Origin of the sequence: Embleya sp. NPDC020630 (genome assembly GCF_044334985.1) — a bacterium.
Classification (GTDB): Bacteria; Actinomycetota; Actinomycetes; order Streptomycetales; family Streptomycetaceae; genus Embleya.
On the sequence record NZ_JBIRUB010000006.1, the window covers coordinates 56,185 to 110,759 of the forward strand.

Below are 54,575 nucleotides of genomic sequence, written 5' to 3' on the forward strand. Positions count from 1 at the left end.
TCACGAAGGTCACCAGGAGCAGTGTCGTGACGATCATCGGCAGCTTGGTCTTCTGGTGCTCGGGATAGTCCGCGTAGCGGGCCACGTCGCCGGTGACCGCCACGTCGACCCCGCGCAGTCGGCCGATCGTGGCCGGTACGTAGTCGTCGCGGACCCGATCGAGCGAGTCCTGCGCCGTGTCGGTGCTGACGAAGTGCGGTACGCGCAGTTCCAGCATGGTGATCCGGTGGTCGGGCGAGGTGCGCAGTTCGGCGATGCCGGCGAGCGCCGGGTCGGTCTTGGCCCGTACCTCCAGCTCGCGCAGCGCGCCGGCCACCTCGTCGGCCCGGCCGGCGTCGGCGCGGACCACGACCTGGTGCATCGACTTCAGCTCCGGGAACGCCTCGTTCTGCCGGTGCCAGGTGTCCATGGCGGGCAGGTCCCGGGAGTAGGTCTCGCGGCCGATGTCGGTCAGTTTCAGGTTCGCGAGCGGGGCGGCCAGGGACAGCATGGCGAACACGGCGACGGCGAGCGTGGCGGCCGGGCGGGCGGCGGTGACCCGCAGGATGGCCGAGGTGAGCCGGCCGGCGCCACTGCGCGCGGGCTTCGCGGCGACCGGCCTGCCCCGGCGGGCCGCGCGTTCGGCCTTGGCCGCGGCGCGGCGTTCGGCCCGATCCCCGAGCTTGACAAGGAGTGCGGGCAGCGCGGTCAGCGAGCCGAGCACCGCGACCACGGTGACCACGATCGCGCCGATGGCGATGGAGGAGAAGATCACGTCGTCGGCCAGGAACAGCGTCGCGCTGGAGGCCGCGACCGCGAGCCCGGAGACCACGACGGCGTGTCCGGAGGTGGCGGCGGCCAGTTCGACCAGGGCTCGGGAGTCGAGTCGCCCGCCCGAGCGGGCCCGTTCCTCGCGTTCGCGCTTCAGGTAGAAGAGCGCGTAGTCGACGCCGACGGCCAGGCCGATCAACAGGATGACGTTGGTGCCGACCCCGGCGTCCGGGAAGACGTGCGACGCGAGCATCGACAGGCCGACGGCCGCCACGATCGCGGACAGCGCGAGCACCAGCGGCACGGCGGCCATCGCCGCCGAGCGGAACACGGTGAACAGCGTGATCAGGGTGATCGGCAATGCGATCATCTCGGTCTTGGCGAGGTCGTCGCCGCGTTGGCCCTGGACGTCCTTGCTGATCGAGGGGCCGCCGCTCTCCTCGATCCGCAACCTCGGATGTTCCGCCCGCACCTTCGCGGTCTGCGCCAAGAGCGGGTCGACGTGCTTCTTGCCGTCCTGTTCCTCGCCCTTCATGGTGACGTCGACGCGGACGGCGCTGCCGTCGGCCGCGCGCACCGGCGCGCCGACCGATGCCACCTCGGGCAGTTTCCGCATGCGGTCCGCGATCTCGCCGGCCGCGGCGTCCGCCTCCGGGCCCACCCGCTCCGCGCCGGCCTTCGCGGTGATCAGTACCCGCTCCATCGGGCGCTGCTCCAGGCCGCCCTGGGCGGCCAGCGCTTCCCCGCGACCGGCCTCGCCCACCCGATAGTCCTCGCTGGTGGCGGTGTTCGTGCCGGCGGCGATGCCGGCTCCGAGGCACAACGCGACAAACAGCACCCAGCCGGCGATCGCCCACCAGGGACGCCGAGCACTCCACCCGGCCACTCGAACAGGAAGTTTCGTCATGTCCGAATCCTGTTCGTCGGGCCGGTTGGCTCGACAGCCTCGACCGACGGAACCCGTTGTCCACCGATCGGTGGACAACGGGTCCGGGGAGGCGGTTCAGTCCAGGATCGCGACGGCCTCGACCTCGACCAGATGGGCGGGAATGTCCAGGGCGGCGACGCCCAGAAGGGTGGCCGGAGCCGCCGGCGTGACACCGAGCGCGGCGGCGGCGCGGGCGATGCCGTCGAGGAGTCGCGGCATCTTCTCGGGCGTCCAGTCGACCACGTGCACGGTCAACTTCGCGACGTCGTCGAAAGTCGCCCCGACACCGGCCAAGGCGGTGGCGACGTTGCGGTAGCACTGCTCGACCTGGGCGGCGAGGTCACCCTCCCCGACCGTGACCCCGTCGGCGTCCCAGGCCACCTGCCCGGCGAGGAAGACCAGCTTCGACCCGGTGCCGACCGACACCTGCCGGTACACGTCGATCTCCGGCAGGCCGGCGGGGTCGGTGAGGGTGATGGCCATGGCGCTGCCTCCGTATTGGTCTCCGATGGTTACTCGGGAACCATAGGAGAGTGAACCCTGACCTGGAAGAACGCACTTTTCGGTACCCGAGGAACCCAAAGGTGACCACGGGAGGGCCGGGGGTCGCCATGGTCGCCCGAGCCCGGCCGTCGGGCCCGGCGAGGTGTGCCCGGCGAGGTGCCGGCGAGGCGTCGGCGAAGGCGCCCGCGCCGCCGACGGGAGGGTTGGCGAACATTGCCCGCGCGAGTGGTCGGCGGTCCCGAAACGGGTCCGGCCAGGGGCGGAGCGTCGCGGCTCGCAAAAATGGTCTAGTCCATTTTTGGTCCAGACCATTGACTTCGATACCGCGTGAGCTATCTCATACCGATGCCGCCGAGAGCCACGCGAAGCGACGGCGGTCCGTCCCCTCTCACAGTCTGGACGCACGCACATGCGACTCCTCCGTACGTTACGAGCGGCCGTCGCCGCCACCGTCACCGCCGCCGCGGCGGTGAGCCTCACCGCCTTCGGAGCCGGCCCCGCCCAGGCCGCGACTCCCCTGCCCGCACACGTCTTTGCCCCCTACTTCGAGGCGTGGACCGGGGACAGTCCGGCCGCGCTGTCCGCCCAATCGGGCGCGAAGCACCTGACCATGGCGTTCCTGCAGACCGCCACCTCGGGCTCGTGCACGGCGTACTGGAACGGCGACAGCGGCATGCCGATCGCCCAGTCCACGTTCGGCGCCGACATCAAGACGATCCAGGGCCGGGGCGGGGACGTGATCCCCTCCTTCGGCGGCTACACCGCGGACACCACGAACACCGAGATCGCGGACAGCTGCACGGACGTCAACCAGATCGCCGAGGTGTACAAGAAGGTCATCACGACCTACGACATCTCCCGCCTCGACATGGACATCGAGGTCGACGCGCTCGACAAGACGGCCGGCATCGACCGCCGCAACAAGGCGATCAAGCTGGTCCAGGACTGGGCCGCGGCCAACGGGCGCAAGGTCGAGATCTCCTACACGCTGCCCACCACCACCCACGGCCTCGCCGAGAACAGCGTGGCGCTGCTGCGCAACGCGGTGAGCAACGGCACGCGGGTCGACGTGGTCAACCTGATGACGTTCGACTACTACGACAACGCCACGCACAACATGGCCAACGACACCGAGACGGCCGCGCAGGGCCTGTACAACACCCTCGCGCAGCTCTACCCGGGCAAGACCCCCACGCAGCTCTGGGGCATGATCGGCGTCACCGAGATGCCCGGCATCGACGACTTCGGCGCGGCCGAGACATTCACCCTGGCCAACGCCAACCAGGTGTACAACTGGGCGGTGTCGAAGGGCATCAACACGCTCTCCTTCTGGGCGCTCCAGCGGGATCGCGGCAACTGCGGCGCCTCCTCCGACAGTTGCTCCGGAATCCCGGGCAACCAGTGGGACTTCAGCCACGTCTTCGCGCCGTTCACCAGCGGCACGACGACCCCGACCAACGACTTCGCGGTACAGACGACGCCCGCCTCCGGAACGGTCGCCGCGGGCAACTCGACCACCAGCACGGTGAACACCTCGGTCACGGCGGGTTCGGCGCAGACGGTGAACCTCACCGTCAGCGGCGCCCCCGCCGGCGTCTCGGCCTCGCTCAGCCCGACATCGGTGACGGCGGGCGGCAGTTCGACGCTGGCCATCACCACGACGTCGGCGGCCGTCTCGGGTACGTACACCCTGACGGTGACCGGCGTCGGCACGTCCGTCAGCCACTCGGCGACCTACACGCTGACCATCACCGGCGGCAACGGCCACCAGTGCACGGCCCCGCCGTGGGCGTCCGGCACGGTCTACACCGGCGGGCAGCAGGTCTCGTACCAGGGCCACACCTGGAAGGCCAAGTGGTGGACGACCGGCGAGACGCCCGGCACCACCGGCCAGTGGGGCGTCTGGCAGGACCTCGGCGCCTGCTGAGACCGGCCCGAAGCGCCTGAATGAACGGTGTCGCCCGGCGGATTTCCCGCCGGGCGACACCCGCGTGTCCCCATCGAGACGGTTTCCCCGTGTTCGGCCGATTTCGGGCGCATACTCGACTCCACGGCGGGTGTTCTCGGGGGAGGAACGCGATGCGGGTGCGGCGGGTCGGGACACGGGCGGGACTGGTCACGGTGTGCACGGTGATGGCGTTGTTCGGCGCCACCTCGTGCGGCTACCTGGGATTCGACGAGGACGGCGAGCGGAAGGTGGGTCTCGACGATCCGGTGCTCGGCTACGCCATCGGTCCGATCAAGTTCTCCATCTCGACGCGCGGGAAGATCTCGGTGTCGCTCGGGGCGCGCTGGGTCACCCCGGCGGGCACGTTCGGCGTCGACGGTGGCGTCGACTACTCGAGGAAGGTGGCGACCGCCGGGAGCGAACTCGTCGTGGTGATCCGGCATCGCGAGGACGGTCGGGTCAAGGAGGACGTCTACCGCGTCACCGCCGCGAAGGGGCTCCGGGTGACGCTGGAGGGCAGGGTGGTCCAGGAGTTCTCGCCGGGGCGAGTGCTGCTGGAGGCCGACCCCGGAACCACCATCACGATCGATTCCCCGGACGGCGGCGCGAGCGCGAGCGCGCGTGCGAGCGCCGGGTCGGCCACGAGGCCGCCGGACGCTCCGCTGCCCACCGGCTCCGGGCCGAGCAGGAGCACGAGCCCGCGCCCGACCGCGCAGCCGACCACCCGCCAACTGCCGGCCGACTTCGCCGCGAGTTGGCGCGGCAGCGCCGTCGGTACCGCCACGTTCGCCGTCGGCCTGCGGCTCCACGTGGGCAGGGCCAAAACCGTCGTCGGCGAGTCGGACTACCCCGGCAACTGCTCCGGAACCCTGACCCTGGAGACCGAGGACCGCGCCGCCATCCGCGCCGACCGGATCGTCCTGCGCGAGGACATCGTCCGCAACCCGAAGCAACGCTGCGCGCGCGGCGGCTGGGTCGTACTGAGCAAGGTCCCGGGCAACAAACTCAAGTACGACTACTACACAACCTTCCCAACCGGCAACACACCGCCACAAGCCACAGGCCTTCTGACCCACAACACCGGCTGACCCCACCCAAAACAGCCCCCGCGGCCCGGCCGAACCGCACAACCCCGCGCCCCCGGACGACCGGTCCCGACCCGGTCCGTCCCCGCTTGCCGGGGCTCGGGGGGAGGGGAAGCATGGAAGCAAGAGCGCTCCGCACTCGTACGGACGCGCCGTTGTCGCACGGACATGGAGCCGGACGATGTCTGGTCCTTTTCAACAGTTTCCGCTCGAAGGGGGCTCGACGGCGGATCTCTACCTCCTTCGCTACGACCGCGACGGCGCGCTGCGCAGCCCCGTCGCCGAGCAGGAGATCAAGGACCGGCTCGCCGGGGCGAGCGACGTCTTCCTGTTCTCGCACGGCTGGAACAACGTGTTCGCGCAGGCCCTCGACCGTTATCGCAGCTTCGTCAACGGGTTCATCGAGCAGCGGCGGCAGTTCGCCCTCCCGCTGCCACCGGAATACAAACCGCTGCTGATCGGCGTCATCTGGCCCTCCACGAGCTTCGTCATGCCGTGGGAGGCGGGCCCCGACATCGCCGCCGAACCGGATCCCGACGGTCCCCAGGCCCGGCAGGTCGAGGAGATGTTCGGCCTGGTCACCGGCGCCCTGAAGAGCGAATCCGACCCGGAGTTCGTCGAGTTGACGGACGGTCGCACCACGATCGACGTCGACGACGCGCGCCGGGCCGCCGAGATCGTGCTCGGCTCGCTGCGCGCCGGGCGCGATCCGGACGACGGCTCACCGCCACCCACCGCCGAGGAATTCCTCGACGTCTGGGCGGCGTTGGACGGCGGCGGAGCCTCGGCCCCACCCGCCGCCCCGGACGATTTCGGCGTCGCGCACCCGGCCGCGCCGGGCCTGCAGGTCGCGGGCGGCGGCTTCGATCCGCGCAGCCTGTTGCGTGCCGCGACGGTGTGGACGATGAAGGCCCGTGCGGGTGACGTGGGCGCCAAGGGGGTGGGGCCGCTCGTCGCGCACATCCTGCGCGAGAGCGGCGTGCGACTGCACCTGGTCGGCCACTCGTTCGGCGCGAAGGTGGTGTTGTCGGCGCTCGTGGCCGCCGCGCCGACCCGTCCCGCCCGGTCCATGTTGCTGCTTCAGGCGGCCGTCAACCGCTGGTGCCTCGCTGCCGACGTCGCCGGCACCGGCCGCTCCGGGGGCTACCACGCGGCCCTCGATCTGGTGGACCGGCCGCTGCTCACCACGTTCTCCGCGTTCGACGATCCGCTGACCAGGTTCTTTCACCTCGCGATGCGCGGCAGTCAGCTGGGCGAACCGGGCGTCGCCGCGATCGGCGATCCCGAACTGTACGGCGCACTGGGCGGGTTCGGCCCGGCCGGTGTCGACGCCATCTCCACCCGGCGATCCGCCGCCGTTCCCGGCTCGGAGCACTACGACCTCGGCGGCGGCCTCCGGGTGATCGCCGTCGACGGCGGGGTCCGGATCGACGGGCATCCCGCCATCTCCGGCCACGGCGACGTCAGCAATCCGGCGACGTGGTGGGCCATGCACGCCCTGGCCGGACCGGACTGAGCAACCGGATCCGCCGACCCGCCCGCGGCCCAGCCGCCGGGAGGCCGCGGTTCGCCGCCCGCATCGAAGGAGTCGTGATGTCCGAGGTCACCGTCGAGAAGTGGCACCTGGCGATGCTTCGGGTGCGGCTCGATCTCGGGCGCGCGTCGCCGATCGTGACGCTCGAGCTGCTCGGCTTTCCTTCGGGCGCGACGCCGGGGAGCACGAAGACACACTGGCGCGGCGAATTCGACTACGGCGGGTTCGGGCTCTCGGAAGGTGTCGAACCCCCGCACGACCCGACCGTGCCGAACGATCTGGTCGAGGGCGTCGTGCGCTGCCTGGGCGCCGAGTTCCCGGCGGATACCGCCCTCTGGTTGCGGCTGGTCCCGCCCTACGGCCACCTGGGCGGCGTGCCGTGGGAGGGCGCCCTCGTCGCCGCCACCGGCCGGCCGCTGGTCCGGGTGCCGGATCGCCTGCCGCCCGGATCCGATCCGGGGCGGGCATGGACCGTGGCGGTCGCGCTGTCCACCGCGCCGGACGCGCCGTGGGTGGCCGGGTACCTCTCGGCGTTCGTCTCCTCACTGCGCGCCTGCGTCGCCGGCCGGGTGGACGTGCACGTGTTCACCGAGCGGGGTGGCGAACAGGCGTTGCGGGCGCTGTTGTCGACCGGGCGCGATGGCAACCTGATCCACGTCCACGACCCCGACGGCGCACAGCGCTACGCCCGGTCCGGTCCGCCGCGCCCCGAGGGCCCGGGCCCGGCCACCGGCCCGCCGCTGTGGGGCAATTGGATCGCCGGCGGACTCGACGGCAAGGCGGTGCGGGCCCTGCACATCGTCACCGACGGCACGTTCGACGGCATCCGACCGGTGCTTTCGGTCAATCCCGATCCCGCGACGGGCACCGACCGGTCCACCCGCGCGTTCGTCACCGCCGACCGGGTACGGCGCCTCGCGGACCGCGTCGGGGCGACCGTACTGTCCCTCGGTTCACCGCCGGACAATCCGTGCGACTCGGCGATCCGCATGATGGCCGACCACATCGGCCTGCGCCGCGCCGGGCCGACGATCTACAGCTCGCTGGCGCAAGATCCCGCCGGATACGCGTTGGCCCAGGCGCACGCGTTCGTCGCCGGTGACCCGGGCGCGGTCCCGATCCCGCGTGATCCGTCGCTGTTCGTATACCTCCAGCCCGAGTTCGTCGACGCCGCGCTCCGGGACCCGTGGCCGGATCCGGAGTCACCCGGGATGTCCTGGCTCAGCGGGCGCGCGCCGATCACGGATTCGACGAGCAGCGCCGAGGTCCTGCCCGACGCTCTCGGCATGGCCGGCGGCGACGAGATCACCGCGCACTACGCGAACGCCGACTCGGTGCCGATGTGGGTCGCCTCGTCCACGCGCTACATCGAGAACCAGGTGGCCTCCCTGGTCCGCACCGCCGGCGTCTCCGGCGAGACCCCGGCCGCCAAACAGGCGTACGACCTGGGAGTCGGCCAGGCCATCGCCGAGTTGCGCGCGCTCGTCGACGAACATATCCGGGAGACGTGATGCGCACCGTGCTCGGCTTCGAACCGCTGGGGAACGAGCGCACCGTGCTCAAACTGCGCGAGGCGCCCGCCAACATCCCGGGGCTCGGCGCCAATCGGGTCACCGACGTCTCCGATCCCGGCGGTACCGCCTCCAGCCGGGGCGAGGCGCTGCTGAAACGGCTGTGCCGGCATCCGGCGGTCAGTCAGGGCCTGAGCGCCGCCCTCGCCCAACCGCCCGCCGCCGGACCGACGCCGCTGTACCTGCACATGGTCTCGAACCTGGCCGACCAGCTGCCATGGGAGCAACTGCGTTCCACCGCACAGGGGTTCATCACGCTCGACGCGCGTTGGCCGATCGTGCGCATCGCCGCCATCCGCAGCCCCGTCGATCGCCGCACGTTCACCCCGCCGCTGCGCATCGTCGCCGTGCTGTCCGCGGCGGGCCGCACCGGCGTGTCCCAGCTGGAGGCGCTGCTCGCGGCCTGCGCGCTGCCCGACGCGCGGGCGCTGGACACCCGGCTGCACGTGATCAGCGCCGAACGGGCCGTGCTCGACCGCGTGGCGGCGGCCGGACGCCCCGACGTCACCGCCGACGTACTCCCCGGCACCGCACCGGAGTTGGCCAAGCGGATCACCGCGGCCAAGCCGCACCTCGTGCACCTGCTGTGTCATGGTGGCGCGGCCGGTGGTGTACGAACGCTGGCCTTCGCCCACACCGCCGACTTCGACGCGGGGGAGCCCGTCGGCTCGGTGCAGTTGAAACTGCCGGACCTGGTGGTCGCGTTGATCCCGTGCGCGCCGTGGCTGGTGGTCCTGGGCGCGTGTCAGACGGCGCAGACCTCCGACACGCTCTCGCTCGCCCACGACCTCGTCTCGCAGGGGCTGCCGGCGGTCGCGGGCATGCGCCGGCTGATCGACCTGAACGACACGGACCGGTTCTGCGCGGCGCTGTATCCGGAAGTGCTCGCCACCGTGCGCGGCACGCTGAAGGATCCGGGCGAGCACGAGATCGACTGGGCGGCCACCTTCACCGCCCCGCGCCAGGCACTGGCCCGGGACGATCCGGCCGAGACCGACGCGTGGTCGGACCCGGTGCTCTACCTCCAGGACGACCCGCTGCGGATCGCGGCGAGTTCGGCCGCGGACTCGTCCGAGTTGGCGAACCTCCAGGGGCGGCTGGACACGCACGAACGTTTCCGGGCGACCCTGGATCCGGCCACCACCGATCCGGCGCTGTTGGCCCAGGTGGACGCGCTGATCGCGGACCTGCGGGCGCGTTTGGCGGAGGCGGGCCGATGACGCTGCCGGCGGACATCCAGCTCGACGCCTGGACCGGGGACGAGGTCGCGCAGGCCACGATCGACGCCGTCGCCGCGTCGTGGGGTGCCGGAAGGGGCGGCATGCCGCACTCCCAGGCGGTGCTCCCGTTCGCGGCCCCGGCCGATCGGCGGGACTGGCGTTCGGCCGACGTCGGCTATGGAATCCTGCTGCCGGACAGTACCGATCCGCAGGTGTCCGACGCGGCGAAGGCGGCCGGCGAGGACGCGGCCGAACCGGTCCGCGAGTTGTTGGCGGCGCGGCCGGGCACCGTGGTGCTGCGCTGGAGCCCGGATCTGCCCGACCACCTGCTGCGCCGGTACTTCGCCGCCGACCCGCCCCAGGAACCGGCGATCGGGCTCTCGGAGTTCGGGACCGGGCGGGGTCGGCTCCCGAAGTACGTGGCGATCATCGGCGGCCCCGAGGTGATCCCGTGGTCCGTGCAGTACACGCTGGGCACCAGGCATCTGGTCGGGCGCATCCCCCTGGCCGGGGAGGCGCTCGCCCACTACATCCGGGCGCTGCTCGCGGATTGGGCCGGCGCCGAGGCACGGACCGACCGGGCGGTGACCTGGACGGTGGACCACGGCCCGCTGGACATCACGGCGCTGATGCGCGCGGTGATCGCCGCGCCGCTGGCGGCCCGGCTCACCCCGCCCCCGCTGGCCGGGTTCCGCGACGTCAGCGCGGCGGAGGCGACCGGCGACGCGCTGGTGGGCGCCCTCGCCGAGCTGCGCCCGGGGCTGCTCGCCACCTCCAGCCACGGCCGCACCGGTCCGCTCGGCGATCCCATCGCGATGCGCGCGACGCTCGGGCTGCCGGTGGACGGCACGCACACCACCGTGCCGCTGCGCACGTTGTGCGACGGCGTTCCGGGCGGGTGTGTGTGGTACGCCCAGGCGTGCTGCTCGGCCGGTGCGGCCGGTGAGAGCTTCTACGCCGGGCTGCTTCCGGTCGGCAGCTCCGCGCTCGGTACGGTCGAGGCGGTCGCGGGGCTGGGCACGATGGTGGCCCCGGCACCGCTGGAACTGCTGGGCCGGGAAAAGCCGGTGCGGGCCGTACTCGGCCACGTCGAGCCGACGTTCAGCTGGACCCTGCGCGTCGACGACACCGGCCAGGGCCTCGGCGGCCGCCTGGTCTCCGCGCTGTCCAGCCGGCTGTACGCGGGCGAACCGCTGGGCCTGGCGCTGGCCGAATACCGCGCCGACGTCGGCGAGTTGCACACCCGCTGGGCCCGCTTGCGCGACGCCTTGGCCAACGGCGACACCTCGGTCCGCGAAACCCTCACCAGACTCCGCGTGGCAGCCCTCGACCGCCAAAGCCTGGTCCTCCTCGGCGACCCCACGATCGCCCTACCACCCCTGAACCCCACCGGCTGACGCCCGGTTCAGGAGGGCGGGGTCGTCGTCCAGTCCCGTAGGCGGCGGGCCATGTGGCGGATGCCGATCGTATTGTGGGCGGCTTCGTTCACCAGGACGACGGCTTCCTTCGGCGGGTAGTCGAGCTGATGACCGCACAGGGAAAGAAAGGCTTCGGTGACGTGCCACGCGAATGCCTCGTTGGAGTGTTCGAGGCAGGGCAGTCGAACCAGGGTGTGCAGGAGCGCGGCGGCCTTCAGGTGGTCGGACCCATAGACATCGCGGTCCATCGCATGAGCCTGCACGCGGCCGATCGCGGCGTAGAGCGGGCCGAGGTCATCAACCTGGGGGTCACCGGGCAGGAGTTCGGCGACGTGCAGCAGGAACGCGACATCCATGTGCGGTCGTTGCGGGTCACTCACGCGGCGTGGTCCCGCTTGGGCGCGGCGGACTCGGACTCCAACTCGGCTGCGGCTTCACGCTCTGCGGCTCGGTATTCCGGCGTGGGGTCGGCATCGCCGGCCGCGGCGGCGAACGCATCGCCGCTGCGGGCCATCGACGCGCGGAATGCGTCGATGAAGCGGTTTTCGAGGGCGGTCGCCCGTGCATAGGCGGCACCCAGGATGTACTCCTGCATGCTGACCCCCTCAGCCTTGGCGGCCGCGGCGATCGCGGCTCGCTGCGCCGGGTCCGGAAAGCGGAGATTTATGGCTTTCGGATCACTCATGACCCCCATGGTACTACTGGGGCCATCGCCACCGCAGGCCGTTGCGCGAAGCCGGTGAGCGTCGGCACCCGGCCCGACCACGCTCCGCACCCCGGCATGCGGAGCAGCCCGTACGTCGTCTACCGCAACCGCGACGCACGGCCGCCGGGCGCTACGCAACCCCGGCCCCGGTGGGAGCCGGTCGACCGCCGGCGGGGTCGCGTTTCGCTTGTTCGAACAGACGTTCGGGTCGATGGGGTATCGTGGTGGAATGTCCGGCTCACTCCAGGGTTCGCTCTTCGACCAGGGCGACGTCGTCCGCGTCGGCCCCCCGCGCGGGCTGCGCCGCACCGTGTTGGGGCACGGGGCGTGGATCGACGAGCTGCCCGGGTGGGTGAGCGGCGCCGACACGCTGTTCGCCGCGCTCGCCGAGACGGTTCCCTGGCGGGCGGAGCGACGGTTGATGTACGAACGGGTCGTCGACGTCCCCCGGCTGCTCGCCTACTACCGCGCCGCCGACCCGCTGCCGCACCCCGCCCTTGCCGAGGCACGCGACCGGCTCTCCGAGCACTACGCGGCGGAACTGGGTGAGCCGTTCGTCAGCGTCGGCCTGTGCCTGTACCGCGACGGCCGGGACAGCGTCGCCTGGCACGGCGACCGCGACGGCCGCGGCGCGCACGCCGACACGATGGTCGCGATCGCGTCCCTCGGCGCGCCGCGCGATCTGCTGCTCCGGCCGCGCGGCGGCGGCGAGCCGGTGCTGCGCCGCCCGCTCGGACACGGCGACCTGATCGTGATGGGCGGCTCCTGCCAGCGCGCCTGGGAGCACGCGATCCCCAAGACGGCCAGGGCGACGGGACCGCGCATCAGCATCCAGTTCCGCCCACACGGCGTCGGCTGAGCGGGGCGCGGCACAGTGCCCCGCCGACCTCGGGCCGACGGGGCACTCGACTCTCGGCTACTTGACGCAGGTGCGGTCGGTCCTCGGCAGTCGGCCCGTGGCCAGGTAGTCGTTGACCCGGTCGTCCACGCAGGAGTTGCCGTAGAGCCCGTAGACGGCGTGCCGGTTGGCCCCCTGGAGGGTGAGCAGCCGGGAACTCGGCAACAACGTGTGCAGCGCCACACTGCCGGCGTACGGGGTCCGCGGGTCGCCGTCGGCGGCCACGATCAGCATCGGCACGTCGCGCCGTACCCGCACCGGGTCCTCGCGCGGCGCGTCCCAGAAGGCGCACGGCACGATGTTGTTGGTGAACGGCCCGTACAGCGGGTGCGCGGCGCGGGACGACTCTATGTCGCGCCAGTACACCTCGGGATCGCTCGGCGCGGCCACGTCCCCGCACAGGATGGCGGTCTGGGCGCCGGTGGGTCCGCCGTCGCCGGTCAGGAACATCCGCAGTTTACCCGCGAAGTCGGCCGAAACCGGCGCCGGTTGCCCCGCCGCGGCCCTGGCCAGGGTGGCCACCTCGGCGGCGAACACCGTCCGCGCCGCGTCGGTGTCGTCCGCGTTTTCCATCAGCAACACGAGCCCGACCCGGCTGTCGTCCAGCCGGAAGACCTCCGGGGCGGTGCCGACGACGAGCGGGTCGCGCGCCGACGCCTCCAGGACGCGGGTCACCGTGGCCAGCACCTCGGCCCGGGTGCGGCCGAGATGGTAGGTGTCGTCCCGAAGCGCGGTCCAGGCCGCCCAGTCGGACACCGCCCGATCGTTCTCGTCCTCGCTGCCGCGCAACACCCGGGGGCCGTAGCGGCGCGGGTCGAGCGCGCCGTCCAGGACGACGCGGTCGACGCGGCCGGGGAACATCTGGGAGTAGGCCGTCCCGAGGTAGGTGCCGTACGAATAGCCGAAGTAGGACACACGCCGCTCGCCGAGCGCGGCCCGCACGACGTCCATGTCGCGGGCGGTGTTGCGGGTGCTGATGTACGGCAGTACCGCCGCGTTGGTCGCCCGGCACCGGTCGGCCAGATCCTTCTGCAGCGCGACCTGACGATCGAAGCTCGCCCGACTCAGGCCGGCCGAGAAGAGGTTGGTGCCTACGGGCCATCCGCAGTCCAGCGGCGTACTGCGGCCGACGAAGCGCGGATCCATGCCGATCAGGTCGTAGCGCGCGCCGACCTCCTTCATCGCGGTACGCAGGTCCACGGTCATGTCGAGGCCCGCGCCGCCGGGGCCGCCCGGGTTGGTCAGCATCGTACCGATCCGGTGCCGGGTGTCGGTGGCTCGGATCCGCGAGATCGCGACGGTGATCGTCCGGCCCCGGGGGTTGGCGTAGTCGAGCGGGACGGTCACGTCCGCGCAGCGGGCGCCGCCCCGTTCGAGCCCCTGGCCCACGGCGTCGTCCGGGCCCAGGACACAACTGCGCCAGTCGAGCCGTTGGTGGTGGTAACGCTCCAGTCCGGCACCGGAGTTCGCCGCACCGTCGGTGTCGTCGACCTCGGCCGCAGACGCCGTCGCGGATATCGCGCCCAGACACGCGGCGAGGGCCAGGCCCACCGCCAGGACTCGGCGCGCGGGACGGGTGCGCCGATGGGGTGTTCTCGCCGTCGCGGTCGCCGCGTCGGGGTGGTGTTCACTCGTTCGGTGCGCTGACGTCATCGTCATGCTCGTCTCCGGAGTCAGATCCGCAGACGTACCCGAACTCCCGCCCCCGTCACGGTTGTCGGCGCACTGTCGAGGCGACGCGTCGCCGCGTGTCGACCCGCGTCCCGGCACGGAACGGATCGACGTGCGGCGGCACGGGCGGCGGCAGAGTCCGCAATCCGGCGGGGCGGGTGGGGGGACGCGCGGATGCCTCGTATGAACGAGCACGACCCTACGAACGTGTCCAGGGTCGGACATTGGCCGACCGCACGACGAGCGGTCTCCCGCTTCGTGGGCCCGGCCAATCCCGCCTACGCGTGTCGCCCCCTACAATCGCCGGTCGCCGACCGGCGGTTCAGCCGCCCAGGGCGTTTTCCCGGTCCGGGTGCACACACTCGATGCGGTAGTCGCCGTTCTCCGGGTCGACGACGACGCCGTGGGTTTCGCTGTGGAAGCCGGGGAAGTGCCGGTCGAACGCTTCAAGGGCGCCGAGGTAGCGCAGGAGCGGGCCGTCGGCGGCGCCGATGCTCTCCCCGGGCATCGGGACGGCGATGCCCGGCGGTGTCACGGTGACCATGGCCGCCGCCACCCGCCCGGCCGCCTCGGCCAACGCCACCCGCTGGGTACCGCCCCGGACCAGCTCGCGACAACACCGCTGCGGCGGCGCCACCGGCACCGGCAGGTCCCGGAACGCGGTGTCCAACAGCTCGACCAGGTTCGCCCCGCGCGGGTGGTCGTGCATGTCCCGGCACAACTCCCGCAGCCCCTGCTCGGCGTAGCGGCCCGGGAACTGCGCGACGACGTCGGGCAGTACGGCGGTCAGCGGCGCGTTGTCGTCGTACAGCGCCTTGAAGTCCGTCATCCGTTGCGGGTCGGGGTCAGGTGTACCGGACGGGCACCGGAGACGACCAGGCCGTGCAGTACGGATTTGTGGCAGTTGCGGTCCACGAGCGCGATCTCGTCGTGGGTGACGCAGTAGTGCCCGACCATGCGGTTCGCGGTGGAGTCGCCGTGCAGCACGAAGTAGGTGCGGTCGGCGCCGAAGATCCGGGCGACGTTGCGTTCGGCGGCACCGATCGGGCCCGAATGCTCGTACAGCGAACCCAGTTCGCCGACCGAGATGGACAGGTCGCTGCGAAACGGCTGCTCGCCGAAGTAGTCGAAGAACGCCCGCCCGACCCGGGACTTCAGGAACGCAACACCGCCGCGCCGGCCGTCTCCTTCGTGGTCTGCTCGGCGCCGGGCAGGTCCCACGACACCAGTGCGGCGGCCGGCCCCGCCTCGCTCCGCAACACCGCCTCGGCCTCGACCCCGTCCCGGGCCCACCGCACCTCGAAGCCCTGGTTCCGGATCTCGGCGGCGATCCGCCGAAACTGCTCCGCTGCGGCATCGGCCCCGTCCGAAGCCTCGGAAACCACGAAGACCACCGTACCGATCGCCATGCCCGGCCTCCTTGCGCCACGAACCCGCCTCACCGCTTCGAGGGTCACCGCCACGGTGCGGCGAAAGCCTGCGAAAGCTCGCCAAACCCCCCTTTCGAAGGAAAACGCGGTCGGGCAAGCCCGGCGGTGACGTGGACCCGCCCGGGGGACGCGCGTCGTGTGGACGGGTCCGCGCGCTCCGCCATATCGTGTCGTGGCTGAGACCACGCCGATCTGACGACAGCGAGACAAGGAGACCTCAGAGTGGGCACGGGTGGCAGTGTCGAGACGTTGGAATTCCAGGCCGAGACCCGGCAGTTGCTCCAGTTGGTGATCCATTCGATCTATTCCAACAAGGACATTTTCCTACGTGAGCTGATCTCCAACGCCTCCGACGCTCTGGACAAGCTGCGACTGGAGTCGCTGATCGACTCCGACCTCGAGGTGGATACGTCCGACCTGCACATCGCCTTGGCCGTCGACAAGGACGCCCGCACGCTGACCGTGCGCGACAACGGCATCGGCATGAGCCGGGACGACCTCGTGGAACTGATCGGCACGATCGCCAAGTCCGGCACCGCCGGTCTGCTGGAGAAGCTCAAGGAAGCCAAGGAGACCCAGGACGGCGCCGCGGCGCAGAACCTGATCGGACAGTTCGGCGTCGGCTTCTACTCGGCGTTCATGGTCGCCGACAAGGTCACTCTGCGCACCCGGCGCGCGGGCACCGACTCGGGCACCGCGTGGGAGTCCGACGGCGAGGGCACCTACGAGATCCGGGCCGTCGACGACCTGCCCGTGGGTACCTCGGTCACCCTGCACCTGAAGGCCGCCGACAACGAGGACGGGCTCGCCGACTACCTGTCCGAGTGGAAGATCCGGCAGATCGTCAAGCAGTACTCGGACTTCATCCGCTGGCCGATCCGGATGGCGACGGAGCGGACCGACGCCGACGGCGTCACCACGCACGGCGTCGACACGCTCAACTCGATGAAGGCGCTGTGGGCCCGGCCGCGCAGCGAGGTGACCGAGGCCGAATACGCGGAGTTCTACAAGCAGATCAGCCACGACGGGCTCGACCCGGCCGAGACGATCCACATGCGCGCCGAGGGCAACTTCGAGTACGAGGCGCTGTTGTTCATCCCGTCGCAGGCCCCGTTCGACCTGTTCTCGCGCGAGACGAAGCGCGGCGTACAGCTGTACGTCAAGCGGGTGTTCATCATGGACGACTGCGAAGCGCTGATGCCGAACTATCTGCGCTTCGTCAAGGGTGTCGTGGACGCGCACGACCTGTCGCTGAACATCTCCCGCGAGATCCTGCAGCACGACCGGCAGATCCGCGGGGTGCGCCGGCGCCTGGTGAAGAAGGTCCTCGGCGCGATCAAGGACATGCAGGCCAAGGACGGCGAGCGCTACACGAAGTTGTGGGCGCAGTTCGGCCGGGCGCTGAAGGAGGGCCTGCTCGAGGACACCGACAACACCGAGGCGCTGTTGGAGCTGGTGTCGGCCGCCTCCACGCACGACCCGGAGAAGACCACCACGCTGCGCGAGTACGTGGAGCGTATGAAGGAGGGTCAGGACGCGATCTACTACCTGACCGGCGAGACCCGGGCGATGGTGGAGAACTCCCCGCACATGGAGGCGTTCGCCGCCAAGGGGTACGAGGTGTTGATCCTCACCGACCCGGTCGACGAGGTCTGGGTCGACCAGGTCCCGGCGTTCGCCGGCCACGCGCTGCAGTCCATCGCCAAGGGGCAGGTCGACCTCGACGAGCCCGCCGACGGCGACGACGGGGCCGAGTCGGACAAGGCCAAGCGCGAGGAGGACTTCGCGGCCCTGCTCCCGTGGCTGACCACGACGCTGTCCGAGCAGGTGAAGCAGGTGCGCCTGTCGTCCCGGCTGACCACGTCGGCGGCCTGCATCGTCGGCGACGCCCACGACATGACGCCGACCCTGGAGAAGATGTACCGGGCGATGGGCCAGGAGATGCCCCCGGTCAAGCGCATCCTGGAACTCAACCCGACGCACCCGTTGATCACGGCCCTGCGCTCGGCCCACGCGACGAACGCGGAGGATCCGGCACTCGCCGAAATCGTCGAACTCGTCTACGGCGGCGCCCTGCTGGCCGAGGGCGGCGATCTCCCCGACCCGGCCCGCTTCACCCGCCTCCTGACCAACCACCTGGCCAGGGGCCTGTAACCCACCCTGGGGCGCGACCGGCCGGACCCACCCGGGCCCGGCCGGTCGCATCCAGCCCACCCGATCGCCCGCCGCGCGCGTGGGGGCCGGGGCGGGGCCTCAGATGAGGATGACTCGGCGCCCGCGGGTGTGGCCTGCCTGGCTGTCGACGTGTGCCGCCGCGGCCTCGGCGAGGGTGTAAGACTTCTCGATCGGGATGTGCAGCCTTCCCCGGGCGATGAGGTCGGCGGCCTCGGCGAGCGCGTCGGGCACGCTGCCGGCCGTGCCGGAGAAGCGCACTCCGAGGTCCGGCGCGCCGAGATCGGCGATGGAGATCACCTTGCGCGGATCGCCGGTCAGCTCGACCAGTTCGCGAATCACTCCCGCGCCGGCCAGATCGAGCGCCGCGTCGGCCCGGCCGAGCCCGCGCACCCGCTCGACCCAGCCCTCGCCGTACGTCGTGGCGACCGCGCCCAGGCCGCGCAGATAATCCTGGTTCGCGGCACTGCCCGTACCGATCACCGCGATGCCGCGATCGCGGGCGATCTGCAACACCGCCGAGCCCACTCCCCCCGAGGCGCCGCTGACCAACAGCGTCTGCCCGGGTTCCACACCGACCTCGCGGATGATGCGCAGCGCGGTCTCCACCACGGACGGGTATCCGGCCGCCTCCTCGAAGCTCAGCCCCTCCGGCATCCGGGCCCAGGCCGACATCACGGCAAACTCGGCGTAGGTGTCCGACCCTTCGCCGAACACGTGGTCGCCGACCTCGACCCCCTCGACGCCTTCGCCGACCTCGTCCACCACCCCGGCGGCGTCCAGCCCCACACCGGCGGGCAGCTCGATGGGATGGGCCGAGAGTTTCTGGCCTTCGCGGATCCTCCAGTCGACGGGGTTCACCCCCGCCGCCCGTACGGCGATGCGTATCCGGCCGGGGCCCGCGTGGGGCTCCTCGGCGTCCAGCAGGTGCAAAACATCGGGACCGCCGAACTCGGCGAAGCTCACTTTCCTCATGCCGTGGACCGTAGCACTAACGGTTAGTGTTTTGAAACTGTTGCAGTCTGATACCTGATAGCATCGGGCCATGACCGAGCCCGTCGGCCGCCGCGAACGCAAGAAGGCCGCGACCCGCCAGAACATCGCCGACACCGCCCTGCGGCTCTTCCTGGAGCGCGGATACGACGCGGTGGGCATCCGTGACGTGGCCGCCGAGGCCGACGTGGCCGTCACCACGCTCTTCTCGCACTTCGCCTCGAAGGAGGCCCTGGTGTTCGAGCGGGACGAGGACTTCGAACAACGCCTCGCCCGGGCGGTCACCGACCGGGAGCCGCACGAGCCGATCGTCCCCGCGTTGCGGCGCGAGATGCGGGCCATGGTGCGCCATTGCGCGTCGGAGGGCGCCGCCCCGACCTGGCGGATGATCGACGCGACGCCCGCGTTGCGCGAATACGAGGAGTCGATGCGACTGCGCCACGCCGAATCGCTGGCCGCCGCCATCGCCGCCGACCTCGACCTGCCGCCGGGCACCACGGCCTGCCGGACGATCGCCAGGTTCGTGACCGATGCCCATTCGCTGGCCCGCGAAGCGGCCGATCCGGACGCCGCGGTGGATGAGATCTTCCGGATGATCGAGGCGGCCTGGGAGGTCACCTTCCCGTACAACCGATCAGCGATCGGTTGGCACACCGCAGTCGGCACACCCGGGGCTTGAACAAACGTCGGACCACCGCGCCACAACCAATGGTTGTACCCATAGGGTGTCCGCATGGACCTCGACGCCGTCCGGACCTTCGTCACCGCCGCCGAGGCGGGGCAGTTCCAGGAGGCCGCCGCCGAGCTGGCGGTCAGCCAGCAGGCCGTCTCCAAGCGCATCGCCGCGCTGGAGCGCACCCTCGGCGTACGACTGTTCACCCGCACCCCGCGCGGCGCCGAACTCACCATCGACGGACAGGCGTTCCTGCCCCACGCCCGAGAGCTGCTGCGCGTCGCCGAACGGGCCGTCGAGTCCGTACGCATCGGCCGCCGCCCGCTGCGCGTGGACGTACTCACCTCACGCGGCGCGGCGTCGGGCCTGCTTCGCGGCTTCCATCGGGCACATCCCGAGGTCGAGCTCGACGTGGTGATGTTGTTCGGCATCGACACGGCCATCGCCGCCATCCGGTCCGGTGCGATCGACGCGTCCTTCCGCGCCGTCACCATGCCGGGCCGGCCGCTCCCCGACGACATCGAGTCCGCCCGGGTGCTCGACGAGCCGCTCCAACTCCTCACCGGCCCCGCACACGTGCTGGCCGGCGCCCGCTCGGTGCCGCTCACCGAGCTCGCCGGGCATCGGATCTGGATGCCCGGCATCGTCCCCGGCACCGAGTGGGCGGCCTACTACGACGACCTCGTCGCCGAGTTCGGGCTCACCATCGAGGCGACCGGCCCCAACTTCGGTGCCGACGCACTCCTCGACACCGTCGCGGACACCCCGGCCCTGGCCACCTTCATGGGCGGCGACACCCGCCTGGTCTGGCCCACCGACCACGGCCTGCGCCGCATCCCGGTGATTGACCCGATGCCCGTCTACCCCCACTCACTCCTGTGGCGACGCGGCAACCCCCACCCCGCACTGGCAACCCTCCGCACCCACCTCGCCGACACGGCCTCCACACCCGACGCCCCCGGAACCTGGACCCCCGACTGGGCCCGCCCCCACTGAACCCACCGGCCGGCACACACCCTCAAACACGCTGCCCGGGCGCGAGTTCGACGATGCGGTCCGGATCGGGGCGGCGGGCGACGACCGGCTGATCGAAGTCGAGCCAGTCGAGCGTGATGCCCTTATCCGCCCCCTCCCCCACGGTCATCCGGGCCGGGAGCGCGGTCCCCTCGGCGGGGATGTACAGCAGCACGTCGCCCAAGGTGTCGTCGTGCCCCCCGAGCACGATCATCCGCCGGCCGTCCACCTCGGCGTCGCGATGCCGCTCACCGTCGCGGACGGCCTCGGCCAACTCGCGCATGTCGGCGAGGTCCTTGATCCGGTCCGGTTCGGTGACGAACGGGCTGTCCGAGGGCAGCCGTACGTACTTGTCCGTCAGGCGCTCGGCCAGTTCCGGCTTCATCCGGCTCCAGGTCCCGGCATCCCCCTTGAGGTACACCTCGGAGCCGGTCCCGACCACATCGAACACCCCGACGCCGACCTCCTCGACGGTCGCGGTGAAGGCCTTCGAGCCGAGGTCGATCCGCATGTCCATACGCACCGTGCGTGTCTTCACCCGGATCACACCCCGCAGATGCACGGTCCGCACCCGCATCGCGGCGAGCGAAACGCGCGTGTACAACACCCGATCGCTGAGCGTCGAGTTGTCGCCGGCGACATCGCTCGCCGTCTCGTCCTGTGAACTCCCCGCAGGATCCGGGGTTTCCGCACATCCCGCGACCAGCATCAACACGATCCCCGCAGTCCCCACCGCGTTCCGCGCCGACCGCATCCGCACACGCTTGAACAACTGACTCCCCATCACCCACGGCCCCCACCGGCGCCAACTGCCTTACATCATCGCGGGATCCGAATCCGGGCTGCCCGCCGGGGGGCCGACGGTTAGTGGCGGGCGCCGGCACCCGCCGTCGTGGTCACGGTTACCGAATGTTCACACCACGTAGGGTCCCGGCGGCCCCTCGGGGTCCGGCACGCTGGTCGCGATCCGCGCCCGGGTCCGGGCCGGACGCCACCACGTCACTCGGGAGGCCACACCTTGTCCACCTCGACCGTGTTCCGCCGCGCCGCAACGACCGGCTGTGTCGCCGTACTTGCCCTCGCCGCGACCTCGACCCTGACCACTCCCGCGCAGGCCGCGTTGCCGACACCCGTCTCCGCCGCGACCGCCCGCTCGTATCTGGCCGGCATGTCCGCCACCGCCGAGACCCACGGCGACAGCTACGACCGCAGCCTGTTCCCGACCTGGATCACCATTTCCGGGACCTGCGACACCCGCGAGTGGATACTCAAGCGCGACGGTATGGGCGTGACCACGAACTCGGCCTGTACCGCCACGTCCGGCACCTGGACCAGCGCCTACGACAACGTCGTCACGACCGACCCGTCGACGTTCGACATAGACCACCTGATACCGCTGTCCGAGGCCTGGGCCTCCGGCGCCTGGGCCTGGACCACCACGCGTCGCCGCACGTTCGCCAACGACGTGAACGACCCGCAACTCATCGCCGTCTCCGCCTCGTCCAACCGCTCGAAGGGCGACCGGGACCCCGCCGAATGGCTGCCCCAGGCCTCCTACCGCTGCACGTACGCCCGCGCCTGGGTCCAGGTCAAGCACGACTACGCGCTCACTGTCGACAGCAGCGAGAAGAGCGCCCTCACCTCCATCCTCAACGCCTGCTGATCACGGGCCGCGAACCGGCGCCCCGGCCGCCCGTTCACCCGTTTCCCACACTGCGGATGCGGATTTCCGCGACAGAAGCGATCATGTAGACCGCCCAAGGAGAAAGCGGCACATATCGATGATTGTTGCGGAAAGCCTCACCAAGAGGTACGGCGCGAAGACGGCTGTCGACGACGTCAGCTTCGAGGTCCACCCCGGACGAGTCACCGGGTTCCTCGGACCCAACGGCGCCGGGAAGTCCACCACTATGCGGATGATCCTGGGCCTGGACCGACCCAGTGCCGGTCGGGTCACGGTGGACGGGCGGGCCTACCGCGACCTGAGCGCGCCGATGGTGGAGGTCGGCGCGCTCCTCGACGCCAAGGCGCTGCACGGCGGCCGAACCGCCCGGGACCACCTGGTCGTCCTGGCCAAGTCCAACGGCATCCCGCTCACCCGCGTGGACGAGGTCCTGGACACCGTCGGCCTCACCTCGGTCGCCAAGAAGCGCTCCGGCGGTTTCTCGCTGGGCATGGGCCAGCGGCTGGGGATCGCCGGGGCGCTGCTCGGCGATCCCCGGGTGCTGCTGTTCGACGAGCCCGTGAACGGGCTCGACCCCGAGGGAATCCTGTGGATCCGCAACCTGATGAAGCGCCTCGCCGGCGAGGGCCGCACGGTCTTCGTCTCCTCGCATCTGATGAGCGAGATGGCGCTGACCGCCGACCACCTCCTGGTCATCGGGCGCGGGCGGATCCTCGCCGACACGGGCGTCGCCCAGTTCATCGCGGAGAACTCGGTCAGCCACGTGAAGGTGCGCTCGCCGCAGGCGGATCGGCTCGCCGAACTCGCCGCGGCGGCGGGCTGGCAGGTGAACCGGGACCCGGCGGGGGCGCTGTTGGTCCAGGACGTGACCACCGATCAGGTCGGTGATCTCGCCGGGCACAACGGGGTGTTCCTGCATGAGCTGGCGAAGGTCGAGGCCTCGCTCGAAGAGGCGTTCATGCGGCTCACCGCCGACAGCGTCGAATACCACACCGGCGGCACACCCCCGAAGATCGCCGCCGAGGCGGTCCCGGGATGGGGTCCGCCGTCCGTCGCCGACCGGATCGGATGAGGCCACGATGACGACGACCGCACCCGCCGCGCCGACCGCGGTCGCGCCCGGCGCGCGACTGACCTTCGGCCGGATCCTGGACTCCGAGTGGGCCAAGATCAAGACCGTACGCTCGACCGTGTGGACCCTGCTCGCCCTGTTCGTGGTGAGCGTGCTGATCAGCTGGGGCATCGCGAGCCTGGCCGCCAGCGATGTGGCCAAACACGTGGCCGAGGGCAAGAAGAACGACGCCCCGGATCTGCTCACCGTGGGCGTCGCGTTCGGCCAGATCGCCGCGCTGGTGCTCGGCGTGATGTCGATGACGGCCGAATACTCGACCGGCATGATCCGTACCAGCCTGACCGCGGTGCCGTGGCGCGCCTCGATGCTCACCGCCAAGGCCGTGGTGCTGGCCCTGGTCCTGTTCGTGGTGGGCGCCGTCACCGGCTTCTGCTGCTACTTCCTGGCCAACCTGATGCTCGACGCCAAGGACGTCGGCGTCCCCCTCGGCGATCCCGGCGTGATCCGGGCCCTGATCGGCACGGGCCTGTACCTGGCCGTCCTCGGCCTGTTCGGCATGGCCCTGGGCGTACTGCTGCGGCACACCGCCGGCGCCATCACCCTGGGCATCGCGCTGATCTTCGTGGTCGGCGGCGTGGTCGGCCTGATCCCCGGCAAGACCGGCGACTGGATCGCCAAGTTGATGCCCGCCAACGCCGGCAGCCAGGTGATGTCGGTCAAGGCCGCGGACAAGATGCTCCAACCCTGGCCGGGCTTCGCGGTCTTCGCGGCCGAAACCCTGATCCTCCTGCTCCTCGGCGCCCTCCTCCTCGAAAAACGCGACGCCTGACCCCACCGCACCGGAGCCGGCCCCGTCCCGGCACGGGACTCGGGTCAGTCGTCCTCCTCCTCGTCGTCGATATCCTCGTAGACGTCCACGAGCCGGCTGTGGAGGTCGTCTGCGCGGGGGCTCTCGTCGGCCCACCACGGGGTGGGGCGGGGTTCGCCCGCGGGGTCCATGAGCAGTGAGCCGTCTATCGCGGTCAGCCAGGGGTATGCCTCGGCCGCGGCAACCGGCTCGTCCCATTCGTCGGGGTCGAAGTCCATTTCCTCGATGCCGCGGATCCTGGGGACGGGTACCGGCAGTTGGTGGTGCTTCACCATCCACGTGTTGCGGAAGAAGTCGAACCGCAGATGGAAGCAGTCGTCCGTCTCGGTGTAGAGGATCGGCGGCACGAGGAAGTGGGCGGCGTCGACCGTGGCCGCCACATCGAGGTAATTCGTATCCGTGCCACCCGCGTTCCAGCAGGCCGCGAAGTTCACCGGGGTCAGCGAATCCTTGCCGAGCACGTGGATCCGGTTGTCCCGGACGACGAACTTCTCCGGATCCAGAACCACGTCCTGGCCGAGCATCAGGATCGGCGCGGGCATGATGTGCGCCTTGGCGAAGTCCTGTGCCGCCTCGTTGAGTTCGACGATCTCGCCGAGGCGCGTGGCATCGAAGCTCAGAAAGTCGTGGAACGGACAGCAGGCGCCGTTCGACTCCTCCGATTCGGGGAAGAGCAGGGACTTGTCGAAGGGCGCGACGGCGTCCCCGGGGCGTGCTTCCGCGAACTCGCCCTGGACCAAGCCCCATTGCTCGGCGAGGAAGGCGGGGATCCAGTCCGCGTCCTCGGCCTCGATCACGACCGACTCGCACGTTTCGCGGAACGCCGTGTCGCCGAGCTTGCAGTTGAAGTAGTCGAGGAGGGTGATCGCGGCACACGCGGCGAGTGACAACCCCTCGCGCCGCCCGAACCAGAAGTCGTAGCCGTTCGCGACGAAGTCCACCCCGCGGAACCGCTTGTGGACGAACGGTTCGCGCCGTGCGTCGTCGGCGGTCGGCACGTTCCAGTGCGCGGCGGCGACACGGTTGTAGTAGGCGTCGGCGTAGCGGGCCAGCTCCGGGGCGAAGACGCTTTCGCCGGTCAGGTAGCACGCCTTGCCGAACAACGCGCCGATCTCGGGATCGTGGGCGATGTCGGACTCGGCCCGGTGGTAGACGAGTTCGGTGCGCAGGAACACCTTGCGGCCGTCCCGGTAGGGCGCGCCCTCGTGTTCGTACCGCTGGTCGAAGACGACGCAGTCGAAGGCCGCGATGTCGGTGAGCGCGACGCCCCCGGTCAGGTCGAGCGCGGGCTCGCCCGAGCCGCCGGTGAGGTAGAGCAGCACCGTGTACCGGGAGACGTGCCCACGTGCGGCGTCGTAGTAGGGCGTGTCCCGATGCCGGTGGAAATTGGCGTCGCCGGGCTCGAAGCGGTTGCACCGGAATACCGGGTTGACGTGCGAGAAGCCGTCGAGCATCGCCTCCGGCAGCCCTCCGGCCACCGCCTGGGTGAGCGCGTCGGCCAGGAGCGCCGAGTGGAAGATGAAACGTTCGCCGCCACGGGAGCCGCCGTTGAGCGGCGGGACGTAGAGGTTCGACGCGTCCAGGCCCTCGAGGCGGGCGCGGGCGGCGTCCGGCAACCGCAGCCGTGCCGAGTAGGCGTCCCGCGCGAGTCGCACCGGTTCGTCGAGGGTGAACTCCAGCGGGACACCCTCGAAGAGGCGGTCCAGGGGCACGATGTTCTCGAAGGTTCGGAACGACAGTTCGCGCGGGTCCACGAACACGGCGGCCAGGTGCGGGACTTCAGCGCTCGGCCGGGCGAACCGCTCCCGCACCGCCGCGTCGATGTGCTCCGCGTCGACGAAGCGCACCGCCTTGAAGCGTGCCGTCGGATGCCAGGACACCGCCAAGCCGTCGACGACGGCGGCCGCTCCGGTGTCGATCGTGTCGACCTCGGCGCGGTAGCGGGCCACATCGTCCCGGTTGGCCGCGCCCGTCGAGCCGGCCGACAACGCGAAGAAGCGGTCGCGGAGTTCGATGAGGTCGATGGCGGTCACACGCTCCTCCAGAAGCTGCGCAGTGCGCTCGAAAACCCGGTGGCGGACGCCAGAATCCGCACGCCGGCGTCGGTGACGTCCTGGCGGTGGGCGAGCAGTCGCCGTAGCGAACCGGCGAACGGCGCCTCGACCAGGGCCTGCGCGCCGTCGGCGCCGATGTGGTTGTAGCGGAGGTCGAGGTCCCGAAGCCTCTCGAAACGGGCCAGTTCGCGTACGCCCTCGCCGGTGAGTCGGTTGCGCTGGAGGTGCAGTCGCCGGACGTGGGCGAAGTTCGGGGAGGCGGCCAGGGCCGCCATGCCGTCGTCGCCGATGCCGCAGTAGCGCAGGTCGAGCGTGTCGATCCGTCCGGTGGAGGTCGCCGCGGCGAGGCATCGGGCGCCGGGGTCCGCGAAGCGGAAGTACGAGAGGTCCAGTTCGCGGATTCCGCCGAGGTCGAGATCCGCGAGGGCGTCCGCCTCGTGGGGCGGCGGCGGGAGCGGCATGTCGTGTTCGTCGAAGTCGGGTTCGTCGTCGAAGTATTCGGCGTCCGCCTCCTCGGCGGCGCTGCCCGGCCGGATCCGCAGTCCGGTCACGAAGCCGCCCGCCAGGGCCTCGGCGATCCGCGCGGGGGCTTCCGGCTCCCAGGCGACGACCACCTTCGTGGCGAAGCCGTGCAGCCGCGCCACGGCCTGTACGCCCTCCGGCAGTTCGGCGTCCCAGCGCTCCCGGTGCTCCTGCGTCAGGAGTTCGATCTCGGCTCGCAGCGCCCGCCGTCGGTCGTCGCGGACCTCGCTCGCGAGACGCAGATCCAACTCGATGAGGCTGCCACGGGCATCACCCTGCTCCCGCAACAGCTCACCGTAGGCCCGCCAGGTGCCGAGATCTCCCGGATCCGCACGCAGTATTCGCTCCAGCGACGCAACTCCCATGCCGGGCAACAGTAGGGGCTGTCTCCGACACACCGGCCGGCTCGGCCCAACGCCCCGGCACGAGCGGCGGTTACCGCGCCGTGCCCATCGGGCGCCTCGAATCCCGGTAGGGGCAGACCAGTTGGTGCAGGATCTCCTGGGCGAGCAGGTCCTCGCGGCCCTTCAGCGCGTCCGCCGAGCGCCGGTCGTGCGGGAACACCAGCTCCGCCGCGACGTTGTCCTGCACAATCCGGGCCAGGTTGTCGAGCGCGACGAGGACCGGGTCGGTGGGCGGCTGGGCGGTCGCGACGTCGATCAGGTGCGAGTCGGCCGTCGCGGGGTCCATGAACCGTTTGACGATGATCGAGTTCTGGTTCAGGGCGGACGTGGTCCAGATCGACAGGACGACGACGTACAGGCCGGGCCAACCGCCGGGGCCGACCTCGTCCCGCCACCGGTTCATCAGCTCGGTCACGCCGTCGATCTGCGCCCGCGCCGCGTACTCGATGTTGGTGGCGATGGCCTCGCCCAGGCCGCCGGTGAAGTCCTCGAACGACCGCATGTCGAAGGCGGCACGGCCGGTCGCTTGTACGATGAACTCCAGCGCCGCGTCCAGGATTTGCCCGCTCGCCCCGGCGAGCCGACCGGGCAGACGCGCATCGTCGAGCTGCCGTCGGGCATCGGCCAGGGTGGCGCCGAAAGCCCGAAGCGGAGCGATCCACTCGTTCGTACCGGGGCTCTTGAACGCCACCATGTCCACGTCGTGCCGGTCCAGGCGCGCGGTGCCGGGCAGATTCGGGATTCGCCGATCCAGGTATGGCGCGAGGATCGAGAAGATGCCCAACGGCACGTGGGCGATCGACTTGGCCAGTTCGAAGATGTCGGAGACGGGCCACAGGGACTCCCGTCGGCCGTCGTGCACGAGAGTGAACAGGCCGCCGCGGGAGTCGTTCTCCACGACGACGACCGGACCGAGGTGCGGGATCAGCCCGGCCCGCAGCGTGTCGTAGTGGTGCTGCGTGCAGCCGTCGATCGCGACGATCGTGTTGCGGGCCCGCAGTTCGGCGCCGGCCGGATCCGGCCCCGGATCGCCCGCGTCCGGGGCCGCGGCGCCGATCCCGCCGAGGAATGTCAAGGCGCCGACGGCCGTCACGGATCCGAGGAAGTCCCTACGCGCGGTCATGTTGCACCCGCCCGCCTCTCCGCCGCTGCGTCCCGGGCCCGGCCCCGTTGTCGACCTCCAGCGTGAGGGCGCGCGACAGCGCGATGCCATCCCTCGTTCGACTGAACGCGCGGGGCCGTCCCCGCGCCGAGCCACGGCGCCGGCCGGGAGTGGGAGAGGCGATGATCTCGGAGGCGCGATGATCGTCGTGGGAGTCGGGTCGGGCGAGCGAAGGGTGCGGGGCGTGGGCGAGGACGACGGCGCCGGGATCGAGTCGGCGCAGGATGCCGCGAACGACGAGCTGGTGCTCGCGTTCGGGCGGTTGCAGGGGGCGGCGGGGCGGCTGGAGTACCTGCTCGGCGGCGCGATCGAGGAGGAGTTCGGGATCAGTCACCTGATGTACGAGGTGCTGCTGATCGTGGGCCGGGCGGGGGGCGCCGGCATGGCGATGCGCGCGATCGCGCAGGAGCGGGTCCTGACCACGGGCGGGATGACCCGCCTGGTGGACCGCATGGAGGCGGCCGGCCTGGTGGCGCGCACCGACGACCCCGCCGACCGCCGCGGCAAGCTGGTACGGCTCACCGCGCACGGCCGGGACGTCGTGGTGCGGGCCAGTCGACTCCACGTGCAGAACATCCGCCGCCACTTCCTGGCCCCGCTGCCCGAGGAGGCCCGGGAACAGTTCATGGAGTGCCTGCGCATCCTGTCCCACTCGGCCCGCGACGCGCTGCCGCGCCTGCGCTAGCCGACGGTCGCCGGCGCTTACCGGGTCGACCGATCCAGGGAATACCTGACAGAGCAGATACTGTTGGAGCAGATACATCGCCTCGGGCAGCGGTCGTGCCCGGAGCGGTGCGGCGCGTGCACCCGAGCCATTCCCTCCCGAAAAGGTCCCTTCCCATGAAACTCATCTGCGTCTTCGACGCATACTGCGGCTGGTCCTACGGCTTCGCCCCCACCCTCGCCGAGGTCACCGCGCGCCGGCCCGAGCTGCCCGTCGAGGTGGTGTCCGGGGGACTGTTCACCGGGCCGCGCGCCGTGCCGATCCGCGAGTTCGGCTACGTGCAGGGGGCGAACGCCCGGATCAGCGAGCTGACCGGAGTCGTGTTCGGGCCGGCGTACGAGCGGCTGATCGCGGACGGGTCGTTCGTGATGGACTCCGCGGCGGCGGCGCACGGCATGGCGGCGCTTCGGCAGGCGGCGCCGGATCGGGCCGCCGCACTGGCCGGTGATGTGCAGGCCGCGTTCTACCGCGACGGGCTGAGCCTATCGGAGCCCGGTACATTCCTCCGCGTCGCCGCCGCGGCCGGCCTCGACACGACGGAGATCGCCGCCGCGCTCGACGCGCCGGCCGGCCGTCACGCGGCCGAGGCCGACTTCCGGCGGGCGGCCGAGCTGGGCGTGACGGCGTACCCGACCCTCCTGGCCCAGGACGGCGAGCGCATCGCGGTCCTGGCCGTCGGCCGCGCCGATCCCGACACGATCGACACCGCGCTGGAACGATTCGGCGCGGGCCGCTCCGAGACCACCACCGCCAGGCCCGCGAGGCCGTGACGCCCCGAGGCCCCGGTCGGCCGGGCTCGACACAGGGTTGGTTATGCGCATAATCTTATGCGCATAACCAATCTGCCGTCAGGCACAGTCACAGCCCGTCGAGGAGAGCCATGACCACCGACATCGACCAGAGCGCGAGCGCGATACCCACCGGCGACTACGAACCGAGCGCCTCGCCGTGGGTCCGCGAGCACGTCGAGCAGATCATGCGCACCGGAACCACCGAGGGCATCACGATCAAGGGCCTGCCCACCGTGCTGCTCACCTATCGGGGCGCCAAGTCCGGCAAGATCCGCAAGACTCCGGTGATGCGCGTCGAGCACGAGGGGCATTACGCGGCCGTCGCGTCCAAGGGCGGCGAGCCGACCAACCCGCAGTGGTACGCCTCCCTCGTCGCCGAACCCGTCGTCGGTCTCCAGGACGGCACGACCGCCGGCGCGTATCGAGCGCGCGAGGTGTTCGACGACGAGAAGGCCGTGTGGTGGCGCCGAGCCGTGGCGGCGTACCCGGACTTCGCCGACTACCAACTCCGGACCGACCGCCTGATCCCGGTCTTCGTCCTCGAACCCGTCGACGTGAACACACCGGCGCAGCACGACGCCCAGCACTGAGCCGACCGACCCTCGCGCCCGGCGAAGGCGGCCTCCACACCAGGGCGCCGCTTTCGCCGGCACCCCTGCCATCTCGACGAAACCCCCGCCGGCGCAAGCGAGTGCGCCTACCCTGATAGGGGAGGGTCGCACGCGGTGGTGCGCGGCGACCGTGGGGGGAGCGCGTCCGTATCCGCGTCCACCGGGCGCCGGTCACCGGACGCGGTGAGACGGTGGGGGTATTCGGCATGTCCTTCGGTGTGTCCCCGAACCGGGCGTCGGGCGTACGCGCGCTCGGCCGGACGGTGTGTGCGGCGACCGTGGCGGGATCGCTGGTCGCCTGTGGAGTGGTGGTCAAGCAGGGCCTTCCGGCACTGACCGTCGAAGTGGCCCGGCTGATGATGAGCCAGGGCGGCGACATCACGGTCGAGCAGGCCGCCAAGCTCACGGTGACCGTACTGGGACCGATAGCCCTGGAAGCACTGCTCGCCGCAAGCACATCCGATCCGGGCCCCGGCACCGGCGCATCCGGCGGCATCGTCCCCGTGGCGCATCGGATCGCCCCCGCCACGACGCAACCGGTCGACAACGACTGGACGATCGTGGTGCGCCGCAAGGTCGGCGGCACCGTGCGGAACACCGGATACCGAGTCGCCTACGCGGGCAAGGTGTACGTGCTCACCAACGGCCGTACCGCGCAGTCGTTCGAGCCCAGCCGGAAACTGATCACGATCGACGCCACCTCGGACACCGCGACCGCCGTCGCCGTCGTGGACAGCCTGGAGCAACCGGTGCGCAGCTCGGGCAAGTTCCGGCTCCTGGTGGCCGGCAAGTACACCGACTACGACTTCGACTCCGACAAACGCTCCGCCTCGCACGCCGGCACCGACCTGCACGCCGGCCTCGGCGGCCCCTCGGCCGCACACGGCGCGCGGTACGCGAAGTTCTCCGGCGACAAGACACCGTCCCTACAGGACTGCATCACGGAGCCGCCGGACGCCTGGGGCAGCGACTTCAACAAGCTCAACCCCTACGGCCACTACTGCCTACAAACCACCGAAGGCCACTTCGGCACCCTGGCCCTCGGCAACACAAGCGAATACTCCTACACCATGTGGCAAACCGCAGCCACCACCAAGTGAATCAGGTGCGGCCCGCGTCGTGCTGGGCTTGGCGCAGTGTTTGTGAGGGGGGCATCCAGTCGGCGCGGATCACCCGGAAGCCTGCGGCTCGGTAGGCGTCGCAGACCAGGGCGTCGTCGTCGACGACCATCGCGACGGTCCGGCCGCGGGCGAGCTTGCGCAGCAGTGCGGGTTTGGCGACCCGAGCCGGGCGGCGGTCCCGCTCGGCGCGCATCAGCAGGCGGCCGGCGGGCAGTCCATGGCGATCCAACCACTCGACCGTGTCGCGCCGGCAGCGCTCCGGGCGGCCGGTCAGGTACACCACCTCGTGCGACTCCGCACTGGTCCGCGCGAGTTCGACACCCTCGGCGAGCGGCGCGTCCTGCGCCGCGGCCGCGAAGAACGCGTTCCAGTCCCGGGGCGGCGCCTCGACGAAGTGCAACCGGTGCCGGGTATCGGCCACCGTGCCATCCAGGTCGAACACCGCCAGCGGACGGGATATCACAAACGCCTCCACGACAATCCGGACTCGGTCGCGCAGTCTACGCCTGCCCTGCGGGGTTCCCGGGCGTCGGCTCGGCTCCGCCGCCTCACGCCCCGCCGCCGGTCGACCCGATCCACGCGGTCGCGATGTTCACATGCCCGTGGTGCCGTCGAGGCGTTCGCGGAGGAGGTCGGCGTGGCCGTTGTGGCGGGCGTATTCGGCGATCATGTCGACCAGGATCCTGCGTAGCGAGATCGGCTCCCCCGTACGCTTGCGCGTTCCCGTTTCGTCCAACGAGGGTGCGGCGGCGGTGATTCGGCGGGAGTGTTCGCACTCGGCCCGCCAGACGGCGAAGGCTTCGTCGGTGTCCCCGTCCAGGCTGTCGAAGTCCTGGTCGGGATCCTCGTCGGAGTAGTAGAGCAGCGGCAGTTCCTCGCCGGCGAACTGGATGCGGAACCACCAGCGCTCGACACCGGCCAGGTGCCGCACCAAGCCGTGGAGGGACATCGTGGACGGCGGCACCGCCCGTTCGGACAGCTGATCCGAGGACAGCCCCGCGCACTTGAGCTCGAACGTGTCGCGGTGCCAGTCCAGCGCCGCGCTCAGGGTTTCCCGCTCATCTCCCACGGAGGGCGGAGCGGGCCGATCGTCCCCGTCCCATCGGGGTGCGTAGTGCTGGGGCGGGGGCGTGCTGTCCATGATCCACCTTCCGGGTCGGAGTCCGACCGAGTATCACCGGCCCCACCGACATCCGCCCCGAGCGACACCCGGCCCCCGACATGCGGTGACAGGCGCGCGAAACGCGTGCTACGGTCACTCTCGTCGAACTGAGTCAGTCAACTAACTAACAAGCAGGAGACGACAATGATCGTGATCACGGGTGCGACCGGCAACATCGGCCGGGCGCTTGTGGGGCAGTTGGCGGCAGCGGGCGAGGATGTCGTGGCCGTGTCGCGGCGCCCGCAGCTCACGGACCTTCCGAACGGCGTACGGCACGCCCGCGCCGACGTCGGGGACTCGGCGAGCATGCGGCCGGTCCTCAACGGCGCCGACGCGTTGTTCGTCCTCCTGGCGGGTGAACTCAACGCCCACGGAGAGAGCCCGGACAACCTGGTCGGCGCCGCCGCGGACGCCGGCGTCGGGCGCATCGTCCTGGTCTCGTCCCAGCTCAACACCACCCGCCCCCAGGCCCCTTCGCATGCCCGCTTGCGGGCCTTCGAGGCGGCGGTGCGCACGTCGGGGACGGACTTCACGATCCTGCGCCCGGGCGCCTTCGCGTCCAACGCCTTCGCGTGGGCCGAGTCGGTTCGCGGAAAGCGCACGGTCTTCGCCCCGTTCGGCGACTCGGCGCTGCCCGTCGTCGACCCGGCGGACATCGCCGACACGGCCGCGGTCGTACTGCGCGAGGACGGTCACGCCGGCCGTACCTACGAGCTGACCGGACCCGAGGCGATCACCCCGCGTCGGCAGGTCGAGGTCATCTCGGCGGCGCTGGGCGAACCGGTCGCGTTCGTGGAGCTGTCCCGCGAGGAGGCCCACGCGCACATGGCGCAGTTCATGCCGGAGGAGGCGATCGGCGGCACCCTGGATGCCCTCGGCGTCCCGCTCCCGGCCGAGGTGGAGGTCGGCCCGGACGTGGCGAACGTCCTGGGCCGTCCGGCCCGACCGTTCGCCGAGTGGGTGGCGCGCAACCTGCCGGCGTTCCGGTAGCGCCCCTCCCGGGCGCGAACGGCGGCGCGTCCGGGAAGGGCTTCGGCCCACGAACGGGTTCCGACGTCCCGCCCTCCGGGCGCACCGGCCACGCCGAACTCCCTTAGGCCACCGATTACTTCGCGCCACCCGGACGACCGGACGGTCGCCACATCGGCCCACCTCGGCAAAACGGCGAGGCGGGCTGGCCGTCACCGCCGCCGTTTGCAACCGGCCCGGGCATCCGGCTCCGCCGGCCCGCTCTCCCCGTGGCCGAAAGAAAGCCGTTTATCAGGATCGACAAACAGCCGCTTACATCTTTTGTGTGAGGAGTGTGTGAGTAGCATGTGAGTCTTTTTGATCTGTGATCCACATCACATTGACGCACCTTTCGTATCAAGGCTTCACTTTCGAGGCGACGGGAATCGAAAGACGGATTCTCTAGCGGTGGATATCGCTCCACCGGTCCGGGTCGCATAGGAGGCCCGGCCGGTCCACAGTTACCTGGAGGTTGTCGTGGTGAAGATCGTCAACTCTTTCTCCAAGAGGTTCAGGGTCGAAAAGAGCCTCAAGTCCGCCACCTGGTTCATCTGGTACAGCTGATCGTTTCGATCGACTCCGCCCGAGGTTCGGCCGAGTCGGATCGCCGCCCGGGCTCGCGTCCGGTGGAGCCGCGTCCCGGCTCCGCCGGGCGGGAGACTCTACGTCCTGTGGAGAGCACCGATGAATCGTTCCGACACGGTCGGAAGTGCCCGGGTCACCATTTTTGCCCCGAAGATCGAGGAACTCCTGCGCGAGCGTCGCGGTGCGGGGTTTTTCCGCATCGACGGCGACACTGTCGGAGTCGCCGATCCGGAATTGATCAACAAACTCCTGGAGAGCAGGTCGGCTCACGAATTCGAGCGGCCGACTTTCAAGCCGCTCCAGGGACGGTCGATTGCCCGAGGGGAGGCCAACGACGTCCTGCGAGCCGTCTCGCACGACGTGCGCGCCGCATTGGGCGGGCCGGCTCCCGATTCCGTCGATTTTTCCGGAATCTGGCCGCGTACGGGTCACGCCTATCTTCGCGATCTTCTTTTCGGGCCCGACCCGTCGCGGTTCCGCATGCTCACCCATCGCCGCCTCGAAAAGGCGCCGGTACTCACCCGCGCCATGGTCCGCATGAGCGCCGTCCTGCCGGGAAGGCCCGCCCTCGATCCGCCGGTGTCCCGCCTCGCGGCCGTCACCGCCACGGCCGCCGCCGAGCACGGCGACCGGCGCTACGCCATGGGACTGTATCGCCGGGTCGCCGCGCCGGTGTGCCTGGGAGTCGCGGCACTGGTCGCCAACGCGCTCTGGCTCGGCTCGCCGTTCCACCCCGACGCGAGCAACCGGCACATCGTGCTGGAGTCGCTGCGGTTGTTGCCGCCGTCGTGGAACATCCTGCGGGTGGCGTCCCCCGAGTTCGCCGCCGTGGACTCCCGGATCGGTCCGCACGACGACGTGCTGCTGCTGCCGCTGCTGACCCATCGCGACCCCGAACTGTGGCCCGATCCCGACGTGTTCAGCCCCGAGCGCTGGCACGAGATGGACGACGACGACCACCCGGGCTACATCCCCTTCGGCCACGCGAGCGATCGTTGCCGAGGCCGGCACCTGATCGTCCCGCTCGCCGAACACCTCCTCGAACGCCTGCGCGCCGACGGCCTCGCGGTGAGCCCCGAACAGAGCACCGCCAGGGTGCCGCTCGCCGGCCTGCTCGGGGTCACGCGGGTACAGGTTTCCCGAACTCACCTCCCCGGCACCTGAGTTCGGCGCATGGCACATCACGCTCGGGGTCCCCGGATCCCGTCCGGCCGTCAGCCCTCGTGTGCCACGACCCTGCCACCTCGGTAGAGATACCGAGTCCCTTCCAGCGTGAAGAACTTGATGGTCTGCCACTCGCGCGTGTCGGACACGCGGTGGACGTACAGGTCACGGCCGGCCGGCAGGAGGTGGAACTCCGACGGCGTCTGCCCCTCGAACGTCCGGCGCACATACAGCTCGCCGTCGCGTTCGAGGACGTCCTCGACGATGCCGGTGGCCGGGTAGCGGCCCAGGTATCCGCCGGCGTCGCGTGGCGGGGTACTGCCGTCGGGGGTGTGCTGCGGGCGTGGTGCGACGTGGGCGAGGTCGGTGAAGATCTCCCGGAACAGGTCCACGTGCAGCGCGGCGTTGTCGCCGCCGTTGGTGAGCAGGACCACGGCGAGCCGGGCGTCGGGCAGGATGCGCAGGAAGCACGCCTGGGCGTGGGTCGTGCCGTCGTGGCCGTAGGCGGTCCGGCCGTTCCAGTCCCAACGGGCCCAGCCCAGTCCGCAGGTTTCGCCGCTGTCGGCGGTGTCGGGGGTGTCGGTCTGGAACGAGCGCATCGCCTCGGCGGAACGGGTCGACAGGATGCGCGTGCCGTCGGACGCGCGGCCGTCGTCCAGGTGGAGGCGGGCGAAGGTGAGCACGTCCTCGACGGACGAGCAGACAATGCCGGCCGGGCCCGAAGAGCGGGGTATCCAGGCGGGGTTCACGTGCGGGGGCCGATCCCGTTCCCAGGTGTGTCCCGCGGCGGCGCGGTGGGCGAGCACGTCCTCGGGCAGGGTGTGCGTGCGGGTCAGGCCCAGCGGCTTCAGGAGGCGATCGTGGAGTGCGGCGTCCCAGGTCGTACCGGTGACACGCTCGATGAGTCGCCCCGTGAGCATCAGGCCGGCGTTGCAGTACGAGTAGGCGCGACCGAGCGGGTGCACACCACGAACGTCCCTGAGCAGCGCGGCATATCGCTCCAGGCAGTCGTCGCCGCGACCGGTGTCGGTGAGCACGTCGCCGTCGATCCCGCTGGTATGCGTGAGCAGGTGACGCAGGGTCAGGCGGGCCGTACGGTCCGGGTCCGACAGGCGCAGTTCGGGCATCACGCGCGTCACCGGCGTGTCGAGGTCGAGCAGGCCCTCGTCGACCAGGCGCATCGCCACGGTCGCGGTCCAGACCTTGGTGACGGAGCCGATCTGCCAGACGGTGTCCGGTGTGGCCTCGACCCGGTCGTCGACGTTGGCCGTGCCGGTGGCGAGCTTCGTGACGCGATTGCCGGACAGGATGCCCAGCGCGGCGCCGGGGACCTGGTGGCGGGCGGCCAGTGCGTCGAGCCTGGCCTGCCAGTGCCGCGCGGCCGGCCCGGCGGCGGACGGGTCGGCGGGCGCGGGTGGTTGCTCGGCGGCGGACGCGGACGGGGCGAGAACGGAACCGGTCGCGGCGGCGCCGGCCGCGACGCCCAACGACCCACGCAGCACCGCACGCCGAGTGGGCGACACGGACTCGCGGTCGGCTGCCCCGTCGGAGGAGGGGGTTTCACGATGGTCGATCACGGTGCGAGGCTACGAAGCCGACCCGGGCCCTCGCGTCCCCCGAGCGTACGAGTACCCGAGTACTGCGCCGGCACACTCGACCGCCACGCGCGTCCTACGCCCGTACTCGCTCCCGGGGCCGATGCCGCCGCCCGTGCGCGGTGTCGGTCGAGCCGGCCGAGATCGGCCATCAGCCGCAGGTTCTCACGCCCCGTCAGCAACTCGTCCACGGCGGAGAACTGTCCGGTCACCCCGATCGACGCCCGCACCCGAGCGGCTTCACGGCGTATGTCGTATCCGCCGACGCGGGCTCGGCCGGCGTCGGCCGGGAGAAGCGTGGACAGGATCCGTACCGTGGTGGTCTTGCCGGCCCCATTGGACCCGAGCAGGGCGTAGACGGTGCCGACGGGAACGGTCAGGTCGAGGCCGGCGAGCACCCGGTGGTCGCCGTACGCCTTGCCGAGGCCGGTCACCTCGATCGCGTGCGCTGTCTGTGTCGTCATGCCGACCATGCTGGAAGGTTGACCCTGCGTCAGGGTCAACCCGTCGCAACGCCTCTCGTACCTCCGCCCGTTCCGGGTGCGCAGGATTGCGCGTGGCACGAAATGTTCCTCCGTGCCAGTGCAGTTCGTGCCCTGTCACCGCTCCCGCCCACAGCGCAGACTGGCGGCGGCCCATGATCCGCCCGCGCGGCTCCCTCCCTTCCCCGTGGGTGAGTTCGCAGCCGCGCGGGCCCGGCCGACCCCGGACGGCCCCCGCGTCGTGCCGTCGACGAGCGCCCGCGATCATGTACCGCAGCCACGATCGGTGGGGTCGGGGCGGGAGCGGATCGGAATCATCGATGGCGCGTGTGGGTTCGGCTGCGTCGGGACGCCTGGCGGCGGCCGCGGCGGCGGGAATGGTCCTGGTGACGGGATGTTCGGCGGCTGCGGATCTGGCCGACACGGCCTCGGCCGATCTGTCGACGTTGAGCGCCGAGGCGGCGTCCGAGCGGGTCGCCAGGGCCGTGGACCGCGTGCATTCGGTCCGCGTCACCGTGGAGTTGCGGCGCAACGGCGCGACCCAACGCACCGATCTCCGGTTGGACATACGCACCGGCAACTACTCGGCGACCGGCAAGACGTCGAGTTATACGATCGAGACGGTGCGGATCGGTGAGGACGTCTACGTCAAGGCTTCGCGCGCCTACTGGCAGTCGCGGCTCGGGCGCGACAAGGCCGCCCTCCTGAACTCGCTCGACGGCAAGTACGGCCACGTGGCCACCGACGACCCGGCCCGATCCACCATGAAGAACCTCAGCCGAAAGGCAGACCCGCACACCGTCCTCCCCACCCTGGCGAAGGCCGATCGCCGCCCCGACTCCACCGTCGACGGCCGGCGCGTGGTCGTGTTCGCCGAACCCGGCGAGAAGAACCCCGACCTCCTGTATATCCCGGCCGAGGGCCCGGCCCTGCCCGTCAAGATGACCGACTCCCCGTCCAAGGGCGGCTCCGACACGGCGACCCTGACCTGGTCCGAGTACGACCAGCCCGTCGACATCCAGGCCCCGGCACCCGACCGAATCGTCGAACTTCCCAGCCTCGGCACCGCCCCACCCGGCGCCGGCCTGCTCTGAGCACCCGTCACTCCCCTCCGCCGGAAGGCACCTCACCGAGCCGAATGCTCACCTGGGCACCCAGTTCGCGATAGCCGAGCCCAACCGCGACCCGCCGCGAGGACAGCGGTCTCGCCCGCCACTTCGGCACCAGGGAGCGAGGCCGGGCCGAGGACGTCGACGACGGGCAACTCGTCCCGCAGTCGAGTGGCGTCCACGAGCCACCCCGGCGGGCACAGCAACGATCCGGGCGCGACCACCGTGGCCACCGTGTGCGACGTACCGAACTCGACCGGGGTGCAGGCAAGTTCGGCCCAAAGGCTGCGGACGGGGGCAAGCAGGGGGTCATCGGCCATCCCCGCATCCTGCCGACCCCGCGACGGCGACGCGAGCGCATTCGTGCCCCGGAACACCGTCGCCTCCCTCGGCGGGGGCGCACCGCCGGACGCGGTCGCCCCCGCCCGTCGCGTGGCACCGACCGCGCACCGCACCGACACCCGCCGCGCGGCACCGGTGGCGTCCGCCCCGAGACAGCCGCTGGACGTTCCGTCCGATCCGGACGTATAGTCCAGACATGAGCACGGTGGCGAAGGAAGACGACACGGATCCCCGGGTGCGGATGTGGGAGCCCGTGGGGCGGGCCGTCGCGTTGTTGCTCGGGCCCTACGCCGAGGTCGTATTGCACGATCCCGGAACCGACCGGGTCCTGGCGGTGTGGAACCCGTTCACCTCGCGCGGTCCGGGCGACCCCTCGGCCCTGGGCGAGTTGGCCGCGTTGGATCCGGCGGCGCGCGACGTGTACGGGCCGTACGAGAAGGTGCTCGCGGACGGCCGCCGGCTGTCGTCGGTCAGCGCGGTGTTGCGCGACGCACACGGGCAGCCGGCCGCGGTCTTGTGCGTCAACCTCGACCGCACGCCGCTGGAGCGGGCCGCCGCCGTCCTGTCCGCGTTCGGCGCGCCGACCGCGCGGCGCCCCGAGCCGCTGTTCGAACAGGACCTGTCGGCGCGCGTCGCCGAGGTGGTCGGCGGCCATGTCCGCGCCACCGGGCGCCCCGCCGAGCGCATGACCCGCCCGGACCGGTTGGCCGTCGTCGCCCGCCTGGACGAGGCCGGCGTGTTCGAGGTGCGCCGCGTCGTCCCGGTCGTCGCCGAGGCCCTGCGGGTGTCCCGGTCCACCGTGTACGACCTGTTGGCCGATGTACGAGCGACGAGCGAGAGAAGCTGACGACCATGACCCGGCTGCCCGATTTCCGGCTGGAAACGTATTTCTCCCGCTGGGAGTTCACCGCCCGCCACCACCTGACCGCGTCCGACGCGCAGACCATGACGCTGAGCGAGCTGCTCGAACTGGCGGACGACAGCGACCGGGACGCCTTCGAGCACCTGTCCCTGGGCTACACCGAGACCTTCGGCGACCCGGGCCTGCGGTCGGCGATCGCGGGCACCTACGACCACATCGAGCCGGACGACGTCATCTGCTTCGCGGGCGCCGAGGAGGCCCTGTACGTGGCGATGAACGTCCTGCTCGACGCCGGCGACCACGCCATCGTGGTGACCCCGAACTACCAGTCCGCCGAGACCGTTCCGCTGGCCCTGTGCGAGGTCACCGGCGTGGCGCTCGACCCGGCGCGGGACTGGGCCCTGGACCTGGACGCGGTGGTCGCCGCGATCCGCCCGAACACCCGGGTCGTCTCGGTGAACTTCCCGCACAACCCCACCGGCAAGGTCGTCGACCGCGCCGAATTCGCCGCCCTGGTCCGGCTGTGCGACGAGCGTGGCATCCGTCTGTTCAGCGACGAGGTGTATCGCGGCCTCGAACGTGATCCGGCCCGCACCCTGCCGCAGGCCGCCGACCTGTCGCCGCGCGCCCTGTCACTGAACGTGACGTCGAAGTCCCTCGGCCTGCCCGGCCTGCGCATCGGCTGGATCGCGTGCCGCGATCGGGCCCTGCGCTCGCGCCTGGAGCGGGCCAAGCACTACACCACGATCTGCAACTCCGCGCCGAGCGAGGTGCTGGCCAGGATCGCCCTGAAGGCCCGCGAGACGATCCTGGCCCGCAACCGCGCCCTGATCACCGCCAACCTGACGGCGTTCGACGCGTTCTTCGCCGAGTACCCCGACGACTTCGAGTGGCGGGCCCCCGACGGGGGATGTGTCGCCTACCCGCGCTACCTCGGCGCCGACGGGGTCGAGGCGTTCTGTACCCGCCTGGTGGAGGAGGCGGGCGTGCTCCTGCTGCCCGCGAGCATCTACCGCTCCGACCTCACCCCGACCCCCACCGACCGTTTCCGCATCGGCGTCGGCCGCGACCACGCCGAAGCCGCGCTGTCCGCCTTCTCCACCTGGCTGCGCACCGGCCGCTGACGCCGACGCCGAGCCGTCCGGCGGAGCGGTGTCATCCCGTGGCGCGCGGCGCCGAGCGCACGACGGCGCTCGGACCGTCGAGCCGGTTGCGGCTGTCCCGGATCGCCTCCCGCTCCCGGGCCGGATCGAAGCCCCGGGTGGCCAGGAAGTAGGCGGCGCCGGAGACGACCAGGCCGACCACGAACGCGATGTCGGCGCCGTCGAGCGCGTCGACCATGGGCCCGGTGTAGAAGCCGGTGGTCATGAACGGGATCGACGCGGCCACACCGAGGGCGTAGGAGAGCAGACCCGCGAGGCCCCAGCGGCCATAGATGCTGTCGGGGCTGAAGATCTCGGTGATGGCGTAGTGGCCCCGGCGCACGAAGTAGTAGTCGATGAGATTGACCGCGGTCCAGGGCGCCAGGGCGTAGAGGATGAGCGTGATGAAGTCGTTGAAGCTGTCCAGGTACTTCCCCGGCAGTCCCTCGGCCACGGCGAAGACGACCGCGGCGCCGGTCGCGACGCCGACGACGCGGGTGCGGGCGGTCAGCGCGATCGGCCGGAAGGCGTGCACGATGCTCAGGCCCGAGAGCATCGCGCCGTAGAGGTTGACCCCCATGATGGCGATCGCGCTGGGGACCAGGACCGCGATCACGGCGGTCTTGCCGAAGCCGGAGAAGAGCGTGTCGCCGATGTCCTGGAGGTTGACCAGCGCGTCGGGGACCGGAACGGAGCCGGCGATGAAGTTCCCGAGCACCATCAGCCAGATCGCCGACAGGGCGGCCCCGGCGTAGGTCCAGCCGATCACCCCGCGCGCGGAGGTGTCCGCGGGCAGGTATCTGGAGTAGTCGGAGACGTAGACGGCGTAGCCGAGTTGGTAGCCGGCGGCGGCGACGAACTGGGCGAGGGCGGCGGCCCAGGTGAAGGAGGCGGTGTGCGGGTCGTGATGTGGGCTCAGATGCATCAGGGCGAGCACGGTGAGGATCCCGAACACGGGTACGACCAGGTACGGCAGCAGGCGCAGCACGGTGTGCAGGAGGTCGTAGCCGACGATCGCGAGCACGGCCGCGAGCAGTACGATCACCACCGCCCACAGCGTGGTCGAGCCGGGAAGGACCGTCTCCAGCACCTGGGAGGCCAGCAGTACACCGAAGGCGCTGAAGCCGATGTAGACGCAGATGACGGCGAGCATCGGTACGAGGGCGCCCCGGGTGCCGAACTGGGCGCGTGACTGGATCATCTGCGGCAGGCCCATGGTGGGCCCCTGGTTGGCGTGGAACGCCATGAAGCAGGTGCCGAACAGGATGCCCAGGACGGTGGCCGTGATCGACCAGCCGAGGGACAGTCCCATGACCGGTCCCGCGAAGCCGACGACCATGGTGGTCGGCACGAACTGTCCGGTGAACCAGAACGGCGCCTGGTGCCAGGCGCGGCCGTGTCGCTCGGACTGCGGGATGTAGTCGATCGAACGTGTTTCCAGGACCGGGCCGCTGCGCGAGTTCTCGCCGGGTGCCGGCTGCCGGCTCCTCGTCGCGCCTGTGTGGTCAGCCATGTGCCCTCCTTCACGTGGGGCAGAATCTACAGTTGTCTGCCGGTTTGTCTGCTCGGGGAGACGCGGCCGGTGTCGGCCTGTGCCACGAAGTCGGCGAATCCCGCGATGGCGCGGGCGAAGGTGCGCGCGGCGAGGGTGAGGTCGCCGATCCCGACCCACTCGTCGGCGCCGTGGGCCTGCTCGATCGAGCCGGGACCGTAGACGACGGTGGGGATGCCGAGACGATTGCGCAGGAAACGGGCGTCGGAGCCGAGCGAGAGGCCGATGAAGCCCTCGTCCTGCGCGGCGCGCGAGCGGGGTCGGGAATGGGAGCGGGTGCGCGGGCGCGGTCGGCACGTGTCGACGAAGTCCGCGAAGGGGTGCGGCAGGGGCAGTTCGGATGCCTCGCAGAAGAACGTCGGCAGTACGCGATAGTCGACGTCGGGGCACCTCGCGTCGATGGTGCGCACGATCGAGGCGTACACGTCGTCGGCGCGCTCCCCGGGCAGCGTGCGCCGGTCGATGGTCAACTCGCAGGCGGGGGCGATCACGTTGGCCGCGACGCCGCCGCGCACCATCGCCACGTTGCACGTCGGGCTGCCGAGCAGCGGGTGTGGCCGGTCGTGGAAGCGGGCCAGGTGCAGGGCGGTGGTGATCCGCGCCGCGTCGGCCACCGCGGAGCGGCCGAGCGCCGGTTCGCCGCCGTGTCCGGCCGTACCGAAGACCTCGATCCTGGCCTGCCAGGAGCCGCGTTCGGCCACCGCGACGCGCAGCCCGGTCGGCTCGGGGACGATGCACGCGTCGGCCCGGACCAGGCCGGCGTCGACGAGTGCCGCCGTACCGTGGGCGCCGCCGGTCTCCTCGTCGGCGACGAGGTGGAAGACGATGTCGGCGTCCGGTGCGAGCCCGGCGTCCAGGCACGCGCGCAGCCCCTCGACGGCGGCGGCGATCCCGCCCTTCATGTCGGCCGCGCCGCGACCGATCAGCCGGCCGCCGCGGACGACCGGGTCGAACGGCGGCGTGGTCCAGTCCGCCTCGACCACCGGCACCACGTCCACGTGGCCGTTGATCAGCAGGGTCGGCCGCCCGGGCGCGCCGGTGCCGTACCGGGCGAGCACCGACGGCCGGCCGCCGATCGACGTGAACACCTCGCCGGCGCAGCCGATCGCCCCCATCAGGTCGAGCAGCGCGGGTACGGCCGCGGCCTCCCGGCCGGGCGGGTTGCGGGTGTCGACGCGCACCAGGTCGGCCGCGGTGCGGGTGACCCGATCCACCCGGACGAAGGCGTCGACGGCGGAATCGGGTGTGTGCGGCGAGGCGCTCGCCATCAGCGGATCACCTCGCTCCGCGGCAGGATCCCGACTTGCGCCAGGCCGCGCGCGAAATCGGCCAATTGCGGGCGTCCGGCGCTCAGTTCGTCGATCAGAGCGCGTCCCGCCTCGACCCGGCCGCTGCGCAGCAGCACCACCGCCCGCCAAAGGTCCGCCTCACGGTTGGCGCCGAGGCCGATCGCGGCGGACGCGAGCGCGGCGATCGCCTCCCGGGCCCGGTCGGCGACGATCCCGGAGGCGTCGCCGATGACCAGGGGCGGGGCGAACAAGGCCGCCCCGATCGCCCGGAAACCGTCGTGGATGGGCAGCAGCCGGCGCAACTCGCCCACCGGGTCGGCGTGGTCGTCGACCCGGATGTCCGCGAGCACGTGCCGCCAGGGCCGCTCGTCCCGGACCGGGCCGACCACCTTGAGCACCGCCGACTGCGACCCCCGCGCGTCTCCCCCGGCCCGTTCGCCCGCGAGCAGCGCCGCGACGAGCCGGTCGGCGTGGGTCGAGGTCGAGGCGCGGTGGGTGGCGAGCATGGCCGTGCACACCGTGTCCGAGGCGAGCATGTTGCCCACCGCCGCCATGCCCTCGCCGCGCGCGACGCCGGTGTGCGGCGCGCAGCCGGTGCCGGTGAAGCAGGCGTAGCGGCCGCCGGCGTCCATCACGATCGCCTGGCGATACTCGGCCTGCGGATCCGCCGACGTGAGCGCATCCAGTACGTCGTCGGGCGTCGCGCCCGCCCGCAGCAGCGCCAGGCCCTCGTGCGGCCAATCCATGTTGGCGAACGCCTGGCTGACCACCACGCCGACGCCGGCCTCGGCGTCGCCCACGACGGAGCCCACGGCGAAGAAGTGCGACTGCGAGGCGAACCCCAGGGAGCCGTCGTCGCGATTGAAGCTCACCATCGAATAGGTCATCGGAATCTCCGATCGCTGTCGTATGCCGTCTCGTGTGCCGCTGGGGGGCGGCCGGCCCCAGGGCGCCGGGTCCGGCCGCCCGTCGTCTCAGCCGCCGGCGCGTCCCGGAAGCAGCGGAAGCAGTTCGCGCGCGAGCAGGTCGACCTGTGCCTCGGCGTCCTGGTCGGGGTCCGGGCAGAGCGCGACGCGGTCCGCCCCGGCCTCGGCGAGGAGCGTGATCCGCTCGGCGCAGTCGGCGGGAGTGCCGACGACCGCCAACTCCTCGATCCAGGCGTCGGGGATGGCCCGCACCGCGTCGTCGAAGTCCAGTGCGGCCAGCGCCTCGGCCTCGTCGGCGATCCCGTGCGCCTCGGTCATCGGGTTGCGCGGTCCGGCGAGCAGGTACAGCCCGAACAACTCGCGCAGCCGCTCGCGGGCGACGGCGGCGTCCGGGTCGACCGAGCACAGCGCGTACGCCACCAGGTCGTGCCCGGCCCCGGCGCCGCCGGCGGCCACCCGCTCGGCGGCCCAGCGCACGTAGCGCGTGCCCGCGAGCACGGACAGCACCGTCCCGTCGGCCGAACCGCCGGACATGGCAAGCGCCTTGGGGCCTCCGACGCCCGCGAGGATGGGCGGCATCACCGCCGGCGGATGCGCCAGTCGCACCTCGCGGGCCTGATACGACGACGCCTCGACGGTCAGCGTCTCCCCGGCGAGGAGGGTGCGCAGCCCGGCGATGACGTCGCGGACCGAGGCCAGCGGCGTCCGGGACCGGATGGCCATCTGGTCCAGCCAGTCCGGGACCCCGGCGCCGACCCCGGCGCTCAGCCGGCCCGGGTACAGGCCGGCGAGCGTGGCCAACTCCATGGCCAGCAGCGCCGGATGGCGCGAGGTGGTGGGCACGATGCCGATGCCGACCGGGAGTTCGGTCGCGGCCAGGACGGCGCCGGCGGCGGCGATCGCGCCGGTGTAGAAGTAGTCCTCGCCGACCCACAGTTCGTCGAAGCCGCCGCGCTCGGCGGCCCGGGCCGCCGCGACGATCTCGGCCGGTCGTTGCGAACTACCCAGCACGAGGGCGATCCGTGGGGCGCGTCCGGTGGTGGTCATCGGCTCAGACGCCTTTCGGGAGCGGGTTCCAGGGTGTCCACCCCAGGCCGCGGCTGTCGGTGGAGTCGTCGAACCCGGGCCGCTTCTCGCCCGGGTCGGGCAGCGCGGTGATGTGGGTGTGCCACATGCGCCACTCGGGCGCGCCGGTGCCGCCGTCGCGGTGGTAGATCTCGGTGGCCCGGCCGAGCGTCGCGTCGACCGCGTCGACCGTCCACTCGCCGCCGTCCAGCATCTCCGCGTCGATGGTGAACTCGCAGGCCAGCCAGGCGGTGTCGGCACGGACCTCCAGGCGCATGATCCGGGTCCGCAAACCGCCGGTCTGCGCGATGAGTTCGCGGTACCACTTCCACAACGCGACCTTCTCGGTCATGCCGAAGTACGGGTGCCCGTTGAAGTTGAACATCAGGTACTCGTCGCCGGGCGATGGGAACACCTCGACCATGCGGTCGATGTCCCAGCCGATGTTGGACTCCCACCACTGCCGGTGCAGGCGCAGGATCTCGGCGATGTCCGCCTCGGGCGCGGTGCGTTCCGCGAACGGGCTGTCGGTCATGCTCGACGTTCCTTTCGGGTGATCGGGCCTCGGTCGGGTCGGGGTCGACCCGACCGGGTGCCGTCGACGAGGGAGGCGATGTACGCCGCGACCCGGGCGGGTGCGGTGTACATGGGCAGGTGTCCGTGTCCGACCAGGACGGCGAGCCGGCCGCCGGTCAGGTCCGCGAAGGCGCGGGAGTCCGCGACGGGGCAACCCCGGTCGCCGTCCCCGACGATGGCAAGGGTCGGACAGCGCAGACGGGGCGCCGCGTCCAGGCCGGCGGCCGCGGCGGCGGCCGTCCAGATCGCCGCCGCCGTGTCGTCGGGGTTGACGCTGACGTCGGCCGCGACGGTGGCGAACAGGGCGTCGTCCAGGCCGGGTTCGTCCGCGAGCACGTCCAACACCGCCTGCCGTACGCCCATCGCGGCGATCGCCGCCAGGAACTCCCGGGTATCGCCCGGTTCGGCGGCACGGAAGGCACCGCCCACCGTGGTCACGCTCGCGACCCGGTCCGGGTGCACCGCCGCCAGTTCGACCGCCACGGCGGCGCCGACGGACGCGCCGACCACGTGCACCCGCGCCGCGTCCAGCGCGTCCAGGAGGGCCACACACTCCGCCACCCACCCGTTCACGCCGTAGGCGGCGCGGCGGGGCGACGCGCCGTGCCCGGACAGGTCGATGGCCACACACCGCCAGTCGGCGGGCAGCGCCGCGAGCACGGCGCGCCAGCACCGCGCCCGGAGGTTGGCCGGATGGACGAGGAGCGCCGTGGGGGAACCGGGCAGGCCGCCCTGCCTGAGCAGTGCGGATGTCGAGTGCCCGGCCGCGTCCGCATCCGCGTTCGTGTCCACCGTCGTGCCGAAGACGATTCGTTCCAGGGATGACATCGAGGCTCCCCTCTTCGCTTGGGGCGCCATAGTTACAGTAACGATGTAAGTTTGTCGAGAGCAGAGATCGCGAACCGCCCTAGACTCCGGGGCATGAGTTGGCGAACGATCGGCGATGTCGCGGCCGAGGTCGGGGTCAGTCCCCAGACCCTGCGCGCGTGGGAGAAGCAGGACCTGCTCGTACCGGACCGCACGCCCGGCGGGCAACGCCGCTACGGCCCCGAGCACGTCGGCCGGGCCCGCCGGATCGCCGACCTGCGCCGCAGACACGGCTGGAATCCCGCCGCGATCCGTACCTCACTCGGCGAACCGGACCCCGCCGACGCCACTCCCCCGGCCGCCGACGAACCGGCAGCCGAGGCACCGGCCGACGGCGGTCGGCTGCGTCGCGCCCGGCTGGCGAGCGGCCTGTCCCTGAAGGAACTCGCCGCGCTGACCGGCACGTCCGTATCCCACCTGTCCTCGATCGAGCGCGGCGTGGAACGTGCCTCGACCCAGCTGATCGCCCGGATCACCGACGCCCTCGGTGTCCCGATGAGCAGCCTCGCGTCCTTCGCCCGAACCAACGCCAGCGTGGTCCGCGCCGACGAGCGCGCGAGCGTCGTCCTGGAGGGTGGCGTGCAGTGGGAGGAACTGCTCCTGCCCGGCCACGACCTCGAACCGGCCCTGCTGACCATTCCGCCGCACGGATCCAGCGGCGGCCCCTACTCCCGGCCGGGCGAGTCCTTCGCGTTCCTGATGTCCGGATCGCTCCGCGTCCGGGTCGGCGGCGGACTCGGCGACCACGAGCGGGTCGCCGAACCGATAGACATCGCCGAGGGCGACTCGGTCGCCCTCCCGTCCCGCACCCTGATCTCCTGGGAGAACGTCGGCCGCAAGACCGCCCGGGCGATCTGGATCGAAGTCCTCTCCCCCAATGCCTGGTCCGACCCGATGACCCGACGCATCATCAAGGCCGCGTCCGGCTTCACCCCACCCGGCGACGACCCCGCGCCGGACCGGGCCTGACCGGGCCGCTCACCGAGGACGCGCGCGCCGCGAGCAGCGCGATGTCGTCCTCTCCGGTGTGCGGCGCGAGGCCGAGGAGCACCCCCTCGAGCAGGTCGTCGGGCGTGCCCCCTGCGGGCGGGCGAAGGGCCGCGAGCCGGGCCGGCGAGTCGTCGATGTCCTGGCCCCGGCGCTCGACCAGGCCGTCGGTGTACAGCAGCAGCGTCTCGTCGGGCAGGAGTCGGCGGGTGAGAGGTTCGTAGCCGCGATGGCGACCGCCCGGACGGTCGCTCGGTCGCGAAGGTCCCGGAGCGCGTCACGGCGCCACCGGCGTCGGCCCCGTGGCGGGCCGGCGCCGGTCGAGGCGGGGCTCGGGCGGGTCAGCCCTGGACCTCCTGCAGCCACCGCAGGATCTCGGGGGTCACCGGGTCGACCAGGTCGGTGAACTCCTCGTGCTTGCCCAGGAATTGCTTGACGTAGGGGCAGACCGGGACCACCCGCATCCCGGCCGCGCGCACGTCGTTCAGCGCCTCCCGTACCAGCACGGAGGCCAGACCTCGGCCGGCGAACGCGTCGTCGATCTTGGTGTGATAGAAAACGCGCTGCTCGCCCCGGTCGTGGTACGCCGTGAGACCGGCGAACGCGTCGTCGACGCGGATCTCGTAGCGGTGCCGGTCGGCAACGTTGTGGACGGTGGGTACAACGGCCTGCTCCGTCATCGCGAATCCTTCGTGGGGTGGGGCGGGTTGAGCCGGATTGCGAAAGTTCCACTTTCAACAATCACGATGTTGATGATAGGACGTGCGACGAGGGATCGCGCGATCAAGGAGTGCAGATGACCGAAGCGGTAGTGCCGGCCCAGGACCGACGTGTCTACATCGACAAGCAGAGCCCCGCCGCGTACAAGGCGTTGCTCGCGACCGCCGAGGCCGTGCACGAGGTCGCCGCCGAGGCCGGTCTGGAACGGCCGCTCGTCGAACTGTTGAACATCCGGGTGTCCCAGCTCAATACCTGCGCGTTCTGCCTCGACCTGCACACCCGGACCGCGTTGCGCGCGGGCGAGACGCCGCAGCGGATCGCCGTGCTGCCGGCCTGGCGCGACACCCTGCTGTTCGACGCCCGGGAGCGGGCGGCGCTCGCGCTGGCCGAGGCCACCACGCATCCCGCCGACGCGGGTGCGCAGCACACGGCGTACGAGGCGGCGCGGGCGGTGTTCTCCGACGCCGAGATCTCGGCGGTGATCTGGGTGGCGATCACGATGAACGCGTTCAACCGGGTGTCCGTGTTGAGCAAGCACCCCGTACGCCCGCCGGCCACGAACCGTTCGGTCTGATCCGCGGGGCGGGGGCGCGAGTTCGGCCCGACCCGGGGGGGTGGGTACCGTGCTGCGTGTGATTGTCGTCGACCGACTCGCCCTCGGCTGATGCGTGGGCACGGGCTGCCCGTCGCGATCGTGCACGCGTGTCTGCGCGGAGGCGGCGCGGACGGTCGAGGCCACGGCGGCAGTCCCACCGCCGTGCTCGACGACGTGGCGCTGAGCGATGCCGAGCGGCGGCGGATACCGACCCTGTCGGGCACGTCGCACGCCGTGTTCGTTTCGGTGCGCGAGGAGCGCACCCACGAGCCGGCGGTCTCCCTGCGCTTTTTCACCGCCGAGGGGGAACTGCCCGCGTGCGGCCACGGGACGGTCGCCGCGCTGGCCTTCCTCGCCGAGCGGGCCGAGGGGGACGAGCGGGCCGTACGGGCCGAGGGCGACGAGTATCGGGCCACGCTCCACACGGCGGGGCGCGTCTTCGCGGGCCGGGCCACGCGGCGGGCAACGCACGTCGACGCCACGTTCGACGCCGGCCGCATCGGGCTGCGCGCGGCCACGGCGGGCGAGTGCGACCTCGTCCTGCCCGCGCTCGGCATCGCTCCCGACGCGGTCGCCGCCGACATCCGCGTCGGCTCGCCGGGGCGGTCGCGGTTGCTGGTCCCCGTCGCCGGCCGGTCCGCCCTCGCCGCCCTCGATCCGGATCCGGAACGACTGCGTGCCGCGTGTGATCGGCTCGGCTTCCTGGGCTGCTGCGTCTACTCCGTGCCGACGCCCACCGGCCGGATGGCGGCCCGCGTGTTCGCCCCGTCGATCGGCGTGCCGGAGGACATCGCGAACGCCAACAGCACCGCGTGCCTCGCCGCGCACCTGGCCGATCGGGGGTTCACCGAGATCGCCGTCGAGATGGGCGACTCGCTGGGCAGCCCCGCCACGATCACCGCCGGCACCTCGGGCACGTCGATCCACCTGGGCGGCGCCGCGCGGGTCACCCGGACGGTGCGTCTCCCGCCGGGTTGACCCTCTCCCCGTGTCAGGCGCTCGACTGTCCGCATGTTCGCCTACATGGGCTCCGGCCCCTACTGCTACTCGTCCTCCCTCGCGATGGTGCTCGGCGCCGAGGCCCCCTCGCTCGCCGTCATCGAGACCCTGACCGGCTCGCCCTTCGGCTGCCAACTCATCGGCGGTGTCGTGCCGTTGTTCGATCCGTACGGGTGGGATCCGGACCGGGGCCTCGACGACGCGATCGCGCTCCTCGGCTGGTCCCGCACGCGCGACGCGGGCGGCACGCCCGCGGAGGCCGTCGCCCGGCTGCGGGCGGCCTGTGCCCGCGGACCCGTCCTGGTCGGCCCGGTGGACATGGGCCTGCTGCACTACCTGCCCGAGACGCGAGGGGCGTTCGTCCAGGGCTCGGGGATCGCCGACCCGGGCATCGGGGACGACATCGGCGGTGACCTCGGGGTCGCCGACCACTACGTGGTGGTCCTCGAAGTCACCGACGACACCGTGCTGTTGCACGACCCGCACGGCCATCCGTACGCCACCCTCCCGATCGACCGGTTCACGGCCTCGTGGCAGGCGGAGAAGGTCACCTACACGGACGAACCGTTCGTCATGCGGACCGACTTCGTGCGCCGCGAACAGGTCGCCCCCGCCGAGGCGTTGCGCCGCTCGCTGGCCGCGGCGGTCGGCTGGTCGGGCGGGCGCGAGGACCTGCCGATGCCGGCGGGATCCCTCGCCGGCGGCGCCGCGCTGCAACGCCTCGCCGCCCAGGTGGACGGCGGACTCGCGGCTCAGGTCCGGGTCCTCCTCGAAGTGTTCGCGATCCGCGTCGGCGTCCGCCGGCTCGTCGACGCCGCGACCTGTCTCGCCGGGATCGGCCGGACCGAGGCCGCCTCGATCGTGACCGACCAGGCCCGGATCCTCGGCGGCCTGCAATACCCCCTGGTGATCGGCGACGACCGGGCCCTGGCGGCCGGGTTCCGCCGGCTGGCCCCGACCTACGAGCGCCTGCACGGGGCACTCGCCGCGGCGCTCCCGTAGGGCGCGCCGGCGGTTACCTATGCGTGACGGATTCGCCCGGCGCGGGCCGTGCGTACGTTCGTCGGGCGGGGACGACCGGGTCGGCCGGTCGCACGCGAACGGAAGGGCGATTCGAATGAACGCGGACCCGACCTCTGACCCCACCCGCGACGTGGTGGGCGAACTCCTGCGCCGGATCGGGGCCGGCGACGCCGAGGCGATCGCCGACCTGTACGCCGAATCCGTCGACTGGAAACTGGACTGGCCGCTGGCCGAGCACGGGCGGGCGGCCACGCCGTGGATCCGGCGGCGCACCACGGGTGCCGAGGCCGCCGAGCACTACCGGCTGATCGCCGAACACCACGTGCCGGAACGGGTGGGCACCACGGTCGAGCGGATCCTGGTCGACGGTGCCGACGCCGTCGTGCTGGGCGAGATCCGGCAGACGGCGCGCAGCACCGGGCGGGCGTACACGGCCCGCTTCGCCCTGCACCTGACCGTCGAGGACGGCCTGATCACCCGTCATCACGTGTACGAGGACAGCCTCGCCGTCGCCGCCGCGTTCGACGGCGACGGCGACGGCCTGGCGGGCGACGTCACGCGCTGAGCGAGGCGCCGAGGAAGCCGAGGATCTCCGCCCGCGCGGGCTCGGCCTGTGGCACCAGGCCCGGCAGGCTGAGGAACGCGTGCCCCGCTTCCGGGTATTCGCTCAGCCGCGCGGGCGTCCCGGTCGTGTGCAGTCGTTCGGCGTAGCGGCGGCCGTGATCGGCCAGCGGGTCCCGGGTCGGCACCACCACGAGCGCCGGGGCCAGGCCGCCCGGTGTGTCGGCGTGCAGCGGCGAGAGCGGACGCGGGTCCGTGCCCGCCGGCACCCCGAGCCGCCGGATCAGGTGCAGCACCGGCAGGGCGAGCGTCGGGGTCCGCGCGTACTCCCGCATCGAGTCGTGCTCGAACATCGTGTCCGTGACGTCGACGGCGGGGTTGACCAGAACCTGTGCCCGAAGCGGCAGCCCGGCCTCGGCGGCCCGGATCGCGACCAGGGCGCAGATCAACCCGCCGCAACTCTCGCCAAGCACGGCGGTCCGGGCCGGGTCGATGCCCCACTCGGCGGCGTCTCGCACGACGTGGCGGTACACGTCCCAGCCGTCGTCGACGGCCACCGCCAGCGGATTCGCCTCGTCCACGAGGCGGTGCTCGACCGAGACGACGACCGCGGGCAGCCGGCCGGCGAGCCCGCTGTTGACCCAGTCGCTCTGTACCGCGGTGCCCACGAATCCGCCACCGTGCACGTGGAGCACGAGCGGCAGCCCGGCCCCGGCGTCCTGCCCGCGCCGCCCGTCGTGTTCGGGCGGCGCCGGCCGGTATACCCGCACCGGCAGATCGCGACCGGGCAGGGCCAGAGTCCGCCACTCGATCGTGACGCCGGCCTCCGGCTCTCCGGTGATCGCCCGCGCGGCGTCGGACGCCCGGAAGCGGTTCTCCGCCTCGCGATAGGCGACCAGTTCCTCGGCCGTCAACTCCGACCAGTTCGGCTCCGCCGGCCGCTCGATGGTGGTGACCTCGCTCATGGTTTCTCCTTGCGCTCCGGGTCGTGCTCGACCTGCCCAGGTTTCGCTACCCGAGGTATCGCTACCTCAGGTATCGATACCTAAGGTAGCGCAAAGGGATATCGTGTGGCCATGACATCGACTGCTGCCGCCAGGCCGCCCGGTCGTCCGCGCGCGGGCGTCAACGACGTGGTCTTCGCCGCCACGCTGAACACGGTCCGCGAACTCGGTTACGCGCGCGCCACCGTCGAGCGCATCGCGGTCGCGGCGGGTGTCGCGAAGTCGACCGTCTATCGGCGCTGGCCGTCGAAGGGCGCGCTGATCGTGGACTGCCTGCTGGACGCGTTCGGTCCGGCGCCGCTGGAGGGCGCCGATCGCGCCGAGGCGCTGACCTCGACCATCCGCTGGATCGCGGCGAAGATCGGCGAGCCCGGGGTGGGCGACGCGTTCGCGGGCGTGTTCAGCGACGCGGTCAGCGATCCCGCCCTGCGCGAGATCCTGTCCACGCGGTTCCAGGACCCGTACCGCATCGCGTTTCAGAACGCACTCGGCGAGCCGGAGAACCGGGTCCTGTTCTTCATCGACGTCGTCGTGGGAACCCTGCTGCACCGTATGGGCATGACCGGCGAACCGATGGTCGAGGCCGACGTCACCGCACTGATCGAGATGATCGTGCCCCTCTTCGCCACCAACAGGCCCGCCGATCCGGCCTGAACGATCCCGCCGAAACGGGCCGATCCCTGCTTCGCGGCGACCCGATCCCTGTTTCGGGATGAGCTGGTTCCGGCGCCCGGGGCATGGTCTCCTGGGCGCGGGGCACCGGTTGCCCCGATTCGTCGTCCCGACCATGCGGTGTCGGAACGAACGTCCGACACCTGTGAAGGAGTTCGCAATGTCCGCACCCTCGTTATCGAGGCCGTATACGTCGAAGCCTCGGGGCGCCAGGCTCGGCCGTCGGCTCTGCGCCGCCGCGTGTGCCATCGTGGCCGTGGGCCTGGCCGCACCCACGGCCGTCGCCGCGCCGCACGCCGCGCACAACGCCGCCACACCGCACCACGCCGTCGTACAGAACACCAAGTCGCTCGTGGTGCTCTGGGCCGAGGCCCGGCCGAGTTCGTTCCCGCCGAACAACGGCACGCTGACCATCGGCGGCACCTACACCTGTACCGTCGGCAGCACCGTGCAGGTCGGGTTCAGCTCTCTCCAGATCATGCCGACGGCGATGCCGTCCGGCGCCGGATTCCTGCCGTGCGGCCCGGGCGTCGTCGACGCGAACTGGGAGTTGACCAGCCTCGGCACCCCTGACGTGCATCACGGACACGTGTCCGTCTTTCCCACCTTCGACGGAGCCGGCCAACTCCCGGTGCAGTTGACCGCTTAGCGGCGAACGACCGGCGCCTCGGCGATGCTCAGACGCCGGGGCGCCGACCCGGGGCGGAACCCGGGCCGAGGTCGGCCGGGGCGCCGCCGAGATGGCGGGCGAGGAAGCGTC

At 71.4% G+C, this 54,575-nt stretch carries 56 protein-coding genes and 1 pseudogene (2 of these 57 only partly in view); 30 read left to right on the plus strand and 27 right to left on the minus strand.

Translation table 11 applies throughout. The features are described from left to right. Together ACH4XV_RS21590 and ACH4XV_RS21595 are read right to left on the minus strand one after the other, a co-directional pair. On the minus strand, positions 1-1,657 hold the 5' portion of the coding sequence (locus tag ACH4XV_RS21590) for an MMPL family transporter (RefSeq protein WP_395792117.1). Its footprint begins 557 nt before the window's first position; only the first 1,657 of its 2,214 coding nucleotides appear in the window; its start codon is at positions 1,655-1,657; its stop codon lies off the left edge, out of view. 96 nt (positions 1,658-1,753) lie between these two features. Then, positions 1,754-2,161, minus strand: coding sequence for a RidA family protein (locus ACH4XV_RS21595; RefSeq protein WP_395792119.1), 408 nt, complete (start codon positions 2,159-2,161; stop codon positions 1,754-1,756). A 430-nt stretch (positions 2,162-2,591) separates the two neighbouring features. On the opposite strand from ACH4XV_RS21595, the gene ACH4XV_RS21600 reads away from it, so the two are divergent. The 6 genes from ACH4XV_RS21600 to ACH4XV_RS21625 all read left to right on the plus strand — a co-directional run bounded on the left by ACH4XV_RS21600 (position 2,592) and on the right by ACH4XV_RS21625 (position 10,937). After that, positions 2,592-4,109, plus strand: coding sequence for a glycosyl hydrolase family 18 protein (locus tag ACH4XV_RS21600; protein WP_395792121.1), 1,518 nt, complete (start codon positions 2,592-2,594; stop codon positions 4,107-4,109). Between the two features lie 152 nt (positions 4,110-4,261). Next, positions 4,262-5,218 carry a hypothetical protein gene (locus ACH4XV_RS21605; RefSeq protein ID WP_395792123.1) on the plus strand — a complete coding sequence of 319 codons (957 nt, stop codon included), beginning with the start codon at positions 4,262-4,264 and terminating at the stop codon, positions 5,216-5,218. Positions 5,219-5,396: 178 nt separating this feature from the next. Then, positions 5,397-6,731, plus strand: a complete 1,335-nt coding sequence (locus ACH4XV_RS21610) for a hypothetical protein (RefSeq protein WP_395792125.1) — start codon at positions 5,397-5,399, stop codon at positions 6,729-6,731. Between the two features lie 77 nt (positions 6,732-6,808). Further along, entirely contained in the window at positions 6,809-8,260 is a 1,452-nt protein-coding gene (locus ACH4XV_RS21615; RefSeq protein WP_395792127.1) for a hypothetical protein, read from the plus strand. Further along, positions 8,260-9,540, plus strand: coding sequence for a CHAT domain-containing protein (locus tag ACH4XV_RS21620; RefSeq protein ID WP_395792129.1), 1,281 nt, complete (start codon positions 8,260-8,262; stop codon positions 9,538-9,540). Before ACH4XV_RS21615 ends, ACH4XV_RS21620 begins: the two co-directional genes overlap by 1 nt. Beyond that, entirely contained in the window at positions 9,537-10,937 is a 1,401-nt protein-coding gene (locus ACH4XV_RS21625) for a hypothetical protein (RefSeq protein ID WP_395792131.1), read from the plus strand. Before ACH4XV_RS21620 ends, ACH4XV_RS21625 begins: the two co-directional genes overlap by 4 nt. 8 nt (positions 10,938-10,945) lie before the next feature. Here the strand turns inward: ACH4XV_RS21625 and ACH4XV_RS21630 are convergent, their stop codons facing one another. Beyond that, on the minus strand, positions 10,946-11,314 hold the full coding sequence (locus tag ACH4XV_RS21630) for a fic family toxin-antitoxin system, toxin component (protein ID WP_395792133.1): 369 nt from the start codon (positions 11,312-11,314) through the stop codon (positions 10,946-10,948). A 20-nt stretch (positions 11,315-11,334) separates the two neighbouring features. Beyond that, entirely contained in the window at positions 11,335-11,643 is a 309-nt protein-coding gene (locus ACH4XV_RS21635; protein ID WP_395792135.1) for a DUF1778 domain-containing protein, read from the minus strand. Between the two features lie 250 nt (positions 11,644-11,893). On the opposite strand from ACH4XV_RS21635, the gene ACH4XV_RS21640 reads away from it, so the two are divergent. Further along, positions 11,894-12,523, plus strand: coding sequence for an alpha-ketoglutarate-dependent dioxygenase AlkB family protein (locus ACH4XV_RS21640; protein WP_395792137.1), 630 nt, complete (start codon positions 11,894-11,896; stop codon positions 12,521-12,523). 57 nt (positions 12,524-12,580) lie between these two features. On the opposite strand, the gene ACH4XV_RS21645 is transcribed toward ACH4XV_RS21640, so the two are convergent. The 4 genes from ACH4XV_RS21645 to ACH4XV_RS21660 all read right to left on the minus strand — a co-directional run bounded on the left by ACH4XV_RS21645 (position 12,581) and on the right by ACH4XV_RS21660 (position 15,642). After that, on the minus strand, positions 12,581-14,215 hold the full coding sequence (locus ACH4XV_RS21645) for an alpha/beta hydrolase (RefSeq protein ID WP_395792924.1): 1,635 nt from the start codon (positions 14,213-14,215) through the stop codon (positions 12,581-12,583). A gap of 340 nt (positions 14,216-14,555) precedes the next feature. Next, on the minus strand, positions 14,556-15,062 hold the full coding sequence (locus ACH4XV_RS21650; protein ID WP_395792139.1) for a hypothetical protein: 507 nt from the start codon (positions 15,060-15,062) through the stop codon (positions 14,556-14,558). Then, entirely contained in the window at positions 15,059-15,454 is a 396-nt protein-coding gene (locus ACH4XV_RS21655) for a hypothetical protein (protein ID WP_395792141.1), read from the minus strand. The genes ACH4XV_RS21650 and ACH4XV_RS21655 overlap by 4 nt, the downstream gene beginning before the upstream one ends. Beyond that, positions 15,388-15,642, minus strand: a complete 255-nt coding sequence (locus ACH4XV_RS21660) for a hypothetical protein (RefSeq protein ID WP_395792143.1) — start codon at positions 15,640-15,642, stop codon at positions 15,388-15,390. Before ACH4XV_RS21660 ends, ACH4XV_RS21655 begins: the two co-directional genes overlap by 67 nt. 243 nt (positions 15,643-15,885) lie before the next feature. Between ACH4XV_RS21660 and htpG the strand changes: the two genes are divergently transcribed. Further along, positions 15,886-17,817 (plus strand): molecular chaperone HtpG, encoded by a 1,932-nt coding sequence (gene htpG / locus ACH4XV_RS21665; protein WP_395792145.1) that lies wholly within the window; start codon positions 15,886-15,888, stop codon positions 17,815-17,817. A gap of 99 nt (positions 17,818-17,916) precedes the next feature. On the opposite strand, the gene ACH4XV_RS21670 is transcribed toward htpG, so the two are convergent. Beyond that, on the minus strand, positions 17,917-18,810 hold the full coding sequence (locus ACH4XV_RS21670) for an NADP-dependent oxidoreductase (protein WP_395792147.1): 894 nt from the start codon (positions 18,808-18,810) through the stop codon (positions 17,917-17,919). Between the two features lie 70 nt (positions 18,811-18,880). On the opposite strand from ACH4XV_RS21670, the gene ACH4XV_RS21675 reads away from it, so the two are divergent. Both ACH4XV_RS21675 and ACH4XV_RS21680 read left to right on the plus strand, forming a co-directional pair. After that, positions 18,881-19,507 carry a TetR/AcrR family transcriptional regulator gene (locus ACH4XV_RS21675; protein WP_395792149.1) on the plus strand — a complete coding sequence of 209 codons (627 nt, stop codon included), beginning with the start codon at positions 18,881-18,883 and terminating at the stop codon, positions 19,505-19,507. Between the two features lie 54 nt (positions 19,508-19,561). Next, positions 19,562-20,497, plus strand: a complete 936-nt coding sequence (locus ACH4XV_RS21680) for a LysR family transcriptional regulator (protein WP_395792151.1) — start codon at positions 19,562-19,564, stop codon at positions 20,495-20,497. Between the two features lie 22 nt (positions 20,498-20,519). Here the strand turns inward: ACH4XV_RS21680 and ACH4XV_RS21685 are convergent, their stop codons facing one another. Continuing rightward, entirely contained in the window at positions 20,520-21,269 is a 750-nt protein-coding gene (locus tag ACH4XV_RS21685; RefSeq protein WP_395792153.1) for a hypothetical protein, read from the minus strand. Positions 21,270-21,533: 264 nt separating this feature from the next. Between ACH4XV_RS21685 and ACH4XV_RS21690 the strand changes: the two genes are divergently transcribed. The 3 genes from ACH4XV_RS21690 to ACH4XV_RS21700 all read left to right on the plus strand — a co-directional run bounded on the left by ACH4XV_RS21690 (position 21,534) and on the right by ACH4XV_RS21700 (position 24,100). Continuing rightward, the gene (locus ACH4XV_RS21690) at positions 21,534-22,178 is read left to right on the plus strand and encodes an HNH endonuclease family protein (RefSeq protein ID WP_395792155.1); all 645 of its coding nucleotides are present in this window, start codon (positions 21,534-21,536) and stop codon (positions 22,176-22,178) included. Positions 22,179-22,296: 118 nt separating this feature from the next. Next, positions 22,297-23,271 (plus strand): ABC transporter ATP-binding protein, encoded by a 975-nt coding sequence (locus tag ACH4XV_RS21695; RefSeq protein WP_395792157.1) that lies wholly within the window; start codon positions 22,297-22,299, stop codon positions 23,269-23,271. A gap of 7 nt (positions 23,272-23,278) precedes the next feature. Next, a complete protein-coding gene (locus ACH4XV_RS21700; RefSeq protein WP_395792159.1) occupies positions 23,279-24,100 on the plus strand; it encodes an ABC transporter permease in 822 nt (273 codons plus the stop codon). A 44-nt stretch (positions 24,101-24,144) separates the two neighbouring features. Here ACH4XV_RS21700 and ACH4XV_RS21705 read toward each other — a convergent pair whose 3' ends face one another. The 3 genes from ACH4XV_RS21705 to ACH4XV_RS21715 all read right to left on the minus strand — a co-directional run bounded on the left by ACH4XV_RS21705 (position 24,145) and on the right by ACH4XV_RS21715 (position 28,242). Next, positions 24,145-26,172, minus strand: coding sequence for a hypothetical protein (locus ACH4XV_RS21705; RefSeq protein ID WP_395792161.1), 2,028 nt, complete (start codon positions 26,170-26,172; stop codon positions 24,145-24,147). Beyond that, positions 26,169-27,080, minus strand: a complete 912-nt coding sequence (locus tag ACH4XV_RS21710) for a hypothetical protein (protein ID WP_395792163.1) — start codon at positions 27,078-27,080, stop codon at positions 26,169-26,171. The genes ACH4XV_RS21705 and ACH4XV_RS21710 overlap by 4 nt, the downstream gene beginning before the upstream one ends. A gap of 70 nt (positions 27,081-27,150) precedes the next feature. Beyond that, entirely contained in the window at positions 27,151-28,242 is a 1,092-nt protein-coding gene (locus ACH4XV_RS21715) for a hypothetical protein (protein ID WP_395792165.1), read from the minus strand. Between the two features lie 223 nt (positions 28,243-28,465). On the opposite strand from ACH4XV_RS21715, the gene ACH4XV_RS21720 reads away from it, so the two are divergent. The 4 genes from ACH4XV_RS21720 (at position 28,466) to ACH4XV_RS21735 (ending at position 31,507) form a co-directional block, all read left to right on the plus strand. After that, positions 28,466-28,966: a MarR family winged helix-turn-helix transcriptional regulator gene (locus tag ACH4XV_RS21720; protein ID WP_395792167.1), complete on the plus strand. Its 501-nt coding sequence runs from the start codon at positions 28,466-28,468 to the stop codon at positions 28,964-28,966. 155 nt (positions 28,967-29,121) lie between these two features. After that, positions 29,122-29,775, plus strand: coding sequence for a DsbA family protein (locus ACH4XV_RS21725; RefSeq protein ID WP_395792169.1), 654 nt, complete (start codon positions 29,122-29,124; stop codon positions 29,773-29,775). 110 nt (positions 29,776-29,885) lie between these two features. Further along, positions 29,886-30,386, plus strand: a complete 501-nt coding sequence (locus ACH4XV_RS21730) for a nitroreductase family deazaflavin-dependent oxidoreductase (RefSeq protein ID WP_395792171.1) — start codon at positions 29,886-29,888, stop codon at positions 30,384-30,386. Positions 30,387-30,613: 227 nt separating this feature from the next. Next, positions 30,614-31,507, plus strand: a complete 894-nt coding sequence (locus ACH4XV_RS21735; RefSeq protein WP_395792173.1) for a hypothetical protein — start codon at positions 30,614-30,616, stop codon at positions 31,505-31,507. A 1-nt stretch (position 31,508) separates the two neighbouring features. Here the strand turns inward: ACH4XV_RS21735 and ACH4XV_RS21740 are convergent, their stop codons facing one another. Then, positions 31,509-31,991, minus strand: coding sequence for a hypothetical protein (locus ACH4XV_RS21740; protein WP_395792175.1), 483 nt, complete (start codon positions 31,989-31,991; stop codon positions 31,509-31,511). Positions 31,992-32,120: 129 nt separating this feature from the next. After that, a complete protein-coding gene (locus tag ACH4XV_RS21745) occupies positions 32,121-32,669 on the minus strand; it encodes a DinB family protein (RefSeq protein ID WP_395792177.1) in 549 nt (182 codons plus the stop codon). A gap of 165 nt (positions 32,670-32,834) precedes the next feature. On the opposite strand from ACH4XV_RS21745, the gene ACH4XV_RS21750 reads away from it, so the two are divergent. The 3 genes from ACH4XV_RS21750 to ACH4XV_RS21760 all read left to right on the plus strand — a co-directional run bounded on the left by ACH4XV_RS21750 (position 32,835) and on the right by ACH4XV_RS21760 (position 35,447). Continuing rightward, a complete protein-coding gene (locus ACH4XV_RS21750) occupies positions 32,835-33,680 on the plus strand; it encodes an NAD(P)H-binding protein (RefSeq protein ID WP_395792179.1) in 846 nt (281 codons plus the stop codon). A gap of 498 nt (positions 33,681-34,178) precedes the next feature. Next, positions 34,179-34,262 carry a tryptorubin family RiPP precursor gene (locus ACH4XV_RS21755; RefSeq protein WP_380002660.1) on the plus strand — a complete coding sequence of 28 codons (84 nt, stop codon included), beginning with the start codon at positions 34,179-34,181 and terminating at the stop codon, positions 34,260-34,262. A 120-nt stretch (positions 34,263-34,382) separates the two neighbouring features. Continuing rightward, positions 34,383-35,447, plus strand: a complete 1,065-nt coding sequence (locus ACH4XV_RS21760) for a cytochrome P450 (protein ID WP_395792181.1) — start codon at positions 34,383-34,385, stop codon at positions 35,445-35,447. 50 nt (positions 35,448-35,497) lie between these two features. On the opposite strand, the gene ACH4XV_RS21765 is transcribed toward ACH4XV_RS21760, so the two are convergent. After that, positions 35,498-37,024, minus strand: coding sequence for a serine hydrolase domain-containing protein (locus ACH4XV_RS21765; protein ID WP_395792183.1), 1,527 nt, complete (start codon positions 37,022-37,024; stop codon positions 35,498-35,500). A gap of 128 nt (positions 37,025-37,152) precedes the next feature. Continuing rightward, positions 37,153-37,506, minus strand: a pseudogene (locus ACH4XV_RS21770) (ATP-binding cassette domain-containing protein); the annotation flags it as partial. Between the two features lie 338 nt (positions 37,507-37,844). On the opposite strand from ACH4XV_RS21770, the gene ACH4XV_RS21775 reads away from it, so the two are divergent. The 3 genes from ACH4XV_RS21775 (at position 37,845) to ACH4XV_RS21785 (ending at position 40,961) form a co-directional block, all read left to right on the plus strand. Next, positions 37,845-38,618: a hypothetical protein gene (locus tag ACH4XV_RS21775; protein ID WP_395792185.1), complete on the plus strand. Its 774-nt coding sequence runs from the start codon at positions 37,845-37,847 to the stop codon at positions 38,616-38,618. Between the two features lie 553 nt (positions 38,619-39,171). Continuing rightward, the gene (locus tag ACH4XV_RS21780; protein WP_395792187.1) at positions 39,172-39,822 is read left to right on the plus strand and encodes a transcriptional regulator; all 651 of its coding nucleotides are present in this window, start codon (positions 39,172-39,174) and stop codon (positions 39,820-39,822) included. 5 nt (positions 39,823-39,827) lie between these two features. Beyond that, a complete protein-coding gene (locus ACH4XV_RS21785) occupies positions 39,828-40,961 on the plus strand; it encodes an aminotransferase class I/II-fold pyridoxal phosphate-dependent enzyme (protein ID WP_395792189.1) in 1,134 nt (377 codons plus the stop codon). Positions 40,962-40,992: 31 nt separating this feature from the next. On the opposite strand, the gene ACH4XV_RS21790 is transcribed toward ACH4XV_RS21785, so the two are convergent. From ACH4XV_RS21790 to ACH4XV_RS21815, 6 genes are all read right to left on the minus strand, one after another. Then, positions 40,993-42,492 carry a purine-cytosine permease family protein gene (locus tag ACH4XV_RS21790; protein WP_395792191.1) on the minus strand — a complete coding sequence of 500 codons (1,500 nt, stop codon included), beginning with the start codon at positions 42,490-42,492 and terminating at the stop codon, positions 40,993-40,995. A 26-nt stretch (positions 42,493-42,518) separates the two neighbouring features. Continuing rightward, positions 42,519-43,799, minus strand: a complete 1,281-nt coding sequence (locus ACH4XV_RS21795; RefSeq protein WP_395792193.1) for a M20 family metallopeptidase — start codon at positions 43,797-43,799, stop codon at positions 42,519-42,521. Then, entirely contained in the window at positions 43,799-44,707 is a 909-nt protein-coding gene (locus tag ACH4XV_RS21800) for a DUF1028 domain-containing protein (RefSeq protein WP_395792195.1), read from the minus strand. Before ACH4XV_RS21800 ends, ACH4XV_RS21795 begins: the two co-directional genes overlap by 1 nt. A gap of 87 nt (positions 44,708-44,794) precedes the next feature. Beyond that, a complete protein-coding gene (locus tag ACH4XV_RS21805; RefSeq protein WP_395792197.1) occupies positions 44,795-45,793 on the minus strand; it encodes an LLM class flavin-dependent oxidoreductase in 999 nt (332 codons plus the stop codon). A gap of 4 nt (positions 45,794-45,797) precedes the next feature. After that, positions 45,798-46,346 (minus strand): YybH family protein, encoded by a 549-nt coding sequence (locus tag ACH4XV_RS21810; protein WP_395792199.1) that lies wholly within the window; start codon positions 46,344-46,346, stop codon positions 45,798-45,800. Next, positions 46,343-47,215, minus strand: a complete 873-nt coding sequence (locus ACH4XV_RS21815; RefSeq protein WP_395792201.1) for an alpha/beta fold hydrolase — start codon at positions 47,213-47,215, stop codon at positions 46,343-46,345. Before ACH4XV_RS21815 ends, ACH4XV_RS21810 begins: the two co-directional genes overlap by 4 nt. A gap of 93 nt (positions 47,216-47,308) precedes the next feature. On the opposite strand from ACH4XV_RS21815, the gene ACH4XV_RS21820 reads away from it, so the two are divergent. Continuing rightward, complete coding sequence (locus ACH4XV_RS21820) at positions 47,309-48,223, plus strand: MerR family transcriptional regulator (RefSeq protein WP_395792203.1); 915 nt, start codon at positions 47,309-47,311, stop codon at positions 48,221-48,223. Here the strand turns inward: ACH4XV_RS21820 and ACH4XV_RS21825 are convergent. Both ACH4XV_RS21825 and ACH4XV_RS21830 read right to left on the minus strand, forming a co-directional pair. Beyond that, the gene (locus ACH4XV_RS21825) at positions 48,183-48,440 is read right to left on the minus strand and encodes a SpoIIE family protein phosphatase (protein WP_395792926.1); all 258 of its coding nucleotides are present in this window, start codon (positions 48,438-48,440) and stop codon (positions 48,183-48,185) included. The genes ACH4XV_RS21820 and ACH4XV_RS21825 overlap by 41 nt on opposite strands. Positions 48,441-48,582: 142 nt before the next feature. Continuing rightward, the gene (locus tag ACH4XV_RS21830; RefSeq protein ID WP_395792205.1) at positions 48,583-48,921 is read right to left on the minus strand and encodes a GNAT family N-acetyltransferase; all 339 of its coding nucleotides are present in this window, start codon (positions 48,919-48,921) and stop codon (positions 48,583-48,585) included. Between the two features lie 116 nt (positions 48,922-49,037). Between ACH4XV_RS21830 and ACH4XV_RS21835 the strand changes: the two genes are divergently transcribed. The 4 genes from ACH4XV_RS21835 to ACH4XV_RS21850 all read left to right on the plus strand — a co-directional run bounded on the left by ACH4XV_RS21835 (position 49,038) and on the right by ACH4XV_RS21850 (position 52,143). Next, positions 49,038-49,535 (plus strand): carboxymuconolactone decarboxylase family protein, encoded by a 498-nt coding sequence (locus tag ACH4XV_RS21835; RefSeq protein ID WP_395792207.1) that lies wholly within the window; start codon positions 49,038-49,040, stop codon positions 49,533-49,535. A 90-nt stretch (positions 49,536-49,625) separates the two neighbouring features. Further along, positions 49,626-50,534: a PhzF family phenazine biosynthesis protein gene (locus ACH4XV_RS21840; RefSeq protein ID WP_395792209.1), complete on the plus strand. Its 909-nt coding sequence runs from the start codon at positions 49,626-49,628 to the stop codon at positions 50,532-50,534. A gap of 33 nt (positions 50,535-50,567) precedes the next feature. Continuing rightward, a complete protein-coding gene (locus ACH4XV_RS21845) occupies positions 50,568-51,557 on the plus strand; it encodes a hypothetical protein (protein WP_395792211.1) in 990 nt (329 codons plus the stop codon). A 115-nt stretch (positions 51,558-51,672) separates the two neighbouring features. Further along, positions 51,673-52,143 carry a nuclear transport factor 2 family protein gene (locus ACH4XV_RS21850; RefSeq protein WP_395792213.1) on the plus strand — a complete coding sequence of 157 codons (471 nt, stop codon included), beginning with the start codon at positions 51,673-51,675 and terminating at the stop codon, positions 52,141-52,143. On the opposite strand, the gene ACH4XV_RS21855 is transcribed toward ACH4XV_RS21850, so the two are convergent. After that, positions 52,133-53,104 (minus strand): alpha/beta hydrolase, encoded by a 972-nt coding sequence (locus tag ACH4XV_RS21855; protein ID WP_395792215.1) that lies wholly within the window; start codon positions 53,102-53,104, stop codon positions 52,133-52,135. The two genes, ACH4XV_RS21850 and ACH4XV_RS21855, sit on opposite strands and share 11 nt — an antisense overlap. A gap of 111 nt (positions 53,105-53,215) precedes the next feature. On the opposite strand from ACH4XV_RS21855, the gene ACH4XV_RS21860 reads away from it, so the two are divergent. Both ACH4XV_RS21860 and ACH4XV_RS21865 read left to right on the plus strand, forming a co-directional pair. Continuing rightward, positions 53,216-53,797: a TetR/AcrR family transcriptional regulator gene (locus tag ACH4XV_RS21860; protein ID WP_395792217.1), complete on the plus strand. Its 582-nt coding sequence runs from the start codon at positions 53,216-53,218 to the stop codon at positions 53,795-53,797. Between the two features lie 178 nt (positions 53,798-53,975). Further along, positions 53,976-54,464, plus strand: a complete 489-nt coding sequence (locus ACH4XV_RS21865; protein ID WP_395792219.1) for a hypothetical protein — start codon at positions 53,976-53,978, stop codon at positions 54,462-54,464. Positions 54,465-54,492: 28 nt separating this feature from the next. On the opposite strand, the gene ACH4XV_RS21870 is transcribed toward ACH4XV_RS21865, so the two are convergent. After that, on the minus strand, positions 54,493-54,575 hold the 3' portion of the coding sequence (locus tag ACH4XV_RS21870; protein ID WP_395792928.1) for an alpha/beta hydrolase. Its footprint extends 706 nt past the window's final position; the window shows 83 of its 789 coding nt (coding positions 707-789); the start codon falls outside the window, past its right edge; its stop codon occupies positions 54,493-54,495.

Excerpts from the sequence above, each read along its gene's own strand:
- ACH4XV_RS21595 (WP_395792119.1), bottom strand. The coding sequence starts at position 2,161 with ATGGCCATCACCCTCACCGACCCCGCCGGCCTGCCGGAGATCGACGTG.
- ACH4XV_RS21600 (WP_395792121.1), top strand. The coding sequence starts at position 2,592 with ATGCGACTCCTCCGTACGTTACGAGCGGCCGTCGCCGCCACCGTCACC.
- ACH4XV_RS21605 (WP_395792123.1), top strand. The coding sequence starts at position 4,262 with ATGCGGGTGCGGCGGGTCGGGACACGGGCGGGACTGGTCACGGTGTGC.
- ACH4XV_RS21610 (WP_395792125.1), top strand. The coding sequence starts at position 5,397 with ATGTCTGGTCCTTTTCAACAGTTTCCGCTCGAAGGGGGCTCGACGGCG.
- ACH4XV_RS21615 (WP_395792127.1), top strand. The coding sequence starts at position 6,809 with ATGTCCGAGGTCACCGTCGAGAAGTGGCACCTGGCGATGCTTCGGGTG.
- ACH4XV_RS21620 (WP_395792129.1), top strand. The coding sequence starts at position 8,260 with ATGCGCACCGTGCTCGGCTTCGAACCGCTGGGGAACGAGCGCACCGTG.
- ACH4XV_RS21625 (WP_395792131.1), top strand. The coding sequence starts at position 9,537 with ATGACGCTGCCGGCGGACATCCAGCTCGACGCCTGGACCGGGGACGAG.
- ACH4XV_RS21630 (WP_395792133.1), bottom strand. The coding sequence starts at position 11,314 with ATGGATGTCGCGTTCCTGCTGCACGTCGCCGAACTCCTGCCCGGTGAC.
- ACH4XV_RS21635 (WP_395792135.1), bottom strand. The coding sequence starts at position 11,643 with ATGAGTGATCCGAAAGCCATAAATCTCCGCTTTCCGGACCCGGCGCAG.
- ACH4XV_RS21640 (WP_395792137.1), top strand. The coding sequence starts at position 11,894 with ATGTCCGGCTCACTCCAGGGTTCGCTCTTCGACCAGGGCGACGTCGTC.
- ACH4XV_RS21645 (WP_395792924.1), bottom strand. The coding sequence starts at position 14,215 with ATGACGTCAGCGCACCGAACGAGTGAACACCACCCCGACGCGGCGACC.
- ACH4XV_RS21650 (WP_395792139.1), bottom strand. The coding sequence starts at position 15,062 with ATGACGGACTTCAAGGCGCTGTACGACGACAACGCGCCGCTGACCGCC.
- ACH4XV_RS21660 (WP_395792143.1), bottom strand. The coding sequence starts at position 15,642 with ATGGCGATCGGTACGGTGGTCTTCGTGGTTTCCGAGGCTTCGGACGGG.
- ACH4XV_RS21670 (WP_395792147.1), bottom strand. The coding sequence starts at position 18,810 with ATGAGGAAAGTGAGCTTCGCCGAGTTCGGCGGTCCCGATGTTTTGCAC.
- ACH4XV_RS21675 (WP_395792149.1), top strand. The coding sequence starts at position 18,881 with ATGACCGAGCCCGTCGGCCGCCGCGAACGCAAGAAGGCCGCGACCCGC.
- ACH4XV_RS21680 (WP_395792151.1), top strand. The coding sequence starts at position 19,562 with ATGGACCTCGACGCCGTCCGGACCTTCGTCACCGCCGCCGAGGCGGGG.
- ACH4XV_RS21685 (WP_395792153.1), bottom strand. The coding sequence starts at position 21,269 with ATGCGGTCGGCGCGGAACGCGGTGGGGACTGCGGGGATCGTGTTGATG.
- ACH4XV_RS21695 (WP_395792157.1), top strand. The coding sequence starts at position 22,297 with ATGATTGTTGCGGAAAGCCTCACCAAGAGGTACGGCGCGAAGACGGCT.
- ACH4XV_RS21700 (WP_395792159.1), top strand. The coding sequence starts at position 23,279 with ATGACGACGACCGCACCCGCCGCGCCGACCGCGGTCGCGCCCGGCGCG.
- ACH4XV_RS21710 (WP_395792163.1), bottom strand. The coding sequence starts at position 27,080 with ATGGGAGTTGCGTCGCTGGAGCGAATACTGCGTGCGGATCCGGGAGAT.
- ACH4XV_RS21715 (WP_395792165.1), bottom strand. The coding sequence starts at position 28,242 with ATGACCGCGCGTAGGGACTTCCTCGGATCCGTGACGGCCGTCGGCGCC.
- ACH4XV_RS21725 (WP_395792169.1), top strand. The coding sequence starts at position 29,122 with ATGAAACTCATCTGCGTCTTCGACGCATACTGCGGCTGGTCCTACGGC.
- ACH4XV_RS21730 (WP_395792171.1), top strand. The coding sequence starts at position 29,886 with ATGACCACCGACATCGACCAGAGCGCGAGCGCGATACCCACCGGCGAC.
- ACH4XV_RS21735 (WP_395792173.1), top strand. The coding sequence starts at position 30,614 with ATGTCCTTCGGTGTGTCCCCGAACCGGGCGTCGGGCGTACGCGCGCTC.
- ACH4XV_RS21745 (WP_395792177.1), bottom strand. The coding sequence starts at position 32,669 with ATGGACAGCACGCCCCCGCCCCAGCACTACGCACCCCGATGGGACGGG.
- ACH4XV_RS21750 (WP_395792179.1), top strand. The coding sequence starts at position 32,835 with ATGATCGTGATCACGGGTGCGACCGGCAACATCGGCCGGGCGCTTGTG.
- ACH4XV_RS21760 (WP_395792181.1), top strand. The coding sequence starts at position 34,383 with ATGAATCGTTCCGACACGGTCGGAAGTGCCCGGGTCACCATTTTTGCC.
- ACH4XV_RS21775 (WP_395792185.1), top strand. The coding sequence starts at position 37,845 with ATGGCGCGTGTGGGTTCGGCTGCGTCGGGACGCCTGGCGGCGGCCGCG.
- ACH4XV_RS21780 (WP_395792187.1), top strand. The coding sequence starts at position 39,172 with ATGAGCACGGTGGCGAAGGAAGACGACACGGATCCCCGGGTGCGGATG.
- ACH4XV_RS21785 (WP_395792189.1), top strand. The coding sequence starts at position 39,828 with ATGACCCGGCTGCCCGATTTCCGGCTGGAAACGTATTTCTCCCGCTGG.
- ACH4XV_RS21790 (WP_395792191.1), bottom strand. The coding sequence starts at position 42,492 with ATGGCTGACCACACAGGCGCGACGAGGAGCCGGCAGCCGGCACCCGGC.
- ACH4XV_RS21795 (WP_395792193.1), bottom strand. The coding sequence starts at position 43,799 with ATGGCGAGCGCCTCGCCGCACACACCCGATTCCGCCGTCGACGCCTTC.
- ACH4XV_RS21800 (WP_395792195.1), bottom strand. The coding sequence starts at position 44,707 with ATGACCTATTCGATGGTGAGCTTCAATCGCGACGACGGCTCCCTGGGG.
- ACH4XV_RS21805 (WP_395792197.1), bottom strand. The coding sequence starts at position 45,793 with ATGACCACCACCGGACGCGCCCCACGGATCGCCCTCGTGCTGGGTAGT.
- ACH4XV_RS21810 (WP_395792199.1), bottom strand. The coding sequence starts at position 46,346 with ATGACCGACAGCCCGTTCGCGGAACGCACCGCGCCCGAGGCGGACATC.
- ACH4XV_RS21815 (WP_395792201.1), bottom strand. The coding sequence starts at position 47,215 with ATGTCATCCCTGGAACGAATCGTCTTCGGCACGACGGTGGACACGAAC.
- ACH4XV_RS21820 (WP_395792203.1), top strand. The coding sequence starts at position 47,309 with ATGAGTTGGCGAACGATCGGCGATGTCGCGGCCGAGGTCGGGGTCAGT.
- ACH4XV_RS21830 (WP_395792205.1), bottom strand. The coding sequence starts at position 48,921 with ATGACGGAGCAGGCCGTTGTACCCACCGTCCACAACGTTGCCGACCGG.
- ACH4XV_RS21835 (WP_395792207.1), top strand. The coding sequence starts at position 49,038 with ATGACCGAAGCGGTAGTGCCGGCCCAGGACCGACGTGTCTACATCGAC.
- ACH4XV_RS21840 (WP_395792209.1), top strand. The coding sequence starts at position 49,626 with ATGCGTGGGCACGGGCTGCCCGTCGCGATCGTGCACGCGTGTCTGCGC.
- ACH4XV_RS21845 (WP_395792211.1), top strand. The coding sequence starts at position 50,568 with ATGTTCGCCTACATGGGCTCCGGCCCCTACTGCTACTCGTCCTCCCTC.
- ACH4XV_RS21850 (WP_395792213.1), top strand. The coding sequence starts at position 51,673 with ATGAACGCGGACCCGACCTCTGACCCCACCCGCGACGTGGTGGGCGAA.
- ACH4XV_RS21855 (WP_395792215.1), bottom strand. The coding sequence starts at position 53,104 with ATGAGCGAGGTCACCACCATCGAGCGGCCGGCGGAGCCGAACTGGTCG.
- ACH4XV_RS21860 (WP_395792217.1), top strand. The coding sequence starts at position 53,216 with ATGACATCGACTGCTGCCGCCAGGCCGCCCGGTCGTCCGCGCGCGGGC.
- ACH4XV_RS21865 (WP_395792219.1), top strand. The coding sequence starts at position 53,976 with ATGTCCGCACCCTCGTTATCGAGGCCGTATACGTCGAAGCCTCGGGGC.